Below are 55,494 nucleotides of genomic sequence, written 5' to 3' on the forward strand. Positions count from 1 at the left end.
ACCCCCACCCCGGGCGCGGCCCCGCCCCCCCCCCCCCCCCCCCCCCCCCCCCCCCCCCCCGCGGGGGGGCGCGCCCCCCCCCCCCCCCCCCCCCCCCCCCCCCCCCCCTCCCATTGCGGGTGCGATGGGCCGGATCGCCCACCCCGCACGACCGGCTACGGGCGCAGCAACACCTTGATCGCGCGACGCTCGTCCATCGCCGCGTACGCCTCGGCTGCCTCGTCGAGGGGGAGCTCCAGGTCGAACACGCGACCGGGGTCGATCGCACCGGACAGCACGTCGGGCAGGAGCTCGGGGATGTACGTGCGTGCGGGGGCCATGCCGCCGCCTACCGTGATGTTCGTGTCGAACAGGTAGCGCATCCCGATCGTCGGTACCCCGTGCGGCACCCCGACGAAGCCGAGGTTGCCGCCGGCCCGCACGACGTGCAGCGCCTGGTCCATGCTCTCCTCGGTACCGACGGCCTCGACTGCGCAGTCGGCGAGGTCCCCGCCGAGCAGGTCCCGCACGGCCTGCACGCCCTCGTCGCCGCGGGTCTCGACGATGTCCGTCGCGCCGAACTCGCGCGCGAGCGCCTGACGGTCGGCGTGCCGGCTCATCGCGATGATGCGCTCCGCGCCGAGGCGCTTCGCCGCGAGCACGGCGCAGAGCCCGACCGCGCCGTCACCGACCACGACGACGGTCTTGCCGGGACCGACCGCTGCCGAGACCGCCGCGTGGTGCCCGGTCGAGAAGACGTCCGACAGGGTGAGCAGCGACGGGTACAGCGCCGGGTCGACCGGACCAGGGACCACCACGAGCGTCGCCGACGCATCGGGGACGCGGACGTACTCCGCCTGTGCGCCGCCGACCGGGTCGCCGTACGCGTCCTTGCCGCCGAAGCCGGAGAGGTGCTCGCAGCCCGTCGTCATGCCGTTGCGGCACGCCTGGCAGGTGCCGTCGTTCATCGTGAAGGGGGAGATCACGAAGTCACCGACCGCGAGCCCGGTCACCTCGCTGCCGACCGCGGTGACCTCGCCGATCATCTCGTGGCCGATGGGGCGCGCGTGCTTCGTCTCGGTCACACCCCGGTAGGGCCAGAGGTCCGACCCGCACACGCACGCGGCCGCGACCTTGACGACCGCGTCCCGCTGGCTGATGAGCGACGGCTGGTCGCGGGCCTCGACCCGGATGTCGCGAGGGGCGTGGATGACTGCTGCGCGCAAGGTCGCTGTCCTTTCGAGATGACGAGGCACCCGCCGAGTGTCGGCGCTCCGACCCCTCCGCGACGGTGCATGACCACGACCCTACGCACATCATGCGAGGCCGCGATGCGCCCGCTGCGTTGCGTACCCCATGTCCTCTTTTCGACCCACCGGAATCTGAGAATACTCATGGAAATCAGAATTCAGGAGGGTGATGTTTCACGCTCCGGCGCTAGATTTCCGTCAACCCGATCTGAGTGGATCGGGACGGACGGCGGGGGGTCGCTCAGGTGCTCCTCGCTCCTACGCAAGAGGAGAAATGCCATGTCACCGACTGCCGTGAACGAGCTCGAATCCGCTCTGGCCGCCCTCGATGACTTCAGCGGTTGGGACGTCGTCGTCCCCGACACCGCGGAAGCCGCGATGACGGTCGAGCGTCGTGACGTCATCGAGATCACGAGCGAGTTCTCGACGCTGGGTGGAAGCCGCCCGCGTCAGATGTCCTGATCAACGGCGTGGCGTGCCGGGTTCGGCGCGCCACGCCTTTGGACGCTCCGCAACCAGAACCCGCTTCCGCGAAGGACCTCAGTGCACCTCGATCCAGTCGTGACCCCGCCGCACCGCTCGGTCTTCGACCACATGCTCACTGTCCCCACACCCGCTCTCGTGTACGACGTCGACAACGCGATGCGCTCGGTCGGACGAATGCTCGATGACGTGTCCCTGGTCTCGGGCGCCAGGCTGAACGTCGCGCTGAAGTCCTGCCACACGCCCGCGGTGCTCCGGCACCTCGCGGACGCAGGACTCGGCGCGGACTGTGCATCGGTCCGCGAACTCGACCTCGCCGTGTCAGTCGGGTTTGACGAGCTGTCGGCGACAGGTCCGAGCTTCTCCGACGAGGGAGCTCTCGACCGGCTCGCTGAGCGCGGTGTCGTCCTGGATGCGACGTCGATCGACCAGCTGGAACTGATCGGCAGGACCCGGTCGGGTTCCGACGTCGGGCTCCGTTTGCGTCTGCCGATTCCCGAGACGCTGGACACGGCCAACTCCTTCGGTGCGAACAGCCGGTTCGGGGTCGGCGCCACCGATCCAGCCGTCCACGCGGTCTTGGTCCGGCACCGGCTGCGCGTCACACGGCTGCACCTGCACACCGGGCAGCTGTCCCCTCACCTGTTCCTCTGGGAACTCCGGTACACCCTCACCGTTGCGGAATCCATGTCCCACGTGGAGCTCATCGACTTCGGCGGCGGGTTCTACGACTTCTACGCGGATCGAGCCGTGGCACGGCGTGCGCTCCAGACGGCTGATGAACTGCTCGCGCAGTGGCGTGCCCGGACCGGGCGGCCGATGGCGATCCGGTTCGAACCCGGAGCAGCCGTCCTCGGCCCGCATGGATACCTCGTGACGACGGTCCAGTCGATCGAGCAGGCACATCCCGCCTACGGCGCCGAGGTTGTGCAGGTGGACACGTCCGCCTGGAACTACGCCCCGTGGCACCTCCCGGCCGCTGTGCCGCTCGACGAACCCGAGCGTCAACCGAAGTCCGCCCGGCTGGTATCCGGGAACACGCTCTACGAGAACGACTTCTTCGGGATGACCGGTCGCGCAGGACGTCCGCTCATCGACATGGCGGCGGTGTCCGTCGGGGAACGGCTCGTCCTGACCAACGCAGGCGCCTACACCATGACGAACCGTCGCGATTTCAACCTCCTGGGCAACCTCCGCGAGTACCTGATCGTCGATGACGCACTCCGTCCGGTCGACACCGAGATGGCGGCAACGCGGTGAACGCCGACAGTTCGAGCGCGCTCGAGCTCGAACGCACGCTGCTCCAGCGGGTGCTCGACGAGAACGCGCAGCTCGATCCGTCAGGGATGGCGCGGATCTCCCGGGACCTCGCGGCCGGGGACGCGGCCGGAGACCACCGCGAGCAGGAGCGCTTCCTGCACGACAGGTACATCGACCTCCGGCACGTGCTGCGGAGTCGCGCAGACCGTTCCGTGGTGGATCGTTTCGCGAGTCCTCCGTCCGGTCGTGACGCGGATCCCGGAATCGACTACGGCTACGAGCGGAGCGCCCCGAGCGCCGTGCTCGACGGCAGGCTGGTGGACGGGGAGCCCGACATCACCGGATGGACGGCGTCAGGAGTCGTGTGCAGCAGCGGGATGGCGGCACTCACGGTGGCGCTCCACGTCGCCGCGTACGAGTTCCGCTCCGTCCACGGCAGGCTCCCGAAGGTCGCCCTGCTGGGTGACTACTTCGAGACGACGATGCTGATCGAGCTCGTGTCGACGTCGTTTGCGTCCTGGTCACGGTGCCGGTCGGTGGCTGAACTCGTCGCAACCCGCGCAGATGTGGTCGTGCTCGAGCCGGTCCGCTACGACTGGGACCTCCACACCGTCGACTTCATCGAACTGTCCACTGCCTGGGCAGCGCAGGGGGCTCCGCGAACGGTGATCGTGGACCCGAGCCTGACGCCGGGCGTCTGGCCGAAACAACAGCTCCTCACGACCTTGACCGGAACGGACACCGCGACCGTGATCGAGGCGCGTTCGGCGCTCAAGCTCGACCAGCTGGGGCTCGAGCTGGCGAACGCCGGCGCAGTCGTGGTCCACCGCAACGACGCGCTGACTGCTGCGGTGTCCGACCCCGAGACACTGCGGAACGCCCGCGCGGTCCTCGGCGCCGCGCTCCCTCCACGCTCGGCGATCGCGCTCGACAACTCGTTCTTCCTCGACCCGGATTGGCGCAGGACCCACGTCGCGCTGGTGGCGAGGAACAACGAGGCGTTCGCGCGAGCGCTCTCCGTCGACCGGGGGCTCTTCGAGACCGTTGCCCATCCCGCGAACCGACCGCGGGGCGCGGACACACGAGACGGCTCGGTGCGGGTCGCCCCGTTCACGGTCCTGCGTCTCGAGGACGACGACCTGCTCGGGTACCGCCTGCTCCTCGGGGTGATCCGGACCGAGGCGGACCGCCGCAGAGTGGACCTGCAGTTCGGCGCGAGTTTCGGGTTCCGGTCCCATCGACACGAGACGATCGTGCCACGCAAACGAGATCTCAGGTGTCTGCTCAAGGTCGCCCTCGGGGCGCGCGGCGGACCCGCGATGGACGGGGTGATCGAGCTGTTCCGTGACCTGCACGCGCTCGGCAGCATGGATGCCGTGCGGCGGCACTTCCGCGGAGTCCGACCGATCGAGCTGGCACTGTGAGCGGCACGACGGCTGCACTCGGGCACACGTTCGCGTCGCTCCGTCCCTTGCTTCGAGGACATCGACGGGCGTTGGCCGGGCTCATCGGTCTCGCACTCGCGGGCACACTCGCCGAGGCGTGCCTGCCGATCGGGCTCGGGCAGGTCGTCGACGGAGTCGAGCGTGGACGGTTCGACACGGTCTTCATCGCCTCCGGCGTGTTGGCACTGGTGGTCGTCGCTCGCGTGGCGTCGTCGGTGGTCGCTCATGCCGTTGCTCGCAGCGCCGAGATCGACATCGCAGTCGGTCGCAAGCGCGCAGTCGGCGCGCACCTCGTGGCGAGCCGATCGGTGATCGGTGAGCGCGTGGGTCTCGGCGATGCCGTCGAGACAGCGGAGACGGACACCGAGACCATCGCCGGAGTGGTGGGCGTGGCCCGGTCGTTGGTCGTGTCGCTCGTGACCTTCGTCGCGATCGGCGTGTACCTCGTCGCGAACTCCTGGGTGATCGGTGGGTCCATCATCGTCGGAGCACTGTGCATCGCCCTCTTCCTGCCGGCACTGGTCGGCCTGCTCGAACAGCCGCTCGAGCGGCACCGCGCGCGTGCGGGCGCGGTCGCAGGACTGGCTGCCGACGCGGCGAGTGGACTCCGCGACCTCCGCGGCATCGGCGCCGAGGACGTGTTCCTCCGCCGGTTCCGCGATGCGTCCGCCCAGATGCGTCTCGCGGGCCTCACGGTCGCGCGTCGACGCGCGCTCATCGCCGGTGTCCAGGTCGCGATCCCGAGCGCATTCGTCCTGCTCATCCTGGGGATCGCGCTGTGGCAGTGGCGTTCCGGCGACCAGACGGCGGGCGATCTGGTCACCTACTACGGGCTCGGCGTCTTCCTCGTCGGTCCTGTCGGGTCCTTCATCGGGGCCTGGAACGAAGTGCCTGCGATCGCCGTCGCGGCACGGCGGGAGCAGACGCTGCTCGACGCTGGACACCCGCCACGTACCGGACGCGACGGAACGCCGACCGGTGACCTCGTGGACGAGGTGAGCGGTGTGGTGGCCCGTTCGCCCGAGTTCCTGCTCGTGACCGGCGTGGAGCTCGCGACGCTCCGCTCCGTCGCCTCCCGCCTGGTCGGAGAAGCCGACGCAACGTGCTCATACGTCGGCCCGACGCGTTGGTCCGAATGGGACGAGGGAGCGGTGAGGAGGCATGCCGTCATGCTCGATTCCGACGCACGCCTCGTCTCCGGCACCGTGCGCGAGATCCTCGGCGCCCAGGACGACGACCATGCCCGCGCCGTGCTCCGGGTCGCGGCTGCCGACGACTTCATCGGTGACGACCTCGATCGCGAGGTCAGCGAGGGCGGACGCGACCTGTCCGGCGGGCAGGTCCGTCGACTCCTGCTGGCACAGGCGCTCGCCGTCGAGACCGAGGTGCTGGTCTTGGTCGAGCCGACACGGTCGCTCGACCTCGTCACCGAGCGGCGCCTGGTCGAGCGTCTTGCGCGCCACCGTGCCGGCCGCACCACGATCGTGTGCTCGCAGGCCCCATCGGTGTTCGCGGTCGCCGACCGCGTCGCCGTCCTCGACCAGTCGGTCCACGTGCCGGGAGCGGTCGAGGCCGCAGCCGAGCGAGAGGGCCTCAAGTGAACGCACCGCTCCTCGTCGCAGGGCCGACCGAGACCTGGGGGGCGATCCGTCGGGTGGTCAGGTCGCATCGTCGTCGCCTTGCACTCATGCTGGGGTGGCACGCACTCGCGGTCGGCTCGGCGGTCAGCGCGCCGGTGTTGTTCGGCATGCTCATCGACAGTGTCACCGCGGGAGGTCCGTGGGACCGGATCTCAGCGCTGTTCCTCGTCCTGTGCGGTGTGCTCGTCGTCAGGACCGTGCTCGGTGTGGCCTCCCAGGACGCGTCTTGGCGGTTCGGCGAGGACGTGTTCGCGCAGCTCCGCGACGAGGTCGTCGAAGGTGTGGTCCGCCTCCCGCTCCGCGTCACGGAGCGAGCCGAACGCGGAGAGGTCCTGGCCAGGACGTCGAACGACGTCGATGCGGTCTCCGAAGGCGTGCGCGTGGGTGTCCCCGAGGTGCTCGTCGGGGTCTTCACCGTCCTCTTCACCACGGCCGCCTCGTTCGTGCTCGACTGGCGGGTCGCCATCGCATCAGTCGTGGGCTTGCCCATCCTCGTTCTGTCGACGCGATGGTACGTCCGCCGCTCGCAGTCCGCGTACGAGGCCGAGCTCAGGAGTCACGCGCGCTTCAACGGCAGCGTCCTCGAGACCGTCACGGCGTCTCGGACGCTCGGACTGCTCGGGACAGGGGATCGACTCCTCCGACGCATCGACTCCCGGGCAAGGGAGGTCAAGGCGGCCGAGCGCGTGACACTGGGACTGCAGTCGCGGTGGTTCCCCGTCGTGCAGCTCGGCTACTACCTCCCGTTCGCGGTGGTGGCGACGTGGGGTGGCTGGCTGGCCGTACAGGGTGAGGTGAGCGTCGGGACCGTGGTCGCGATCGCACTCAACGTCCAGCTCGTCGTCGATCCGCTGGACGACCTCCTGTACTGGTCGGACCAGCTGCAACTCGCCTGGGCCGCGTTCCGGAGGATGTCCGGCGTTTCCCGACCCGTGGCGACCTCGCACGACGACGACGAGATGGTGACCGCTCCCGTCGAAACGCCGGGGCGCGCCGTCCACTGTGCAGATGTGTCGTTCTCGTACGACGACGGTCCGCCCGCAGTCTCGGGAATCGACCTCGACATCGCGCACGGCGAGCACCTCGCGGTGCTCGGGCCATCCGGAGCCGGGAAGACGACCCTCGGCCTGCTCATCGCTGGTGCGCTGGACCCCGACACCGGACGGATCGCGGTGGGCCGCGAGTCCCGTGCCCCCGCGAAGCGGATGATGGTGAGCCAGGACCCTCATGCCTTCAGCGGCACGCTCCGCGACAACCTCGCGCTGGCGGCGAGATCGGCGTCGGACGGGGAACTCCTCGCTGCGCTCGCGCTCGCAGGGGCACCGACGGATGTCGATGGGCTCGACGTGGAACTCGAGGCCACATCGATCGATCCCGTCCACTTGCAGCGGATCGCGCTCGCGAGAGTGGTCCTCCGCGACCCGGACGTCGTCGTCCTCGACGAGTCGACCTCGCATCTGTCCGTGGACGACTCACGGGTGCTCGACCGCGACATGGCAGCGGTGTTCCGAGGGCGGACCGTCGTCACCATCGCGCACCGGATGAGCGCGGCGCTCGATGCGGACCGTGTCCTCACCATGGAACACGGTCGGGTCAGCGAGATCGGCACGCCGCGCGAACTCCTTGACTCCGGGGGACTGTTCGCCGAACTCCACCGGCAGTGGACCTCCCGAACCGAAGAAGGAAACCATGAACGCTGATGACGTCCTCGCGGTCGACCAAGGCTTCGTCGTGCGGAGTGCCGACATAGACGGGACGATGACGCTGTGGTCGCCCGGAACCGGCACGGAGCTGCAGCTCAGCCGCAGTGCGCACGCGCTCCTCTCACGTTTCGCGGTGCCGACAGCACCGTCCGTCGCCCTGGGCTCCCTCCCCGAACCCGCACGTGAGCCAGCTCTCCGCGCCATCACCTCCCTCGTCGAAGGAGGTCTGCTCCGTCCTCACGGAAACGCACCCGGTTCCGGCGAAGCCCCTCGAGGGCTGTTCGGCGTGCCGATGACGACGCTCGGTCACGCGGTGAGCGATCCGGGGCTCGACATGGTCGTCGTCGGGGTCGAATACGACGCCGGTGCTTCCGCACGGAGCGGCTCGAAGACTGCCCCCGATGCCGTCCGACGGGTTGCTGCCAGCTTGTTCGCACCCGGTTCCGACCGCGGGATGTGGGATCCGGCACTGGGGCGCCGCATGCTCGACGGCGCGCGGATCGGCGACATCGGGAACATCGGCGACGTCGTCCAGATGCGCAACGGACCGGTGCTCGATCGACTCGCCGGCGCAGTGGAGGCGATCACGGGTTCCGGCAAGCTCCCGGTCGTGATCGGTGGCGATCACTCGATCACCCATGCGGTGGTCAGGGGACTCCTCGCGGCATCCGAGGGCGAGATCGGTCTCATCCACTTCGATGCTCACACGGACTACCTCCGTCCGGCCCGCGGGAACTGGCGGCCCTCGCTGCACCACGGGAACGTGATGAGCTGGATCGCCGGTGAGGAGCGAGTCGAGCGGATCGTGCAGTTCGGCATCCGGCAGCGAGTGGACGACGACCCCGAGGGTGGCTCCAAGACCGTCGTCTGGGGCGGACGGTCGTCGATCGACGCCGACGTCGATGAGCTCTTGGCGGACCTCCCGCAGCACCTCGGGTGGCACGTGACGATCGATGTCGACGTCCTCGATCCGGCTCACATGCCGAGTACGGGCACCCCGGTTCCCGGGGGGTTCAGTACCCACGAACTCATCGACCTCGTCTGCCGACTGGTGTCACGACGCCGGATCGTGGGTGTCGACATCGTCGAACTCATCGGTGAGGGCGAGGGCGCCCACCGGTCGGCGCTCGCCGCTGCGGACGTACTCGCACGGACGCTCGATGCCGCGTTCAGGCCCTCCGCGGAACGTCAGTCAGGAACGGAGTCGTCGTCCCGCTGAGGTGGTCCTCGCGCAGGATCCCGTAGGCGACGGAGTCCCGCGGCGCACCGCCGTCGACCGGCCACGTGCGGCGGTAGTGCGCTTCCTGCACCCAGCTGTTGCGCGCAAGGGCCTTCCGCATGGCGACGTTGTCGTCGCGAGTCTGCGCCTCGATCCTCGTGATGTCGGGGAACGCGGCGAAGACATGATCGGCCAGTGCGCCGACGAGCACGGTCCCGATGCCGTTCCCCCGCGAAGGTTCAGCAAGGCGGATGTCGATCATCGGCGCATCGTCGTCGAGGTCATCGAGGACGACGATGCCGGTGAGCGCACCGTCGACGTCGACCCGGAACACCGCGTGCTCTGGGGAGGCGAAGGCGCCGTCGTCGATCCGTTTCTCAATGGCCCCTCGCGTCGGCGACGCGGAGACGTGGAACGGAAATCGATTCGTGGTCAGGAACTCGACGAAAAGGGTTCGGTCCGTGGGCTCAGCGAGGTCCATCGAGTGGAGTTTCAGATCCATGACACGAACGTACACGCCAGAGTCGGAAGGATGGGCGCTACCCTCGTGCGGGTGGACGACGACCGGTACGGCAGCGATGTGCTCTCGGGCGACTGGCGCTCGAAGGGCGTGAAGAAGGTGCGGCAGGTGCCGCTCAAACGCGACATGGTGCTCGAGGACCCCGCCTCCGGCTGGGCCGGCGCCGTGGTCGGCCTCGAAGCCGGCACCGTCGCGCTCGAGGACTGGAAGGGCCGCACCCGCTCGTTCCCCTTCACCGGCCAGTTCCTGCTCGAGGGCGAGCTCGTCACCCTGGGTCGCCCGCAGGCGCCGGTCGGGCGCTCTGCCGCAGCGGCACCCCCGGCTCGCGCCGGATCGGACGGGAGGCCCGGTGCCGGTCCGGCGGTCCGCCACGCGTCCGACGGTGGTCGCCTCCGCACCGCCTCCGGATCGTTCGCCGTCGAGGCGCAGCGAGCGCGCGTGGCGCTGCCCTCCCGGATCATGGTCGAGGGCAAGCACGACGCCGAACTCGTGGAGAAGGTCTGGGGCGCCGACCTCCGTGTGGAGGGCGTCGTCGTCGAGGAACTCTCCGGCGTGGACAACCTGGCCGACGTGCTCGAGGAGTTCCGCCCGTCGCGGGACCGCCGAGTGGGTGTGCTCGTCGACCACCTGGTTCCCGGGTCGAAGGAGTCCCGCTTCGCCGACGCCGTGATGCGGGGCAAGTGGGGCGCACACGTGCTCGTCGTCGGGCACCCGTTCGTCGACGTCTGGCAGTCGGTGAAGCCCGGGCGGGTGGGCCTCGAGCAGTGGCCGACCATCCCGCGGTCGATCGAGTGGAAGAAGGGCATCTGCCAGGCGCTCGGGTGGCCGCACGCCGAGCAGGCCGACATCGCCAGGGCGTGGCAGCGGATCCTCGGACAGGTGCGGACGTTCGCCGATCTCGAGCCGCAGCTGCTCGGTCGGGTCGAGGAGCTCATCGACTTCGTGACCGAACCCGTCTCCTAGCCGCGGATCCCCGGAGTGGCGCATACCCTGGGGACATGGACGGCATCGACGGGCGCGTGCGGAACGCCGTCGACGTCTGGCTGCGCTGGCTCCCGCGCTGGCAGATCGGCACCGCCCGGCCACGCACCCGCATCTGCCGGAAGTGCACCGGGTCGCCGATCGCCAGCGCCGCGGGCTTCGGGCCCGACGTGCCGCATCCCGTCCAGCACGCGCTGATCGGTCGGATCTCGACGATCATCGAGGACTCCGTCGACGACTACACGGCGAAGAACCTGCCGCTGCTGCAGCGGGAACTCGAACGCGCCGCCGCCCGCAAGCGCGACGCCGGGTACCAGCCGGCCGAGGGACTCTCGCCCGAGTTCCAGGGCCTCGACGTCGACCCGCAGCCGCAGGAGGGCGCACCGTTCCTCTTCACGCTCGGCGAGCTCGCCGGCACCGGGGCAACGTCGGACGCCGCACCGCGCGAGCCCCTGTCCGACGAGGCGAAGGCGGCACTCCGGCACGAGATCGACCTCTCCGACGAGTGCGCGCGCTCGACGGGGACGGCGGTGTGCCTCGCCCTCATCGACCACCGGCCGCGGATCGCCGAAGCCGTCGAACGTCTGGTCGAGCCGCAGATCGAGGCGCTCGTGTCCGACATGTTCCGGGGGCTCGACGGCGACGCCCCACGCGGCGGCTTGTTCTGACGTCCGGCGCCCCAAGCGATCAGGGACGAAAGCGGGAACGTCGGTAGCCCACCGCGGTGCTCGCCAGGATGATCACGCTGCAGGCGACCGCGATCCATCCGAACACGCCTGGGGCGCTGCTCGTGAGGAGGACGACTGCAACAGCGCCGAACACGAGTCCGAGCAACAGGAACACGAGCCACAGCACGTTCGATCGACGCATACGACGAATCCAACCATCGACGAACTCTTGGTCGTCCGCTCAGGTGCCCGGCGTCACACCGGCCGAGGGCTCCGTCGACGGGTCGTCGTTCGCCGGGTCGTCCTCGACCGCCGGCGCCGACCGCTGCTGTCGCCGCGCGACGGCCCGCAGGACACCCCGCGCGATCGCCCGCCACCCGAGCAGGAACACCCCGAGCACGATCGTCGCGACGATGACGAACGAGATCGGCAGCGGGTTGCCGTCGACGACGCCCTGCCCGGTCGCGACCCTGATCGCCATGCCGACGAACACCGTGAGGATCCACGCGACGACACCGGTCGGCCAGAAGCGCAGCGGGCGGGCCCACGCACCACTCGTGACGTAGGCGATCGCCCATCCCGCGAGGAACGGGTACGCGGTGGTCCACAGTCCGACCAACGAGGACGCCTCGCCGTGGGACGACCGTCCGATCAGCGTGAACACGATGATCAGGACGACGTCGATGGCGGCTGCGAGCCAGCCCCAGGTGCGATCGGTCACCGCCTCATTGTCGCAGGCACGGCGCGGCAACGAGTTCACCTGCCGGTGGTGCACCCGGCAACCTGGTGTTCAACCGGGTCCGCGACGATGCGAGACCGAACCGTGACGACGCGGGACGGAAGTCTCCACGGAAGGCAGAGCCATGACGACGACGGACGCGACCCGGAGTCGTCCAGCTGAACCGAGCCTCCCGTCCGTCCGGATGCCGCGCCTGGTGGCGCACCGTGGCGCGCCACGGGTCCGCCGCGAGAACACCCTGCCGGCCGTCGCGGTGGCCGAGGCGCTCGGCGCCGACGTGATCGAGGTGGACGTCCGGCGGACGGCGGACGGTGTCGCCGTCCTGCTGCACGACGAGACGCTCGGCCGGATGTGGGGCGACGCGCGTCGGGTGGCGGACGTGCCGTGGTGTGACGTCGCCCGGCTCGGGAACGGCCTCGACCGCATCCCGCGGCTCGACGCGGTGCTGGAACGGCTGGACGGCTGCGGGTCGTCGCTGCTGATCGACCTCACCGACGCCGAGGACGCCCGCGTCGCCGCACGCACGGTGGCGTCGTCGAGCGCCGCCGTCGCCGTCGCGTGGTGCGGAGCGCAGGAGGCGATGGCTGCGGTGCGCGAGGTGCTCCCGGATGCGGACGTCTGGCTGGCGTGGGAGTCCCTCGACCCGCCGACGCCCGACGACCTGGTGGCGCTCGGGCCGTCGACGCTGAACCTCGACGTCGCCTTCCTGACCCCGAGGACCATCGAGGCCGCCCACGGCCTCGGCCTGCAGGTCGCGGTGTGGACCGTGGACGCACCGGAGCCGGCGATCTGGGCGGCTCGGCTCGGCGCGGACTCGATCACCACGAACGACCTCGCCGCCCTTCGTGCAGCGCTCGCCGCGGCCGAACGGGACGGGTGGCCGGAGCCGGACCACGAGGCGACCGAGGCCGAGGTGGCCTCGCGGGCACAGGCGCTCGCGCACCGGATCGCGCACGAGGTGATCGCGTACACGCGGGAGCACCCGGTCGGCTCGGTGACGACGAAGGCGCACGAGGCCGATCTCGTCACGGACGTCGACCGGCTCGTCGAGCAGCACGTCAGGGGTCGCGTCCGCGCGGCGTTCCCCACGCACGGCTTCTCCGGCGAGGAGTACGGCCACGCGCCAGGCGACAAGCACCGCTGGTACCTCGACCCGGTGGACGGGACGACGAACCTCGCGAACGGCGTCCCGTGGACAAGTACGTCGCTCTGTCTCACCCGGAGCGGGCGTCCGCTCGTCGGCGTCGTCGCGGATCCGTGGCGTGGCGAGGTGTTCGAGGCGCGTCGGGGCCGCGGCGCCGTGATCCGCGACCGGCAGCTCCGGCTCGACGACACCCCGAGGTCGTTGGCGGGCGCGGTCGTCGGGACCGAGCTCGACGGACACCTGCCGTGGCCGGGGTTCGGCGCGTTCCTCGACGCCCTCGCCGCGCGGTCCTGCACGCTCCGCGTCCAGGGGTCCGGCACGCTGACGATCGCGCAGGTCGCGGCGGGGCGGGGGATCGGCGGGTGCGTGTCGGCGTTCGACCCGATCGACCACGGTGCGGCCGTGCTGCTCGTGCACGAGGCCGTGGCGTCGTCATGACCGTCGACGGGCCGGTCGAGGGGTTCCCGCCGGTGGGTGCGCCGTTCCTGGTGGCGCACCCGGGTGCGGCCGATGAACTGCACGCGGTCTGGGTGGGTGCGGTGCGTCCCTGACGTGTGGAGGACGGCCGGGAGGCTCGTGGCGGGGCCGCCACGAGCCTCCCGTCCGCCTTCGGTCCGGTTCCGGACCTGCTCAGGCCTGGGCGATCCGGACCATGTTGCCAGCAGGGTCGCGGACGGCCGCGTCGCGGACGGAGAAGCCGATCGTGTCGCGGGAGAAGGCGACGGCGAGGTCGATGTCGTCGGCGAGCACGTGCACGCCGCTGATCTGGATGGTCATGCGACCGACCCTAGGCGGGCGTCCGCGCCCCGTGCTTCTCTCGAAACTGCTCGCGGAGCAGCGCCTGCGCCCGTTCGATCCGCCGGGTCATCAGGTACGCGTACGGGGTCTCGCCGTAGGCGTCGCGGAAGCGTCGGCTGAAGTGCGCGGTGGACATGTACGCCGACGCGGCCAGGGCGGGGACGTCGAGGGGCTCGGCGTACTCGCGGTCCATCCGGCTCCGCGCACGGCGGAGTCGGCGGAGCTCGTCGAGGTCGGTCATGGTGTCATCCTCCTCGTTCACCGAACTCTGTGCGTGCACACAGTCACCGGTCGTCCGGCGTCCCTACTGTTGCACTCCACGGGCACCGTGCCCGGATCACGTTGGGAGCATCGACATGGGATTCCTTGACCGACTGCTCGGCCGCGAAGACCGATCGCAGCAGCAGGGGTGGAACGCGCAGCAGCAGCAGGGCTATCGGTACGGGCAGCAGTCGTACGACACGGCCCCGCCCGCCAGCGGCGCTCCCGGCGGTTACGGTCCTGGTGCTGGCTCCGGTCCTGGTGCTGGCTCCGGTCCTGGTGCTGCCTCCGGTCCTGGTGCTCGGACCGAGGACCAGCAGGCCGTCGAGCGCTACCGCTACCTGCTGCGCACCGCGCCGCCGGAGCGGATCGAGGAGGTGCACGCCGAGGCATTCGAACGGCTCACGCCCGAGCAGCGCCAGATGGTCTACGACGAGTTCACCCGGACGGCTCCGGCCGGCGACGCACCCCGTGGCAACGACCCGCGATCGCTCGCGCAGTCGGCCACGCGGTCCGAGATCCGACAGCCCGGGTTCATGGAGCGGTCGCTCGGCGGGATGGGCGGCGGTGCCGGCGGTGCCTTCGGCCAGCGTCAGGGGCCGTCGTTCGGCAGCATGCTCGGTGCGTCGATCCTCGGGACCGTCGCCGGGTACGTCATCGGTTCGACGCTGATGAGTGCGTTCCTGCCCGATCCGTCCGGCTTCGACGGCGGCACCGACGCATCCGGGGATGCGGGTGACGGTGGTTCGGGGGACACTGGGGGCGACTCCGGTGACGGCGGCGCATCCGACGGCGGCGGGTTCGACAACGCGTCGTGGGACAGCGGCTCCGACCTTGGTGGTGGCGGCGGGTTCGACGACTTCGGTGGCGACTTCGGCGGCTTCGACATCTGATCGTCCGTCCTTCTCCCTTCCGGACCACTGATACATTCCATGTTCGACGAGGGAGCGGCATGGCCATCATCGAAGCCTCCGGGCTGACCAAGACCTACCGATCGAAGTCCGGGCCGGTGCACGCGTTGGCCGGACTCGACCTGTCCGTGCCGCAGGGCACCGTCACGGCGCTGCTCGGGCCGAACGGCGCCGGCAAGACCACGACGGTCAAGGTGCTCACGACGCTCATCAAGCCCGACAGCGGCACGGCGTCGATCGCCGGGGTCGACGTCGTGCGGGACCCCCAGGCGACCCGTCGGTCGATCGGGGTGTCCGGGCAGTACGCCGCGGTCGACGAGAACCTCACGGGGTTCGAGAACCTCGAGATGATCGGCCGGCTGTACCACCTCGGTGGCAGGGCGTCCCGTGCCCGGGCCCGCGAGCTCATCGACGTGTTCGACCTGTCCGAGGCGGGGGACCGCCCCGTGAAGGGCTTCTCCGGCGGCATGCGTCGGCGCATCGACCTCGCCGGTGCCCTCGTGATGAACCCGAGCGTGCTGTTCCTCGACGAACCGACGACCGGGCTCGACCCCCGCAGCCGACTGTCGCTCTGGGGCATCATCGAGCGACTCGTCGCCGACGGCGCGACCGTGCTCCTGACGACGCAGTACCTCGAGGAAGCCGACCGGCTCGCCGACGACATCGCGGTGATCGACGACGGCAGGGTCATCGCCGAGGGCACGGCCGACCAGCTCAAGGCACAGGTCGGCGGACACCGGGTCGTCGTGACGCTGGTCGACGAGACCGACGGTGACGCCGCGGTCACCGTGCTCCGGCGCTACGGCGTCGGTGAGGTGGAGGCATCCGGCGACGGACGCACCCACGCGATCGCGGTGGAAGCCGGCCCGACGGCGCTGCAGCGCGTGCTCGCCGACCTGGGCGAGGCCGGCATCGAACTCCACGACGCCGGCATGCGCCGCCCCACCCTCGACGACGTGTTCCTCCGGCTCACCGGGCACGCCGCGACCGAGGACGATGCCGACGACGCGCCGGCCGCCAAGCAGAAGGAGGCGGCACGATGACCGCCGTCGTCACCACGCCGGGCCGGCAGCTGCCGGTCGTCGTCACCTCACCCGTCGCGGTGTGGTTCGAGGACGGCTGGACCGTCACCAAGCGCAACCTCATCAAGATCAAGCGCTCGCCCGACATGCTCGTCTTCGCCGTGCTCCAGCCGATCATGTTCGTGCTGCTGTTCAGCCAGGTCTACGGCGGGGCCATCGCCGTGCAGGGCACCGACTACACGCAGTTCCTGATGGCGGGGATCTTCGCCCAGACCGTCGTGTTCGGCGCGACGTTCTCCGGCTCCGCGATGGCGCAGGACCTCAAGGAGGGGCTGATCGACCGGTTCCGGACGCTGCCGATGTCGTCGTCCGCGGTGCTCGTCGGCCGCACGAACAGCGACCTCGTCCTCAACACGATCTCGATGGTGATCATGATGCTCACCGGCCTGCTCGTGGGGTGGCGGGTGAACTCCTCACCGCTGGAGTTCCTCGCCGGCGTCGCGCTGCTGCTGCTCTTCAGCTACTCGTTCAGCTGGGTGATGGCACTGCTCGGCATGAGCGTGAAGACGCCGGAGGTGATCAACAACGCGTCGTTCATGATCCTGTTCCCGCTGACGTTCATCTCGAACGCCTTCGTCCCGAGCGACACGCTGCCGCTCGTGCTCCGCGTGTTCGCGGAGTGGAACCCCGTGTCCTCCCTCGTGCAAGCGGCCCGTGAGCTCTTCGGGAACGTCGGGTCAGCACCGGTGCCCGACATCTGGACGATGCAGCACCCGATCACCACGGTGCTCATCGGCATCGCCGTCATGCTCGTCGTGTTCGTGCCGTGGGCAGTGAACAAGTACACGCGGATCAGTTCGAAGTAGCCGCGGCGGCTTACGATCGTGTCGAACCGTCGACGCGAGAGGGCCCATGACCGCGACAGATGCCGAGCGTGCCGGCGAACAGGCTGCCGCCCGCGATGCCACCGAGCCCCGTCCGGACCGCAGCACGCGGGTCCGGCGGTGGATGCTGCAGGGCTCCGATCAGGGGGCGTCCCACCAGGGTCCGCACCAGGTCGAGGTCGAGAAGACCCACTCGTGGTGGCGGGTCATGTGCCTCACAGGTGTCGACTACTTCTCGACGCTCGGCTACCAGCCGGCCATCGCGGCGCTCGCCGCCGGGCTGCTCTCGCCGATCGCGACCATCGTGCTCGTCCTCGTCACGCTCTTCGGCGCGCTGCCGGTCTACCGCCGCGTCGCCCAGGACAGCTTCCGCGGCGCCGGATCGATCATGATGCTCGAGAAGCTCCTGCCCTGGTGGGCCGGCAAGCTGTTCGTGCTGGTCCTGCTCGGGTTCGCCGTGACGGACTTCATGATCACGATGACCCTGTCCGCCGCGGACGCCACGGCCCACATCGCCGAGAACCCGTTCACGCCGCACTGGTTCACCGAGATCCCGGTGCCGCTGACCCTGGCGCTGCTGCTCCTGCTCGGCGTCGTGTTCCTGCGCGGGTTCAAGGAGGCGATCGGCATCGCGGTCGGCCTGGTCGCCGTGTACCTGGCGCTCAACGCGGTCGTCGTCGCCGTCTCGCTCTGGCACGTGTTCGAGCGCCCGACCGTGGCGAGCGACTGGTGGAGCGGACTGACCGCACAGCACAGCAACCCCCTCGTGATGATCGGGATCGCGCTGATCGTGTTCCCGAAGCTCGCGCTCGGCCTGTCCGGGTTCGAGACCGGGGTCGCGGTGATGCCGCAGGTCCGCGGTGACGCCGCCGACGGCACGAGCCCCCGCCCCGAGGGCCGCATCCGCGGGACCAAGCGGCTGCTGACCGTCGCCGCGGTGATCATGAGCACGTTCCTCATCACCTCGTCGATCGTCACGACCTTCCTGATCCCGCAGCACGAGTTCCAGCCGGGCGGCGGAGCGAACGGACGCGCGCTGGCGTACCTGGCGCACGAGTACCTGGGCGGCGTGTTCGGGTCGGTGTACGACTTCTCGACGGTCGCGATCCTGTGGTTCGCCGGCGCGAGTGCGATGGCCGGACTGCTCAACCTGGTGCCCCGGTTCCTGCCCCGTTACGGGATGGCGCCGCAGTGGGCGAGGGCGACCCGGCCCCTGGTCATCATCTTCACGCTCATCGCCTTCGTGATCACGATCATCTTCCAGGCCAACGTCGACGCGCAGGGCGGTGCGTACGCCACGGGCGTGCTCGTCCTGATCACGAGCGCCGCCGTCGCGGTGACCCTGTCGGCCCGGCGCAAGCAGCAGAAGAAACGCACCATCGGCTTCGGCATCATCGCCGTGGTGTTCGTCTACACGACCATCGCGAACGTCATCGAACGCCCGGACGGCGTGCGGATCGCCGCGGTCTTCATCATCGCGATCGTGGTCGTGTCGCTGGTGTCCCGGGTGCGACGGTCGTTCGAGCTCCGGGCGTCGTCGATCGAGCTCGACGCGACCGCCAGGCAGTTCGTCGAGGCCGACGCCGACCAGTTCAGCTCGGTGTGCATCATCGCCAACGAACCGGGTGCGGGAACGGCGGCCGCCTACCGGTCGAAGGGACGCGAGGAACGACGCGACTCCGGCATCCCGGCCCGCGTCCCGACGATGTTCCTCGAGGTGCTCCCGGCCGACTCGTCCGACTTCGAGGAGGACCTCGTCGTCGAGGGGCACGTGGTGCACGGGTTCCGGGTGCTCCGGGTGCGATCCGGCAACGTGCCCAACACCATCGCGTCGACGTTGCTCGCGATCCGGGACATCGCCGGCGTGGTGCCGAGCATCTACTTCGAGTGGAACGAGGGCAGCCCGATCCGGAACGCCATCCGCTTCGTCTTCACCGGCGTCGGCGACGTCGCTCCGGTGACGCGTGAGGTCCTGCGCGAGGCCGAACCCGAGGTCAACCGCCGACCGAGCGTGCACGTGTCGTGACGGGCGCGGTCGACGCGGGCCGAGCCTCCCACCCGGTCGGCGGCATCGCCGTCGTCGTCGTCGCCGCGGCGGTGTGGGGGACCACCGGGACGGCGACGCACTTCGCTCCCGGCGTGCCCGCGTTCGTGTTCGGTGCCGTGACCTTCGGCCTCGGTGGCCTCGTGCTCGCCGGCCTGGCCGGTCGTGCCACGCTCCGTGCCATGGTCGCTCCGGGGACGCGGGGCTGGGTCTGGCTGGGGGCAGCGGCGCTCGCCGTGTACGCGGTGGCGTTCTACGCGGCGCTGGCCGACGCGGGTGTGGCGCTGGGGACGACCATCGCGATCGGCTCGTCGCCCGTGTTCGCCGGACTCGTCGAGTGGGTCGCGGAGCGTCGTCCCGTGGCGCGGCGGTGGGTCCTCGCCACGGTCGTGAGCGTCATCGGGATGGTCGTCGTGACGCTCTCCCGCTCGTCGTCGAGCTCGTCCGGGTCACTTGCGATCGGTCTCGGAGCCGCGCTGCTCGCCGGACTGACCTATGCGCTGTACTCGTGGGCGATCGCCCGCGGGATGGGCACGTTCCGGGCACCGGTGCCCGGTGGGCCGACGGCCGAGATCGTCTCGCGTGTCGGGCCGAACGGACGGGGACTCGTCGGCGCGGTGTTCGGGCTCGCCGCGGTGCCGCTCGTGGTGCTCGTCGTGGTGTCCGGTCACGAGTACCTCGTCGTGCCGTCGGCATGGCCGGTGTTCCTCTACCTGGCGCTCGTCCCGACGGTGATCGGGCACTCGCTGTACGCGGTCGGGCTCAGGACGGTGACGGCGTCGGCCGCGACGCTGCTGTCGCTGTTCGAGCCCGTCGTGGCAGCGGTGCTCGCGGTGCTGGTCGTCGGGGAGCACCTCGGGGTCGTCGGGTGGGGCGGCATCGTGCTCGTCGTGCTCGGCCTGGCGTTGCTCGCGGTGCCCGGGCGGGCGCCGCGGCGCTGAGCGCTCGCGCGTCCTGACTCGGCGCGTGCCCGGTTGCGGACTCGGCGCGGCGGCCGGGGTTCCGACTCGGCGCGTCCATGCGGTTCCGGACTCGGCGTGTCCATGCGGTTCCGACTCAGAACGACAACGCCGCTGTCGTACGACGACGACCCTGTCGTTCGTTGCGCGGGCCGGATGTTGCGGACGCGTGGGAGCGACATGCTCGATGTCGTACGACAGCGAGTCTGTCGTTCCGAGTCGGCCCCGCGCGCCCGCCCCCGCGCGCCTACTCGCCCAGGATCTGGTCGCGCACCTTGCGCCGCAGGACCTTGCCGATCATCGAGCGGGGCAGGTCCTCCACGACGACGATCCGCCGCGGCACCTTGTACGCCGCCATGTGCTCGCGGGCGTAGGCGCGGAGCGCCTCGGCGTCGAACGAGGACGGATCGCGCGGCACCACCGCGGCGACGACCTGCTCGTTGCCCGCCTGGGTGATGCCGACGACGGCGACCTCGCGGACGCTCGGGTGCTTCACCAGGGCGTCCTCGACCTCGGTCGGGGAGACGTTGAAGCCGCCCGTGATGATGAGCTCCTTGAGCCGGTCGACGATCCGCACGTACCCGTCGGCGTCGATCGCGACGATGTCCCCGGTGCGGAACCAGCCGTCCGCGGTGAAGACCTCATCGGTGGCCTCGGCCTTCCCCCAGTAGCCGCTGAACACCTGCGGCCCGCGGACCTGCAGCTCACCCGGCTCGTCCGTGCCGAGCACCCGGGTGGGCTCGTCCGGGTCCGCGACACGGGCCTCGGTCGAGGGGAACGGCAGGCCGATGGTGCCGAGCCGCCTGGCGTCGGACACCGGGTTCGCCATGATGACGGGGGAGCACTCGGACAGGCCGTATCCCTCCACCAGGTACCCGCCGGTGCGCGCCTCCCACGGCTCGACGACGTCCTTCGACAGCGCCATCGCCCCGGAGATCCCGATCTCGATGCCCTTGAGCGACACCTTCTTGGAGTCGGCGGCATGCTGCAGCCTGGCGTAGATCGGCGGCACGGCGGGCAGGAACGTCGGCGGGTGCTGCTTCATCGCGGTGAGCACGAGATCCGGTTCGAACGCCGGGAAGAGCACCAACCGCGAGGCCATGCTCATCGCGAAGGTCAGGCACAGCGTCAGTCCGTAGGCGTGGAACATCGGCAGGATCGCGTAGACGACGCTGCCGTCGCCCGGCTGGATCTGCGGGACCCATGCACGGGACTGCGCCGCGTTCGCGATGAGGTTGCGGTGCGTCAGGACGGCACCCTTCGGCGTCCCGGTGGTACCGGACGTGTACTGGATGAGCGCGGTGTCGTCGGTGGACGGCCGGACGTGCTTGCGGGACAGCCGGCGGGAGGACACCAGGTCGTCCCACTTCGTCGTGCCGCGGACCTTCGTCGTCAGCTTCGCGCGGGACTCCCGGGCCTTCGCCACGGGAAGCGTCAGCGCGAGCCGGGTGCTCCGAGGCATCGCCTTCGTCAGGTCGACGGACACGATGGCGTCCAGTCGGACGTCGGCGGGGAACTCCTGCAGCGTCGCGACGGACTTGTCCCACGCGATCGCCACCGTCGCGCCGTGGTCCTCGAACTGGTGCCGGAGCTCGCGCGGCGTGTACAGCGGGTTGTGCTCGACGACGATCGCCCCGAGCCGCAGCACCGCGTAGAACGCCACGACGTGCTGCGGGCAGTTCGGCAGGACCAGTGCCACCCGGTCGCCAGCGGTCACGCCGAGCTTGCGGAGGCCGTTCGCCGCACGGACGATCTGGTCCTCGAGCGCGGCGTACGTCGTCGTGCGCTTGAAGAACTCGAGGGCGACCTTCTTCGGGAACCGCTTCGCGGACTGCTCCACGAGGTCGAAGAGCGACCCGGTGGGCTCCTCGATGTCGTGCGGCACTCCTGGTGCGTAGGCGGCAAGCCAGGGCCGGGGCGTGTCGATGCTCACCCGCCCAACCTAGCGGGGTGCCCGACCGCGGGCTGGGAACACACCCCGCCGGACGGCGCACGATGAGGACATGTCCTTCGTCACCGGTGCACTCCGCTCCCGCCTCCAGGCCACGTTCACCGGCAGCACGACCGGTCGACCCGAGTGGGTGGACGAGCTCGAGCAGGGCACCGACGCCGGCTTCTTCGGACCGGGGTCGGCGACCTGGTCCGTGCACGGCGGCAACCACACGATCGTGGCCGGTGTCCGTGCGCTCCTCGTCCAGGCGCTGCACCCGGGGGCGCTCGCGGGTGTGGCCGACCACTCCCGCTACCGTGAGGACCCGTTCGGCCGCCTCGCCGGCACCATCCGCTGGATCTACACGGTGTCGCACGGGGACACCGCGACGGCCAGGGGAGCGAGCCAGTGGGTGCTCCGGCTGCACGAGAAGGTCCACGGCCAGTACGTCGACGGGCACGGGGTGACGCGAGACTACACCGCGAACGACCCGGACCTGGCGCGGTGGGTGCATCTCGCCTTCACCGACGCGTTCCTCAGGAGCGCCCAGCGGTGGGGTGACCCGATTCCGGGAGGCGCCGACGCCTACGTCCGGGAGTGGGCGACCGCCGGCGAACTCATGCGCGTGGAGGACCCGCCGCGCAGCGAGGCCGAACTCCGCGCCCAGATGGACGGGTACCTCGACCGCGGCGAGCTGGCCGTCACACCGCGCACCCGCGAGGTCGTCCGCTTCATTCGCAACCCGCCCCTCGCCCGCATGCTGCGGCCCGGCTACCAGGCGCTGTTCCAGGGTGCCGTGTCGACCCTCGACCCCCGGCACCGCTCGATGCTCGGGTTGCGTCAGGCGGCGATCGGCCCGGTGGAGCTGCCCGTCGGACGCGCGACCGGCATGGTCCTGGACGGCATCGGCGGCGTGCTCGGCAACCAGTCGGGGACGGAGCGCGCAGCGCTCCGGCGCATCGCACGGCTGGAGCGCGAGGCCGAGGAACCAGCGGCCTGAGACTCAGCCACACAACGGACTGGAGGCACGGTGCGGGCCCGCACCGTGCCTCCAGTCCGTCTGGTGGGTGCGTCAGAAACCGGACGGCACCCTGGGCGTGTACGCGGACTCGAGTCGCGTCACCTCGTCGTCCGTGAGGACGATCGACGCACCGGCGACCGCGTCGTCGATGTGGTGCTCCTTCGTCGCGCCGACGATCGGGGCCGTGACCGCGTCCTTGCCGGCGACCCACGCCAGGGCGATCTGCGCCATGCTGACGCCGCGGTCGCTCGCGATCGACTCGACGGCGTCGACGATCGCGTGGTTCGCGTCCTCGTCCTGGCGGTACAGCGTCTTGCCGAACTCGTCGGTGTCGGCGCGCGTGCCGGAGCCCTGAGCGTTCCACGGGCGGGTGACCTTGCCGCGGGCGAGCGGGCTCCACGGGATCACCGCGACACCCGTGGCGGCGCAGAACGGGTGCATCTCGCGCTCTTCCTCGCGCTCGAGGAGGTTGTACTGGTCCTGCATGCTGACGAACTTCGTCCAGCCGTGCAGCTCGGCGGTGTGCTGCATCTGGGCGAACTGCCACGCCCACATGCTGCTCGCGCCGATGTAGCGCGCCTTCCCGGCCTTGACGACGTCGTGCAGCGCCTCCATCGTCTCCTCGATCGGGGTCTGCGGATCGAAGCGGTGGATCTGGTACAGGTCGACGTAGTCCGTGCCGAGGCGGGTCAGTGAGGCGTCGATCTCGTGCATGATCGCCATGCGGGAGAGCCCGGCGCCGTTGGGCCCAGGGCGCATCCGGTTGAAGACCTTCGTGAAGACCTGGACGTCCTCTCGCGGGGCGAGTTCCTTCAGGAGTATGCCGGTGATCTCCTCGCTGGAGCCGTCGGAGTACACGTTGGCGGTGTCGAAGGTGGTGATGCCCTTGTCGAACGCGTGCCGGACGAAGGGGCGTGCCTCGTCGATGCCGACGCTCCACGCGTGCGAGCCCTTCGTCGGGTCGCCGTAGGACATCATCCCGAGGATGACGTTGCTGATCTCGAGGCCGGTGGCGCCGAGTCGTGTGGTGCTCGCGTTGGCGTTCGTGTCGGTGCTGTTCGTCGGGTGGGTCGGGGTCATGCGTTCACCCTGGCATCGCGGCCTGTGACCGCGAGGAGGCGGACCTGGAGCGGTGCGTCCTCGCCGACCTCGACGGGTGCTGCGTACAGGCCGGTCTCGGCGAGTGACTCGATCTGCGGCTCGAAGTGGTGCCACACCGCCGCGACGAGTTCGTCCGGCAGCTGCTCGTCCGTGCCGGTCGCCCGCGCGAGGTCCCACGTGTGGATCGTGATGTCGCTCGTCTGCTCGGCGAGGTACTCCGCGGCGCTGACCACGTCGGTCGCGAGGTGGACCGGGGTGTCCTGCGGGGCGCGGTGCCACGCCTCGGTGGCGGCGCCCGCGAAGCGCTCCCACTCGGCCACGAGGTCGTCCCCGACGGGTTCGAGATCGGCCTCGGCCTGGGCGTAGTCGCATCCGGTGAGGAGGAGTGGGATCCACCGCTGCTCGTCGACGACGTGCGCGACGAGGTCCCTGGTGGTCCACTCGGAGTCGGGGGTCGGGGCGTCCCAGTCGGAGACGGCGGCGACGCGGCGGCCGAACTCGGCTGCGGCGACGGCTTGCAGCGCGATCCAGTCGGTGGCCATGGTGGTGCTCCTGTTCGTCACGGTTCGGCGATGTGTGGCGTGCAACCTCGGGGAGCCTTCGCGGATTCCCGGGGGCGTGGGTGCGCTTGGTGCGTGCGTGCGGGGGTGCGTGCGTGCGGGGGTGGGTGCGTGCGTGCGGGGGTGGGTGCGTGCGTAGGTGCGTGGGTGCGGGCGTAGGTGGGAGGGTCCGAGCCCAACGTACGCCGGCGCTGGTGCGGCTGCGGGGCTGGTGCGGGTGCGGGTGCTGGCGTGAGCGCGGGTGCGTCCCGGTCGAGCGGGTGAAATACCCGGGAATCCTCGCGCGGGACCCCACCCTTCCGCCCGCTCGTGTTCGTCCGGCGACGACTGCAGACCGTCTGCCGCCGAGCGGGCGAAATACCCGGGGAGCACCGCTCGGGAACCGCTCGAATCCGCCCGCTCGTGAGCACGGGCAACGGGAGCTTGCCGTCGTGGTCGTCGAGCGGGCGAAATGCCAGGGATCGCCTCGCGAGCACGCGGGTATTTCGCCCGCTCGGGTGAGCGCGCGGGTGAGCGCGCGGGAGCGCCCGCGGGAGCGCCTTTGGACGCGTCTGAGTGCGTCCCCCTGCACGCGTCGCGGCGGGGCACGACGAAGCCCCGGCGCCATGGGGCGGTGCCGGGGCTTCGTCTCGGGTGCTGCAGTGTTGTGCGGTTCGGTTCCCCTGTCAGGGAGCGAGGGTCCGGGACGGACTCACGCAGCCTGGAGGACGAACTGGACGTCGAGGTTGATCGTGACCTCGTTGCCCAGGGTGAAGCCACCGGCCTCGACGGCTGCGTTCCAGTTCACGCCGAACTCGGTGCGGTCGATCTTGGTCGTCGCCTCGGCGCCGAACTTGACCTGGCCGTAGCCGTCCGTCGTGAAGCCACCGAGCTCGGCCTTCAGGACGACCGGCTTGGTGACGCCGCGGAGGGTGAGCTCGCCGGCGATGTGCAGGTCGTCGCCCTTGGCCTCGATGCCGGTGGAGCGGAAGGTGAGCTGCGGGTGCTCTTCGGTGAGGAAGAAGTCGCTCGTCTTGAGGTGCTGGTCGCGCTGCTCCTGGCCGGTGTTCACCGAGGCCACGTCGATCGACGCCTCGACGGTGGACTCGAGCGGGTTCTCGGCGGTGACGACGGTCGCGTCGAAGGTCTCGAACTTGCCCTTGACCTTGCTGATCGCGAGGTGGCGGACCGAGAAGGTGACCTCGGAGTGGGTCGGGTCGATCTTCCAGGTGCCGGTGCGGTAGCCGGGAACGGTTTCTGCGGTGAGCGACATTGTGGTGTCCTTCCAGGACGAGTGAGTCGTGGTGACGCGAGCGACCGGATCCCCGGTCCATGCGCCCGCATCTGAGTTGATGCTACGCCATTGTGCACCCATTTGGTTGAAGCGTCAACCAATGTTCACCCGAGTGTCGCCGTGCGTGTGTCGTGCCGACCACCAGTGCCGACCGACAGCAACCGTCTGACGCGTGCGACGAACTGCTCGATGAGCGCTCCGACGTCGTCTGCTGTGACCCGGACGAGCCACCAGTCGACGTCCTTCAGGTTCTCGCCACGCGTGAGGTCCTTCTTGAACGACCTGGCATCCGTTCGGTGGAGATCGCTCTCGTACTCGATCGCGACGCGTGCCTCCGGGTACGCGAGGTCGACGCAGGCGATCCACTGCCCGTCGACGATGACGTCGTGGTTGAGTGCAGGCTCGGGCAAGCCTCGGCGGACGAGGGCGAGCCGGGTTCGCGTCTCGCCGGGGGACCTGGAACCCGGTCGGATCTCGGCGAGTGCTGCACGGAGCTTTCGGATGCTCCGGATGCGACGTCGTCTGCGGACCGCTGCGGTCAGTTCTTCGAGCGTGAGCCAACCGAGCCACCCGACGAGGGCATCGCCGGCGATCACGAGCTCGTCGACCGTGAGCATCGTCCCCAGGGCGACGAAGGTGTCTGCGGGGTCGCTGATCGGGACCCCTCGTGAGATCGTCCGTCGCACCGTGCCGGCCCGGGCCCGATGTCCCACCGAGCCACGTACCCGGATCGCCTGATCGACGCCGATGGTCGTCACGTGGAGTCGTCGGTCGCGCTCGAAGCGGCGGGGGAGTGGTACGCCGATGATCGCCGCGGCGGTCACGTGGCTGAACACCTGGTCCCGCCGGAGCCGCGGAGCGAGGGCGCGGGCTCGTTCGTCCACCAGCACCGGGGTCGTCGGGGACCGGATCCCGTGGAACGGCCGGACGAGGTCCTTGGCGTCGAGGCGTCCACGGGGCACCCCTCGGTACAGCGCGTCACGGACGCGGAACGATGCGTCTCGGAGCGCTCCGGGGAGTCTGCGTCTGGCGGTCATCCCCACATGCTCGTGGCGAGTCGGCGTCGTCGGGGCGAGCCGAGCCTCCCGTGTGGATGGTCGCGGGCGTCGCCCGCGTGTGGAGGCCTGCCCGTCTCGGCGAACGGGCGAGATACCAGGGGTCGGAACGCGGTCAGCGCGGGTATTTCGCCCGCTCGCGAACACCGCGGCCCACGCACCACCCCCGCACGCACCACCCCCCCGCACGCACCACCCCCGCCCGCACCCCGCGCCCCACCCCGGGAGGCACCCACGGGGCCACCCGGGGCCGAGCGCGCTCCAGTAGCGTCGGGAGCATGGAATTCAGGTACCTCGGCAACTCGGGACTCAAGGTCTCCGAGATCACCTACGGCAACTGGCTGACGCACGGCTCGCAGGTCGAGAACGACGTCGCCACCCAGTGCGTCCGGGCAGCGCTCGACGCCGGCATCACGACGTTCGACACCGCGGACACGTACGCGAACACCAAGGCGGAATCGGTCCTCGGCGACGCGCTCAAGGGCGAGCGTCGCCAGTCGCTGGAGATCGCGACGAAGGTGTACTAGCCGACCGGTCCGAAGGGGCACAACGACGTCGGACTCAGCCGGAAGCACATCCTCGAGTCGATCAACGGGTCGCTGACGCGGCTCCAGACGGACTACGTCGACCTCTACCAGGCACACCGGTACGACTACGAGACCCCGCTCGAGGAGACGATGCAGGCCTTCGCCGACGTCGTCCGACAGGGCAAGGCGCTCTACATCGGCGTCTCCGAGTGGACCGCCGACCAGATCCGCGCCGGTGCGGCACTGGCGAAGGAGCTCGGCTTCCAGCTCATCTCGAACCAGCCGCAGTACTCGATGCTCTGGCGGGTCATCGAGGGCGAGGTCGTCCCCACCTCCAAGCAGCTCGGGCTGTCGCAGATCGTGTTCTCCCCGATCGCGCAGGGCGTCCTCACGGGCAAGTACAAGGCCGGCCAGCCGCTCCCCGAGGGCTCGCGCGCCACCGACGAGAAGGGCGGCGCGGACATGATCAAGCGGTACATGCGCGACGACGTCCTCGAGGCCGTCCAGCGCCTCCAGCCCGTCGCGGACCAGGCGGGGCTCACCCTGGCGCAGCTCGCGATCGCGTGGACGCTCCAGAACGACAACGTCGCGAGTGCGATCGTCGGCGCCTCGCGCCCGCAGCAGGTCACCGACAACGTCAAGGCGGTCGGCGTGAAGCTCGACGCGGACGCGCTCAAGGCCATCGACGACGCCCTGGGGTCCATCCCGGAACGCGACTCCGCGAAGAGCGTGAGCCCGGCGTCGCGCCCCGCGTAGACGCGACCCAGAACCGGACGGGAGGCACGGTGCCAGCTGGCACCGTGCCTCCCGTCCGTCGTTGCGGACCGCAACGCCCGTACCCCACATGAACAACGGATGTCGCGTTTCTGGCAGAACCCTGGGGATGTCCGTACCCCACCCAAACGGGGGGCAGCAGCCCACCGAATCGGCTGCATGACCTCGACTGACACCCTCGTTGTGGTGCCACCCGCACGGGTGACGTCCACGCGGCTGAGCCGCCTCCTGGCGACAGCCCGGCAGCTCGTGTCCTTCGGCGCCATCGGCGCGTTCTGCTTCGTCGTCGACCTCGGCGTCTACAACCTGCTGCGCGCAACCGTCCTCGACGACAAGCCCATCGGCGCGAAGGTCGTCTCGGCGGTCGTCTCGACCGCGGTCGCCTACGTGCTCAACCGCTTCATCACCTTCCGCGCCGAGCGCACCACCGGACGTCGCGAGACGATCCGCGAGGGGCTGCTCTTCGCGCTCACGAACCTCATCGGGCTCGGCATCGCCGCCGCTTGCCTCTACGTCTCGCACTACCTCCTCGGATACACCTCCACCCTCGCCGACAACGTCGCCGGCAACGGGGTCGGCCTGGTCCTCGGCACCGCGTTCCGGTTCGCCGCGTACAAGGCCCTCGTCTTCCGTTCCCACGACGCACGTCGCACGAAGGAGATCGTCGAATGACCGTCATCACGACGCTGGTCACGGCCGCTGGGCCGCTGCTCCAGCCGAAGGACCAGTCCGGGACGTCGGGGAACGTCCCGAACCGGGGCACCACGGACGTCCCGACAGGAGGCTCGGGGCAAGCCGCGCACGCCGCCTGGACGCTGGGCGAATGGGTCGGCTACTCCGCCCTCATCGCCATCTCGATCCTGCTCACGCTGGTCGCGCTGTCCACGCTCTGGTGGATGCTGCACGCCTGGCGGTCGCGTGACGCGCTGAAGCAGACGAGCTTCAGCGACACACCGCGTCCAGCGGCCCACCGCTTCACGCTCCTGGTGCCCGGGCGGCACGAGGAGGACGTGATGGGGCAGACGCTCGACATGCTCGCCACGCAGGACCACCCCGACTTCGAGATCATCGCGATCGTCGGCGAGGACGACCCCGGCACCGACCGGGTCGTCCGCGAGGCCGCCGCGCGGCACCCCGGCCTGATCAAGGTCGTGGTCGACGACACGCTGCCGAAGAACAAGCCGAAGGCGATGAACCTGGCGCTGCAGTACGCCACCGGGGACATCGTGGGCGTGTTCGACGCAGAGGACGAGGTGTACCCGAAGCTCCTCAGCCTGGTCGACTCGCGCTTCCAGGAGACCGGCGCCGACGTCGTCCAGGGCGGCGTGCAGCTGATGAACTTCAAGTCCAGCTGGTGGTCGCTCCGCAACGTCCTCGAGTACTACTTCTGGTTCCGCTCGCGACTGCACTTCCACGCGGAGTCGAAGTTCATCCCGCTCGGTGGCAACACCGTCTTCGTGACGAAGGAGCGCCTGGACTGGTCGAACGGGTGGGACGCGCACTGCCTCGCCGAGGACTGCGAGCTCGGCGTCCGGCTCTCCGCCGACGGCGCCAAGGTCGTCGTCGCGTACAGCCCGGAGGCGGTCACCCGCGAGGAGACCCCGCCGACGTTCGCCTCCCTGCTCAAGCAGCGGACACGCTGGAACCAGGGCTTCCTGCAGGTCCTCGAGAAGGGGGAGTGGAAGCAGCTCCCGTCGCTGAAGCAGCGGTTCTTCGCGCGGTACCTGCTGACGATGCCCTTCATCCAGGCGGCCACCGGCCTGCTGATCCCGCTCAGCGTGATCATGATCGCGTTCGTGAAGGTGCCGACGGCGATCGCGCTCATCTCGTTCATCCCGCTCGCGCCGACGCTGATGCTGCTCGCGGTCGAGATCGCCGGCCTCGGGGAGTTCGGGCGTCTCTACAAGGAGAAGGTCCGGATCCGCGACTACGTGAAGCTCGTGCTCGGCCTCGTGCCCTACCAGGTGTTCCTCGCCGCAGCAGCCGTCCGTGCGGTGATCCGGCACGCCAGGAAGCAGAACGGATGGGAGAAGACCGAGCACACCGGGCAGCACCGCACCGCGGCGCAGCAGCCCGAGGTGGTCGGCTTCCCGTCCGCCGTCACCAGCCCGGAGCCGGCGTTCGCCGGTGCATCAGCAGGAGGTGAACGATGACCGCCAGCATGACCAACACGACCGGCATCCCGATCCGCGGCACGCGCTCGGCGACCGGTGTCCGCGCCTGGTTCCAGGTGCACGCACGGAGCCTCGCGTGGGTCCTCCCCGTCGTCGCGATCGCCGCGCTGGTGCAGGCCTGGAACATGGGCGGCATCCCGCAGCGCATCGACGACGAGGGCACCTACACGGCCCAGGCGTGGGCGATCACCCACCTCGGCGAACTGACCCACTACACATACTGGTACGACCACCCGCCGCTCGGGTGGATCCAGATCGCCGGCTACACCTCGCTGACCGGGGCGTTCGCGCGCTACCCGTTCGCCGTCGAGGCCGCCCGCGAGGCCATGGTGTTCTTCGCCGCGGTCTCCGCCGTCCTGGTGTTCGTCCTCGGCCGTCGCCTCGGGATGTCCCGACCGGCGAGCGCCGTCGCCGTGCTGGTGTTCGGGCTGTCGCCGCTCGCGCTGCAGTACCACCGCACCGTGTACATCGACAACGTCGCGACGCCGTGGCTCCTCGCCGCGTTCGTCCTCGTCCTGAGCCGTCGGCAGCAGCTCGCCGGGTTCGTCGGCGCAGCCGCCTGCCTGGGGATCGCGGTGCTGTCGAAGGAGACGTACCTGCTCGCACTGCCGTTCCTCATCTGGATGGCCGTGCGTCGAGCGGACAAGAGCACGCGTCGCTACACGTTGAGCGTCGCCGGGGCCGTCCTCGCCGTGATCGGTGGCGGGTACATCCTGCTGGCCGCCGTCAAGGGCGAGCTCCTGCCGAGTGCCGGCAAGGTGAGCCTGCTCCAGGGCATCACCTACCAGCTCGGCAGCCGCGAGGCGAGCGGTTCGCTCTTCACCGGCGGCAGCCTGGCGAACGAGGCCGCATCCCAGTGGTGGGCGCTCGACCCGGTGTTCATCGTGCTCGGCTCGGCAGCGGCCGTCGTGGGGCTGTTCCTGCGTCGGGTCCGTCCGATCGCCGCGATGCTCGTCTTCCTGCTGCTCTTCATGTTCCGGCCGAACGGGTACCTGCCCGTGCCGTACGTCATCATGCTCGTGCCGTTCGGGGCCGTCCTCGTGGCGTTCGTCGCCGAGCGGGCCGTGCTCGCCGTCAGCGGCAAGACCGCCTTCCTCGCGAGGAACCGGGTTCGCGGAGCATCGCGTCGGGTCCTCGGTGGGGCATGGGCGCTCGCAACTGCCGCTGCGCTCGTCGTCGCCGTGCCGCTCTGGGGATCGCAGCTCCGCGGCTTCCTCGTGACCGACCTCGACAAGCCGATGGCGCAGGCGGAGAACTGGATCGGCGACAACGTCGACAAGCGCTCCCGGATGCTCGTCGACGACGCGATGTGGGTGGACCTCGTGAACGACGGCTTCGCCAGGAACAACGTGGTCTGGTACTACAAGCTCGACACCGACGGAGCCGTCGAACGCCAGTCGCCGAACGGTTGGAAGGACTCCGACTACGTCGTGACGACGGACTCGATGCGCACCGGCGGGAACTCCTCGACGGACGTGCGCCAGGCGATCCAGAACTCCACGAGCGTCGCGTCCTTCGGCACCGGCAACCAGAAGGTCGACGTCCGGCAGATCAACTCCGAGGGCCAGGCAGCCGCCGACAAGGCGATCACGAAGGCCGCGGACCAGCGGAAGACGCTCGGCACGCAGCTCGCGGACAACCCGGCGCTCGAGGCGGATGCCGGTGCCCGGTCGCAGTTCCGGGCCGGCCAGGTCGACTCCCGCGCCATGATCGCCCTCGGGCAGGTCCTCGCCGACGACTCCGTCCGTGTCGACCGGTTCACGCCGCTCACCGGCGAGGACGGCCAGACGTTCCGCCGCGTGGTCGTGCACACGTCGGACACCGCCGCGGCGAAGCGCACCGAGGCCACGCTCGACGCGATGGGCAGTGCGTTCCGCCCGACCTCGGTCGAGCGTGACGGCACCACCCTGACGGTCGTGTTCCCGACGACCGACCCCACCACGACCGCGGTCAGCACCTCGTGACCCGCGCGTCCGCCGCCCGACCTCGCCGCCCCCGCGAGCACGCGGGGGGAGCTCGGCGAGCGGGCGAAATACCCGCCCCGCACCCGCGCACGACCGTGGTATCTCGCCCGCTCGCGGCGGGGGCGGCCCGCGAGAACACACCCTGACCCGGAACGACCAGCACGATCCGACCCGAAGGAGCACCACCATGCACACCTCCGCACACACCCAGCGCCGCCGCGTCGCCATCGTGGGAGCCCTCGCCGCGACCCTCGTCGCCGCGACCGTCGGCCTCGCAGCTCCCCAGTCCGCCAGCGCCGCCACCGACACCGGCTGGCTGCGCGTCGGGCACCTCTCCCCGGACACGAAGGGCGTCGACGTCGAACTGTCGAGCCTGTCCGGCGGCAAGAAGGTGTTCGAACTCGACGACGTCACCTACGGACAGGTCAGCAAGTACCAGACGCTCGCGGCCGGCACCTACGTGCTCTCGATGCGAGCATCGGACGCGCCGGACTCCACGCCGGTCATCTCGACCGACGTGACGGTCCAGGGCGGGAACGCGAGCACCGTCGTCGCCTACGGCAAGAACAAGAGCCTGAAGACGGCCGCGTTCACCGACGACCTGCAGCAGCCCGGTGACGGCAAGTCGAAGCTCCGGCTCGTCCAGGCCGCGACGACCGCCAAGAAGGTCGACGTCACCACCTCGACCGGCACGAAGATCGCCACCGACGCCGCGTTCGGCTCGGCCTCGCAGTACGCGACCGTCGCCTCGGGCAAGTGGGACCTCGACCTGTCCGGCGGCGGGCAGACGGGCTCGGCGGACATCGACCTCGCCGGCAACACCGTCTCGACGCTCTTCGTGCTCGACGACAGCAAGGGCGACCTGACGGTCGTCCCCGTCACGGACGCCGCGGCCACCGCCGCGACGCCGACGGGCGGCGTCCAGACGGGTGGCGGCGGCACCGCCGCCGACCGCCCCGCAACGGACGCGGTCCACGCGGCCGTCGCGGCGATCCGCGCACTGTTCCACTGATCCGGACGGGAGGCCCTGATCACCGCCGCCGATCGGCGAACGTTATCCGGGCCTCCAGTCAGACCGTCTCCCCACCAGCAGAAAGCAGGCCGGCATGACCCGCAGGAACTGGATCCCCATCACCGCCGTCGGCGTGGCCGCGGTGCTCGTCGCCGGCGGCATCGCCGTCGCCGCCGTGCACCCGTGGTCGGCCTCCGAGCCCGACGCCGGTGGCGCGTCGACCCCGACCTCGACGACCCCGCCGGACGGGAACCGCTCAGCCGCGCAGCTCCGCACCGACTTCCTGGACCGCTACGTGCAGGACGGCCGCGTCGTGCGGCTCGACCAGGGGAACGACACCGTGAGCGAGGGGCAGGCCTACGGGCTGCTCATCGCGTACGCAGCCGGGGACGAGCAGCGCTTCGGCGAGATCTGGTCGTGGACGAAGCGGCACATGCTGACGGACGACTCCTTGCTCGCATGGCGCTGGACGAAGGAGGACGGTGTCGCGGACGAGCAGTCCGCGAGTGACGCCGACCTCGACGCCGCGCGTGCCCTCGTCCTCGCGGGTGCGAAGTGGCAGGACGAGACGTACACGAAGGCCGGCAAGACGATGGCCCGCGCGGTGCTCGACCACGAGACGGCGACGACCGACCTCGGGCGGATCCTGCTCCCGGGGCCGTGGGCGGACTCGGAGCCGTACCGGTACGACGCCTCGTACGCGTCGCCCGCTGCCTACCGGGTGCTGGCGAAGGCAACAGGCGACGCGCGGTGGACGGAACTCGAAGAGGGCTCCAGCGCCGTGACGGCCGCGGTGCTCGAGAAGACCGACCTGCCGAGCGACTGGTCGCAGGTGCACGCCGACGGCAGCGTCGACCCGATGCCCGCCACCGGCAGCGACGCCCGCGTGCTGTACGGGTACGACGCGATGCGCATGCCGCTGCGGTACGCCGAGGCGTGCACGGCGTCGGACCGCAGCCTCGCGGCGTCGATCGCACCGACGCTCCGGCGGACCACGCAGCTCGCGGCGCAGCTCGACCTCGGCGGCACCGCCGTCACGGGGGACCGCAGCGCGCTGGCGTACTCCGCTCGTGCGGCTGCGGAGCAGGCAGCGGGCGCGACGGGAGCGGCGACGGCTGATCTGCAGCGTGCCGACCGGACAGCCGCCACGACGCCGACGTACTACGGCGACGCGTGGGCGGCCCTCGGTGCGACCATGCTGACGTCCGACGTGCTCGGTGGGTGCGGTACCGCCGGCGGGAGCTCCTCGTGAGCGGCGGGCGGCGTCGGGCCGAGCGAGGGACGTCGCTGGGCGCGCGCCTCGGTCGACGGTGGGTGGCAGTCGCGGCGGGTGCGGCGGTCGTCGTGGCCGCCGGGGCCGTCGTGACCGGGGTCGCCGTGGCCGCCGGGAACGACGCCGCGCCGTCTGCGAGGTCCTCGGTCGCTGCTCCGGGGGCATCGCCGTCCGCGGGCGACCGGGACATCGCGGGCTTCCAGGACCCGGCAGCCCCGGCGGCGCGCTCCGACGCGACACCGACCCGGGTGGCGATCCCCGCGATCGGCGTGGACGCCGCACTCGAGGACCTGCACCGCGGAGCCGCCGGCGAGCTCGACCCGCCGACGGGCTGGGACAACGCCGGGTGGTTCAGCGACGGCATCGTCCCCGGGGAGGTCGGCCCAGCGGTCATCGCCGGGCACGTCGACAGCCCGACGAGCGCCGCGGTGTTCTTCCGACTCGACGAGCTCGTGGCTGGTGACGAGATCCACGTCACGATGTCCGACGGCAGCACCCGCACCTTCACCGTCGACCGCACCGAACGCGCCGCCAAGTCGGCGTTCCCCACGAGCGACGTCTACGGGTCGTCGCCCACTCCTGACCTCCGGCTCATCACCTGCGACGGCACGTTCGACACCGCCACAGGGCACTACACGGACAACCTGATCGTGTTCGCATCACTGTCGGGGCAGTGACTCAGCAGCCGAACCATATGTTGGACACCAGTCATCGAGGAGCAACATGAGCGAGACCCTGGTCATCATCCCGACCTACGACGAAGCCGAGAACGTCCGGCCGATCGTGGCACGTACCCTCGCGGCCACGGACGACACCGTGCACGTGCTCGTCGTCGACGACAACTCCCCGGACGGCACCGGTGACATCGCCGATGCCATCGCGACCGAGACCGATCGGGTCCACGTGCTGCACCGCACCGTCAAGGACGGCCTCGGTGGCGCGTACCTCTCGGGCTTCGCCTGGGGGCTCGAGCACGGGTACGACAAGCTCGTCGAGATGGACGCCGACGGCTCCCACCACCCCGAGTACCTGCCGTGGCTCATCGAGCTCGCGGACACCAACGACCTGGTCCTCGGCTCCCGCTGGATCCGGGGCGGCGAGGTCGAGAACTGGCCCTGGTACCGCGAGCTCCTCTCCCGCGGCGGCAACCTCTACACGCGACTCGCGCTCGGCATCGCCGTCCGCGACGCCACCGGCGGCTTCCGGGTGTTCACCCGATCGGCACTGCAGCGCATCGACCTCGACGGCATCGCGTCGAAGGGGTACTGCTTCCAGGTGGATCTCTGCTGGCGGGCGCTCGAGGCGGGCCTGCGGATCGTGGAGACCCCGATCACCTTCACCGAGCGCGAGTTCGGCGTCTCGAAGATGAGCGGGAACATCGTCCGCGAGAGCCTGACCCTCGTCACGAAGTGGGGCATCGACCGGCGCCTCCGCGAGGTGCGTGCGCTCGCCAAGGAGCACAAGCCGCTGCCCTCGGTCCGGCGCAACGCCCACGCGGTCGCGAACCCCATCCGCTGACGAGGCTCCCCGCCTGACCTCCACGCGAAAGCGACAGTCTCCCACCGGACTCCGGCGGGAAACTGTCGCTTTCGCGGGACGACGGCGCGCGCTGCGGTCAGCGCGAGCCAGCGGCGCGCGCCGCGGTCAGCGCAGGACGACGACCCCGCGGCCGGTGAACCGGACGCAGTCCGTCGCGACCGAGGCCGCACCGAACTGGTACAGCACCTCGCCGGTCGCGCCGGGCACGGGCACCTCGGCCGCGTCGTCGAGGAAGTTCACCACGACGTGCACCGGCGCCACGGTCGGCCCGAGCAACCCGCGGGTGAGCACGAGCCACCGCCGGTCCTCGCTGAAGCGGACGGCGTTCGCCTCGTAGCGGTCGTCGACGAAGGCCTCGTCGGTTCGCCGCAGTGCGACGAGCACCCGGTAGGCCCGGAGGATCGCAGCGCCCCGCGGCGACGACACGTCGTCCCACGACAGCTTCGAGTCCCGGAACGTCTGCGGGTCCTGCGGATCCGGCACGGCGGACTCGTCCCACCCGTGCTCCGCGAACTCCTTGATCCGCCCTTCGGCGGTGGCCTTGCCGAGTTCCGGCTCCGGGTGCGACGTGAAGAACTGCCACGGCGTCGTCGCGGCGAACTCCTCGCCCATGAAGAGCATCGGCGTGAACGGCCCGAGCAGGGTCAGCGCCGCCGCGATGACCAGTCCCTCATCGGTGAGCGTCGCCGCGAGCCGATCGCCCGCTGCCCGGTTGCCGATCTGGTCGTGGTTCTGGTTCGCCACCACGAGCGCCGTCGCGGGGGATGTCCCGCGGTCGATCGGCCGGCCGTGCCGCTTGCCACGGAACGACGACCACGTGCCGTCGTGGAAGAACCCGTGGTCGAGGACCTTCGCCAGCGCCGACAGCGGGCCGAAGTCGGCGTAGTACCCGTTCGTCTCCCCGGTGAGGGCGACGTGCACGGCGTGGTGGAAGTCGTCGGACCACTGCCCGGCGAGCCCGTAGCCGCCGGCCTCCTGCGCCCGGAACATGATCGGGTCGTTGAGGTCCGACTCGGCGATGAGCGACAGCGGCTTCCCGACGAAGGCACCGAACGCCGAGGTCTCCGACGCCATGGCCTGCAACACGTGCGGGCGGGTGGTGTCGCGGATCGCGTGCACCGCGTCGAGCCGGAGCCCGTCGACGTGGTGGTCGCGGAACCACATCCGCACGTTGTCGAGGACGTACCGTCGGACCTCGGGGTGCTCGACGTTGACCGAGTCACCCCAGGTGTTCGCGAGTCCCTGGACCAGGTACGGCCCGTAGAGCGGCAGGTAGTTGCCGCTCGGTCCGAGGTGGTTGTACACGACGTCCTGGATCACGCCGAGCCCGAGCGCGTGTGCCCGGTCGACGAACCGGTCGTAGGCGTCCGGCCCACCGTACGGTGCGTGCACGGCGTACCAGGCGACCCCGTCGTACCCCCAGTTCCACTCGCCGTTGACCCCGTTGACGGGCAGCAGCTCGACGAACTCCACGCCGAGCTCGACGAGGTGGTCGAGCTTCGCGGCGGCGGCGTCGAGCGTGCCCTCCGGCGTGTAGGTGCCGACGTGCATCTCGTAGATCACGGCGCCGCGGGCCGGACGTCCGGTCCACGCGTCGTCCGTCCACGAGAACCGTGCGGGGTCGACTACCTCCGACGGACCGTGCACACCCTCCGGCTGGTACCGGCTGCGCGGATCGGGGCGGACCGCGTCGTCGTCGTCGATCCGGAAGCCGTAGCGGGCGCCGACGTGGGGGAGCACCTCGTCGGTGCTCCACCAGTCGTCGGCGCCGCGGCGCAGCGGGTACTCGGTGCCGTCGACGACGAGCCGCACCCGCTCCGGGGTGGGCGCCCAGACGGCGTAGCGGTCGGGTGCGGTCATGCGTGGCCCTCCAGGATGTCGATGTCGGCCTGCGCGTCGGTCTCGTCCGGCGCGGTGCGCGTCACGACCGGACTGGAGGCCCGGCTCGTCTCCGCCACGTCGGTCGCGTCGGCGACCCGACCGGTCTCGTCGACGTCGGCCGCCGGGACGAGCAGGGCAACGGGGTAGGTGGTGAGCAGCTCGGACAGCGCGATGCCCCTGGTGGCCGGGACGAGCCTCCCGGTCAGCAGGTCCACGCGGTCGACGGGAGCCGGGTGGATCAGGGTGTCGCCCCACCCGCCGACCCGTTCCAGGCCGATCGGCAGACGTGTGGCGACGGTGACGGCGCCGCCGCGGTCGAAGGCGACCACGTGGTCCGCCGCGCTCCCGGTGGCCTCGATCGGCAGGTAGCGCGTGAAGAGCTCGGGCCGGTCACGGCGGAGGCGCAGCGCCCTGGTCGTGACGAGCAGCTTCGCAGCACCGTCGATGCCGATGGCCGGCAGCGTCTCGGGTCCGTCGTCGTCGGGCCCGTCGAGTTCCGCGAGGACGTGCCGGCGTTCGGTGTAGTCGACCGCGCGACGGTTGTCCGGGTCGACCAGGGAGCGGTCCCAGAACTCCGTGCCCTGGTAGACGTCGGGAACACCGGGGGCGGTGAGCTGCACGAGCTTCGTGCCGAGGCCGTTCGACCAGCCGGCCGCGTCGATGCGCTCGTCGAGCGTGTCGAGCAGCGCGACGACGGACGGGTCGTCGAAGGCGGCGTCGACGAGGGCGTGCATCCGTCCCTCGAACGCCTCGTCCGGCTCGGTCCACGTCGTGCTGTTACCGGCCTCGCGGGAGGCCTTCTCGGCGTACGCGTGCAGACGCTCCCTGCTTGCCGGACGGGCGCCGACGATCGCCTGCCAGAGCAGGTTCGCGAACACCTCGTCCTCGAGCGGTGCCAGGGCGTGCAGCTTCCGGAACGTCTCGGTCCACTCGTCGCCGAGTTCTGCGAGCACAGCGATGCGGGCGCGGGTGTCCTCGCTCCGCTTCGTGTCGTGCGTGGTGAGGGTCGTCATCGTGTGTGGCCAGCTCGCCAGGCGCTCCCGCTGTGCGGCGTGGAACTCCTCGGTGCTGACCGCGAAGACGCTCGGATCGCCGCCGACCTCGCTCAGGGAGCTCAGCTTCGCGGTCCGGTAGAACGCGGTGTCCTCGACGCCCTTCGCCATCACCATGCCGCTGGTCTGCTGCAGGCGGATCGCGGCGGGGTGGGTCGGGTCGACGAGCGCGGGGGCGATGCGGTCGATGACGTCGGCGAGGTCGGGACGGGTCTCCGCCGCGAGCTCGAGGGCGTCGATGAGGTGGTGGGCGCCCTCCGGGAGGTACGTGCGGTACACGTCGAAGGACGCGATGACCTCGGCGAGGGCGTCGACGACCCGTTCGGGCTCTGCTGCTCCGGCTTCCTCGAGCAGGCGGGCGAGACGCTGCACCTCGCTGTTCAGGATGCCGTCGGCGATCCCGCGGCGGGTGTCGTGCGTCAGACCCTGCCAGTCACCCGGCTCGTCGCCGACGGTCGCCCAGAGGGGTTCTTCGCCGCGGGGGTCGACGAACAGTCGGTCGAGGACGCCGAGTGCGTCGTACCCGGTGGTGCCGTCGACCGGCCAGCTCGCGGGGAGCTCTTCGCCCGGCTCGAGGATCTTCTCCACGAGGGTGTACGCGCCATCGGTGAGGTCGTGAAGGTCCTGCAGGTACCCGGCCGGGTCGTACAGCCCGTCCGGGTGGTCGATCCGGAGCCCGTCGACCAGGCCGTCCCGGAACCACGCACCGACGACCGTGTGGGACGCGGCGAACACCTCGGGCTCTTCGACCCGGATCGCCGCGAGGGTGTTCACCGCGAAGAACCGGCGGTAGTTCAACTCGTGGTCTGCACGCTTCCAGTGCACGAACTCGTAGTGCTGGCGAGCGTGCACGGTCGCCACGTCGTCGCCGTCGTGCACGGTGCCGGGAGCGGTCGGGTAGGCGGTGGTGCCGACCAGGAGCACGGGTCCGGCGGTACGACTGGTGCTCCCGCTCGTGTCCAGCGTGACCCCGTCGAGCAGGCGGTCGTCGAGGACCGGGATGCGGATCCGTCCGTCTCCCGCTGCCCAGTCCACGTCGAACGCCGTGGCGACGGGCGAGTCCTGCCCGAGCTCGAGCAGCGACCACCACCACGGGTTCACCGCGGGCGTTGCGACGCCGACGTGGTTCGGGACGATGTCCACCAGGACGCCGAGGCCCGCGGCGTGTGCCGCTTCGGCGAGCGCCCGGAACGCCGCGTCTCCGCCACGCTGCTCGTCGACGTGGGTGTGGTCGACCACGTCGTACCCGTGTGCGGAACCCGGCTCGGACTGCAGCACGGGGGACAGGTAGAGCCAGTCCGCGCCGAGGTCGTGGACGTAGTCGACGAGGGCCGTGGCCGACGCCAGGTCGAAGTCGGGCGCGACCTGTAGACGGTAGGTCGAGACGGGGACGCGGCGGGTGCGCTCTGTCGTCACTTGGCACCGCCCTGGGTGTCGCTCGGCGCGGGGGATCCTGCGGGGTTCGCGGGGGTCACCGCGTCCTGCGGCGCCGGCGTGACCGGGTGGGCTTCGGCGTCGACGGGGGTGGTCGTCACCTCGTGGTCGGGCTCGGCGCGGAGCACGATCATCGATCGGGCCGGGACGTCGAGCGGGGTGGCGGCGTCGATGACCTCGTCGCGTGCCCCTGGTTCGGCGGTGTCGATGCGGACCGTCCAGCCCGGCGCGTACTCCTCGGGCGGCAGCGTGAACGTCACCGTGTCGTCGTGCGCGTTGAAGTACGTGATGAAGGCCACGTCCGTGACGCGCTCGCCGCGGGCGTCGCGACCGCGGATGCCCTCGCCGTTCAGGTACATGCCGACGCTCTTGCCGAAGCCGGAGTCCCAGTCCTCCGGTGCCATCGCGTCGCCTTCCGGGGTGAGCCACACGACGTCGGGCAGGGGCTCGCCCTCGCCGCGACGCACGGGGCGACCGTTGAAGTACCGCGTCCGTCGGAACGTGGGGTGGTCGTGCCGGAGCTTCGTGACGTCGGCGGTGAACTGGATGAGTTCGTCGTCGGCGGTGTCCCAGTCGATCCAGCTCAGCTCGGAGTCCTGCGCGTACACGTTGTTGTTGCCGGACTGCGAGCGGCCGAGCTCGTCGCCGTGCGCGATCATCGGCACGCCCTGGCTGAGGAGCAGCGTCGCGAGGAAGTTCCGTCGACGCTGCAGCCGCAGGGCGTTCACGGACTCGTCGTCCGTCGGACCCTCGACGCCGGAGTTCCAGGACCGGTTGTGGCTCTCGCCGTCGTTGTTGTCCTCGCCGTTCGCGTCGTTGTGCTTCTCGTTGTAGGCGACGAGGTCGTACAGCGTGAAGCCGTCGTGCGCGGTGATGAAGTTGATGCTGGCCTTCGGCGTGCGGCCGTCGTGCTCGTAGAGGTCCGCAGAACCGGAGATGCGCGATGCGAACTCGCCGAGGGTGGACGACTCGCCACGCCAGAAGTCCCGCACCGTGTCGCGGTACTTGCCGTTCCACTCCGACCACTGCGGCGGGAAGTTGCCCACCTGGTAGCCGCCGGGGCCGACGTCCCACGGCTCGGCGATGAGCTTCACCTGCGACACGATCGGGTCCTGCTGGACGAGTTCGAAGAAGGCCGACAGCCGGTCGACCTCGTAGAACTCACGGGCCAGCGCCGACGCGAGGTCGAAGCGGAAGCCGTCCACGTGCATCTCGGTCACCCAGTACCGCAGCGAGTCCATGATGAGCTGCAGCGAGTGCGGGTGCCCGACGTTCAGCGAGTTCCCGGTGCCCGTGTAGTCCATGTAGTAGCGCTTGTCGTCGTCCATCAAGCGGTAGTAGGCGGCGTTGTCGATCCCGCGGAACGACAGCGTCGGGCCGAGGTGGTTCCCCTCGGCAGTGTGGTTGTAGACGACGTCGAGGACGACCTCGATGCCCGCACGGTGCAGCTCGCGCACCATGGTCTTGAACTCCTGCACCTGCTGGCCCTCGTCGCCGGAGGACGAGTAGTGCGAGTGGGGGGCGAAGAACCCGATGGTGTTGTACCCCCAGTAGTTCGACAACTCCTTGTCCTGCAGCGTCGAGTCGTTGACGAACTGGTGCACGGGCATGAGCTCGAGCGTCGTGATGCCGAGGCGCTTGAGGTGCTCGATGACCGCCGGGTGCGAGACACCGGCGTAGGTTCCCCGCTGCTCTTCGGGGACGTCCGGGTGGGTCTCGGTGAGGCCCTTCACGTGCGCTTCGTAGATGACCGTCTCGCCGTACGGGGTCCGTGGTGCGCGGTCGCCCTGCCAGTCGAAGAAGGGGTTGATCACCACGCCCTTGACCATGTGCGCGGCGGAGTCCTCGTCGTTCGTGGAATCCGGGTCGCCGAACGTGTACGAGAACAACGACTGGTCCCAGTCGATGTCCCCGCTCGTGGCCTTGGCGTACGGGTCGAGCAGCAGCTTCGCCGGGTTGCACCGCGCGCCGTTCTCGGGGTCGTACGGGCCGTGCACCCGGAAGCCGTAGAGCTGCCCGGGGCCGACGTTGGGCAGGTACGCGTGCCAGACGTAGGCGTCCACCTCGACGAGGGGGACGCAGGTCTCGGTGCCGTCCTCGTCGAACAGACAGAGCTCCACGCGCTCGGCGACCTCGCTGAAGAGGGCGAAGTTCGTGCCGCTCCCGTCGTAGGTCGCGCCGAGCGGGTAGGGGTTGCCGGGCCAGGTGTGCAAGGGTCCTCCAGTGGTGGGTCTCGCCAAACGTATCCACGCCTCCCTGTGCTGTCCGCTCGACGAGCACTCCTGTGGACGAACGGCGCCCGTCCACAGCGGAGTAGCCTCACCGACATGGCCAACATCGTCACGCAGATCGCAGACAAGGTGCGCCCGATCGGCGTCTCCACGAACTACGGAGACCCGGTGGAGGTCGGCGACCAGACCCTCATCCCGGTGTCGCTCGGGTGGTTCGGCTTCGGGGGCGGCGGGGACGGCGACGACAACGGCGGCGGAGGCGGTGGCGGCGCGGCCGTGCCGATCGGCGCGTACGTCCGTCGACCGGGCAAGGACCTGGAGTTCGAGCCGAACCTGATCGCGCTCGTCGCCGTGAGCATCCCGCTGGTGTGGGTGACGGGCACCGTGCTCCGCAAGCTGATCCGCGTCCTCAAGAAGTAACGCGCGCCGCGCAGCGGTACACTGCTGGGACACACACGGGAGTCCGGGATCGCCGGGCTGAGAGGGAGCGAGTGGCGCTCCGACCGTCGAACCTGATCCGGGTCATGCCGGCGCAGGGAGGAGTACCAGCTGATGCCTTCGCGCACGCCGTCCACCGTCCGTACCGCTGCCACCGCGGCGGCTCCGTCGACGCCGAACCCGAGGCGCTCGCTGCGCTGGCGGGTCGTCGACATCGTCGTCGCGAGCGTCCTCGCCGTGGCCGTCGGTGTCGTGTTCAAGCTCTGGGAGTTCGGCTACGAGCCGCTCTCCGCCGCTGTGGCACTCCTGCTGCCCGGAACGCAGGCGCTCTTCGGTGGCGTGTGGCTGCTCGCCGGCCCGATCGTCGCGATCATCGTGCGGAAGCCGGGTGCTGCGCTCTTCGCCGAGATCGTCGCCGCCAGCGTCGAGGCGCTGTTCGGCACGCAGTGGGGATGGAGCACGCTCGAGGCCGGACTCGTGCAGGGCCTCGGCGCGGAGATCGTGCTCGCGCTGTTCCTGTACCGCGTCTACCGGCTGCCGGTGGTCGTCCTCGCGGGTGCCGCCGCCGGACTGGCGATGGGGATCAACGACACGATCCTCTGGTACCCGGGCCTCGACGCCGCGTTCAAGACCGTCTACATCGTGTGCGGGACGATCTCCGGCGCGGTCATCGCGGGCGCCGGTTCGTGGCTGATCGTCCGCGCACTCGCCCGCACCGGCGTGCTGTCGTCGTTCGCCGCCGGCCGCGAGCACACGAAGCGGCGCTCCCGCCAGTCCACGGCGGCGTGACCGTGCCGGGCGCGCAGGCGGCCCGGATCGAGTTCCGCGACTGGGGCTGGCGGTACGCCGAGCGGGACGACTGGGCGGTCCGCGGGGTCGACCTCGTCGTCGAGCCCGGCGAACGGGTCGCAGTCGTCGGTGCCTCCGGTGCGGGCAAGTCGACGCTCCTGCGTGCCGTCGCGGCCGTGCTGCCCGACGAGCCGGACCCGGACGACGACTCCGCGGCGGCCGCGGAGGGCAACGTGCTGGTCGACGGCGTGGCACCCGGGGCCGTCCGCGGACGCGTCGGGCTCGTCATGCAGGACCCGGAGGCGCACACCGTGATGTCCCGCGTCGGGGACGACGTCGCGTTCGGGTGCGAGAACACCGGTGTCCCTCGGGGCGAGACCTGGGAGCGGGTCCGCTCGGCGCTCGACGTCGTCGGCCTCGACCTGCCGCTCGACCGGTCGACGACGATGCTCTCGGGCGGGCAGCGGCAGCGGCTGGCGCTCGCCGGGGTGCTCGCGATGCGACCGGGAGCACTCGTGCTCGACGAGCCCTGCGCGAACCTCGACCCGTCCGGGGTCCGACAGGTGCACGACGCCGTCCGGGCACTCCTCGACGAGACCGGCGCGACGATGCTCGTGGTGGAGCACCGGATCGGCACGTGGCTCGACCTGGTCGACCGGCTCGTGCTGCTCGAGCCGGGGGGTGGCGTGATCGCCGACGGCACGCCCGCCGACGTCCTGCGGTCCCACGGCGATGCGCTGACCGCCGCCGGCGTGTGGGTCCCCGGTGCCGAACCCGAGCGCGGCTCCGCCCGATCGCCCCGCCCCGCGCCCCCACGAGCGGGCGAAATACCCGGGTCCGTCCCGGGGAGCACCCTGGCATTCCGCCCGCTCGACGAAGCGGGGACTCGCACGTCCCCACGAGCGGGCGAAATACCCGGGTCCGTCCTGGGGAGCACCCGGGTATTCCGCCCGCTCGACGAGGGCGGGCGCGCGGCGGAGCACGCGGCGGAGCACACGGCGGAGCGCGCTGCGGAGCACGCTGCGGAGCAGAGCCTGCTCGCGGCGGAGGGGCTCGGGACCGCACGGGGCAGGCGCCAGCGCGTGGGGAGCGGCATCGACCTCGACGTCCGCGCGGGCCGGGTCATCGCGATCACTGGTCCGAACGGCATCGGCAAGTCGACGCTCGGGCTCACCCTCGCAGGACTCCTCCGCCCTGCCGACGGCACGCTGCGGGCCACGACGACGCTCGCAGGCGACGTCGGCGCCGCCCCGCACGCATGGTCCAGCCGCGAGCTCGCCGTCCGGATCGGCACGGTGTTCCAGGACCCGGAGCACCAGTTCGTGGCCCGCACGGTCCGCGAGGAGATCGCCGCCGGCCCGCAGGCCCTCGGCATCCCGGACACCGCGGAGCGTGTAGGTAAGCTGCTCGACGCCTTCGGCCTGGCGCACCTCGCGGACGCCAACCCGTTCACACTCTCCGGCGGCGAACAGCGGCGTCTCGCGATCGCCACCGTCGTGGCCACGCAGCCTCCGGTCGTCGTGCTCGACGAACCGACCTCGGGGCAGGACCGTGCGACGTGGCAGGCCGTCGTCGACCGGCTCGGAGCACTCGCGGACGCCGGGACCGCGGTGGTCGCCGTGACGCACGACCGCGACCTGGTTCGCGCACTCGACGCCGACGAGGTGGTCCTCAGCGCGACGGGCGCGACACCCGCAGCCGAGACGCGCGCAGCCGCAGCCGAGACGCGCCCACCCGCAGCCGAGACGCGCGCACCCGCAGCCGAGACGCGCGCACCCGCGCCCGCGACCGCGACGAACGCGCCCACGGAGGTCACGACGTGACCACCTCGACGACGCAACCCGCACCGTCGTGGCGATCCGAGCCTCCCGTCCGCTCGGAACGCGGCATCCGCGCGGTCCAGCCGGTGGCCGCGCTCCTCGGTGTCATCGGACTCGGGATCTGTCTCGTGCTGAGCCTCGACGTCGTGTCGGCGGCGGTCGCCCTCGGACTGGAGCTCGCCCTCCTCCCGCTCCTGCGGATCCCGGTCAGGACCCTGCTGCTCCGGACCTCGCCCGTGCTGGTCGCCGTGCCGCTGACGGGCGTGAGCATCGCGTTGTACGGGAGGGCCTCCGGACGGGAGTGGTTCGACCTCGGCTTCGCCCACGTCACCGACGGGTCGCTCGTGCTCGCCGTGGCGACGATGCTGCGCGTGCTCGCGGTCGGGGTGCCGAGCATCGTGTTGTTCATCGGGATGGACCCCACGGACCTGGCGGACGGGCTCGCGCAGATCCTGCGGCTGCCCGCGAGGTTCGTGCTCGGAGCGCTCGCGGCCATCCGGATGATGACCATGCTCGGCGACGACTGGCGGCAGCTCGCGATGGCGAGACGTGCTCGCGGCCTCGCTGACACCGGACGGATCCGGCGTGGCGCGTCGATGGCGTTCGCGCTGCTCGTGCTCGCGCTCCGTCGGGCGACGACGCTCGCGGTGGCGATGGAGTCGCGCGGCTTCGGTGCGCCCGGGAGGCGCACCTGGGCCCGGCCGGCCCGCTTCAGGGCGCGGGAGTGGGCGATGGTCGCCGTGCTGGTCGGGATCGGGCTGGTCTCGATCGCGGTGTCGGTGGCCGTGGGGACGTGGCGTGTCTGAGGGGGCGCGTGGTGCAGCCGGAGCGTCCGTTTCCGGTGGGTCCGTTGCCGGTGCGTCCGTTCCCGGTGCTTCCGTCTCCGGTGCCTCCGTTTCCGGCCTGGAGGCTCGGCTCGCCTCCGTCGCGTCCCTCGCCGACCGCGCACGGTCGGCTCCGCAGACGTCAGGCCGGCGGTCCGTCGTCCTGGTCGACGGGCGCTCCGGGACCGGGAAGACCACGCTGGGCAACGCACTCGGGGAGTCGCTCGGGTGGCGGGTGGTCCACCTCGATGACGTCTACCCGGGGTGGGACGGACTCCGTGCCGCGTCGTCGGCCGTCGTGACGGAGGTCCTCGGCGAGGCGTCCGGCTACCGGCGGTGGGACTGGGCCCGCTCGGCACCGGCCGGCTGGGTGTCGCTCGACCCCACGGCGCCGCTCGTCATCGAGGGCTGTGGTTCGCTGTCCCGAGCCTCGGCGCCGCTCGCGACGCTGCGGGTCTGGATGGAGGCGGACGACGACGTCCGGAAGCGGCGAGCACTCGACCGGGACGGGGACGTGTTCGCAGCGGAGTGGGAGCGGTGGGCACGGCAGGAGGACGCGTTCATCGCGTCGGAGGACCCCGTCGCACTGGCGGACGTCGTCCTGCGGTCCTGAGGGCCGGTGACTCGCGGCTGGTGACTCGCGGCTGGTGACTCGCGGCTGGTGGCGTCGCTACGCCCAGCCGAGTTCGTGGAGGCGCTCGTCGTCGATGCCGTACCAGTGGCCGATCTCGTGGACGAGCGTGGTGTGGACCTCGTCCCGGAGTTCCTCGATCGTGTCGCACTCGGCGAGGTGCTGCTTCCGGAACACCACGATGCGGTCGGGGAGTTCACCGAAGCCGTACTGCCCGCGCTCGGTCTGTGCGACGCCGTCGTAGATGCCGAAGAGCTCGGAGCCGTCTTCTGGCTCGTCCTCCACGACGAAGACGACGTTGTCGAGGCCGTCGACCATCTCGTCGGGCAGCAGGTCGAGTTCGTCGGTCACGAGCGCCTCGAAGGCCTCGGCGGACATCTCCATCACGGGCCCGATCGTGGCACACCCACCTGGATGCACGCGGGAACGACGAAGGCCCCGCCGACAGCGGGGCCTTCGATTTGTTCGGGGTGAGTAACGGGGCTCGAACCCGCGACCTCCTGGACCACAACCAAGCGCTCTACCAGCTGAGCTATACCCACCATGTGCACCGGTCAGGCCGGGCAACCACTCAATAGTAGTACATGCGAGCGGCCCCGCGGGACACTACTCGGCGGGCTGTGGGGCGAGCCGGGGCTCCCATGCGGCGACGACCTCCGCCGCGACGGCCCGGACGTCGTCCGTGCTCGGGCCGGGCTCCGCGACGAAGCCCGCGCGACGGTAGTACTCGAGCTCGCGGATGGACTCGAGGATGTCCGCGAGGGCCCGGTGCCCGCCGTGCTTCTCCGGTGCGTTGAAGTAGACGCGCGGGAACCAGCGGCGGCAGAGTTCCTTGATGCTCGACACGTCGACGCTCCGGTAGTGCAGGTGCCCGTCGACGCGGGGCATGTACTTCGACAGGAACGAGCGGTCGGTGCCGATGGTGTTGCCGGCGAGGGGAGCGGTGCCCTCGGCGGGGACGTGGGCGAGGATGTACTCGAGCACCTGGTACTCGGCGTCCGCCAGGGAGACGCCGTTCGGGATCTCCTCGATGAGGCCGGAAGTGGTGTGCATGTTCGTCACGAACTCGTTCATGTTGTCGAGCGCAGACTGGTCCGGCTTGATCACGATGTCGAAGCCGGGGTGCACGGGGTTCAGGTCGAAGTCGGTGATGACCACGGCCACCTCGACGAGTTCGTCGACCTCGAGATCGAGGCCCGTCATCTCGCAGTCGATCCAGACGAGGCGGTCATTCGCGGTTGCCATGCCCTCGATCCTATTCCCGGCACCGCGATCCCCTGGACGGCACGGTCTGGAGGCCCGGTGCCGGTCCGCCGGGCGCCCGCCGCGCCTCCAGGCGGTCGCGTCCACTGCACGCTCATCCGCCGCCCACGCCGCCCCGCCCGCCGTGGGCGCCCCGGAACGCCGAGCGGGCGAAATACCCGGGCGCCCGCCGTGGCGGGCCGAGGTATTCCGCCCGTTCGACGGGGTGCGCGCACCGGGAGGGGGCGGCGCCTGCGCGAGCGGGCGAAATACCCGGGCACTCACCGAGGTGGACCCGGGTATTCCGCCCGCTCGACCGCGCGCGGGACTCGCAGCCCGGCCAGGCTCCGCCCGCCGCAGCGCGCGGGACTCGCCGCGCGGCCAGGCCCCGCCCGGTCCGCGCCCTACGCCATCTCGCCCGGGGCGATGGCCTCGGCCTCGACGGGCTCCGGCTCGGCACCGTCGTCGACCCGCCGCAGCACCCGAGCGGTGACCAGGGTGATCACGAACGCGACGGCCACGGACGACCCCGCGAAGACGTACGCGGCGGACGGCGAGTACGCGTCGGCGAGCAGCGTCGCGACGGGCGGGGCGATCGCACCACCGATGAAGCGCACCGCGGAGTACGCACTCGAGGCGACCGAGCGGGGGAGATCGGTGGCCTCCATCACACACTCGGTGAGGACGGTGTTGAGCACGCCCAGCACGAGTCCGCCGATGACGACGCAGATGATGAGCCCGACCTGCGACCGCACGACGATCGCGGCAGCGAAGAGGTCGAGCGCGAGCAGGGGCAGGGCGATCCGCAGCACCGTCGTCCGACGGAGGCGCGCGGTGAGCATCGGGGCGACCCACACCGAGGTGATCGCCAGGCCGACGCCCCAGCCGAAGAACGTGAACCCGATGCCGAGCGCCCCGAACCCGAGCGGGAACGGCGTGTACGCGAGCAGGACGAAGAAGCCGATGTTGTAGAACAGCGCGGTCGCGGCGAGTGCTGCCAGCGCCGGACGACCCAGGGCACGGAAGGGCGCGGAGAGCTTCGTCGGGACGGGCTTCTCGAGCCCGGAGGACTTCAGCATCACGGCCACGGCGATGAAGGCGATCGCCATCAGCGTGGTGACGCCGAAGAACGGGCCGCGCCAGCTCACCGAGCCGAGGAGCCCACCGACGAGCGGGCCGATCGCGATGCCGAGGCCGAGCGCGGCTTCGTACAGGATGATCGCGGACGCCGTGCCACCCGATGCCGCCCCGACGATGGTCGCGAGCGCGGTCGAGATGAACAGCGCGTTGCCGAGCCCCCATCCCGCACGGAAGTCGATGATCGTCCACACGTTGTTCGACACGGCTGCGAGCACCGAGAACACCACGATGAGGGCGAGCCCGATCATCAGGGTGCGCTTGGCACCGATCCGGCTGGAGACCCAGCTGGTGAAGAACATCGCGACGCCGGTGACCGCGAGGTAGCTCGTGAAGAGCAGCTCGGTCTGCGCGGGGGTCGCCTTGAGCGACGATGCGATGGCTGGGAGGATCGGGTCCACCAGGCCGATCCCCATGAAGGCGACGACACAGGCGAAGGCGATCGCCCAGACCGCCTTGGACTGTTTGAGGATGCTGCCGGACGATGCCGGTGCGTGCGCGTTCACGCGGTGATCTCCGTTCTGGTCCCCGTGGCGAGGGCCGATGCGATGAGGGCCGATGCCTCGTGCAGGATGTCCCACTGGTCGTCGTCGAGATCGGCGAACATCGGCCCGACCGTCCGGGTGAGCGTCGTGCGCCAGTCGGCGAGACGGACGCGCCCCAGGGTCGTGATCTCGATGAGCTGCCCGCGGGAGTCGTCGGGGTCGACGGTCCGCGAGATCAGGCCGTCGGCGAGCATGCCGGCGACGAGTCGGGTCATCGTGGGTTGGGAGACGCGGGACAGCTTCGCGAGTTCGCCGAGCCGGAGCGGCTGGTCGGATTCGAGGATGCCCAGCGTGCGCCAGACGGCCGACGACGTGGTGCTGCCGGCGGCCTGGGCGGCGACGCGGATCAGGCGGTTGACCGAGACGAGGAGCGTCTCGATCGTCTGCTCACGCGTTGTTTCCATAGCTGAACTATATAGCGTTGCTATGCATCTTGCAACAGGGCTGCCCTGGTAGAAGTGACGGATGAGCGACATCACCATCGACGAAGGCAGCGAGTACACCGCGATCTTCCACCAGGGCCCCTTCGACGGGACCACGGACACCCGCACCGCGACGAGCGGCTCGGTGGACGACGAAGTGACGGTCTACGCGGACGTCGAGGGCCTCCAGACGGCCTTCACCTACCGGGCGACCGGCTCCCGCCACGTCCTCGACCAGATCTCCGTCGACTACACCTACGAGCCGGGCGAGTCCGACCCCGTGGACGACCTCGCCGACCGCGGCGACCGCAGCGGCGAGTTCGACCGGGAGTAGTCCGACCCGCTGCGACGTTGCACGATCACATGCAGCTCGACCTCTGGACCTCAGCCTTCTGCGCACCGTGCGCCGCCGCCCGCCGGGTGGCCGCCGACGCGGCACGGCTCGTCCCCGGGCTGACGGTGACCGAGCGCGACGTGGCTGCACACCCCGACGACGCTGAGGACCTCGGCATCCGTTCGACCCCGACGATCATCGTGCGGGGCCCGGACGGAGCCGAGGTCTTCCGTTCACCCGGGGTCCCCTCCAGGGACCAGCTGCTGGTCGCGGTCGCCAAGGCGGTCGCCTGACACCCGGACTGGAGGCTCGGCTCGGCTCGCGGACGCCGCCGGGCTCTCCGACGCGGTCACCTCGGACATCCGTGGTCGGGTCGTCTCGTCGGCTTGCGTCCGCTGGGAGCGCGGTGCCCCGACGACCGTCGGCTCCGGCGGACGGACAACACGCAGCACACGACGCGCGGCGCGTTTCGCGCTCCTGATCGGTGCACCGACGACGAGCGCCGCCGTGCCGATCGCCGACCGGTCCGCGCTGCCGAGGGCGTTCTTCCGCTCCCAGGCCCGGCGGAGCGCCCCACCACGACTGCGTCGGGCACTCGGCCGGTCCGGCAGGGTGCCGGCGTCCCGGCGCTGCATCAACGCCTCGGCCCGGATCGCCCAGTCGTCGTCCGTCGCCGGGTGGAAGTAGTTGTCCGTCATCCACGCCGGACGGACCGTGCCGAACCGACCGTCGACGAGGTCGCCCGCGTCACCCTCGAGGCCGCTGTCGACGAACACCTCGTTGATCAACGGGCGGGAGACGCCGAAGTCGGTCAGGGTGAGCGCCGGGATGCCCCGTGCTGCCGCCTCGAGCACGGCGGTGGAGCTGATCGTCACGAGCGCCACGGCCCGGTCGAGGTGCGTGGCCATCGAACCGGTCTCGACCACGAGGTTCGTCGGGGTGTCCGGTGGCAGCAGGTCCGCGTACGGGAAGGCCTCGCGGTGCGTCTGCTGTTCGCCGGCGACCGCACGGGTCTTCACCACGACGCGCCACTCCGGGTGCCGGCGGGCGGTCTCCGCGAGCCACTCGACGACCTGCTCTCGTTCGTCACGTGTGGCGGGGACGCTCGGCTGTGCGGCGAACACGACGGAGTCCGGTGCCACGGTCCGACGTGCCACGACTCCGGGGCGGGCGAAGGGCAGGGTGGCCAGGGCGAAGTGCGGCTCGACACCGTGCTCCGTCGCGAGGGCGTCGTACTCGCGGACCTCGCGATGGCTGTGCAGCACGAACAGGTCGGCGCGGGCTCGGGAGAACACACCCTTCCACTTCGCGGGGAAGGAGATGCCCGGGAGCCCGGTCAGCAGGACGGGGCGCCGGGGGACCGTGCGGTGGACCTCGTCGACGAGGAGTTCCGCGACCGGGCCGATCACCGAGACCAGGACGGCGTCGGGCTCCGTCAGCCGGACGTGGTCGACGACTTCGTCGATGTCGAGCGGTGCCGGGGGAGCCGATGCCAGGTGGGCCAACCGGCCGTCGAGGCCCCGGAACGCCGAACGGAGCTGTGCCGGGCTCGCGGTCCGCGGGGTGTCCACCACGAGGAGCTCGAGCGACCAGTTCTCGGGAGCCGCCGCGAGCAGGTGACTGCCCCACTTCGCGAACGAGTCGGTGTCCACGATCCCGACCACGTGCCTCCCGGCCGTGTCTCCTGACCGGCGCACGACGCTCGACGCTGGGGTCACGCGTCCACGCGGCGGAGCTTCGCGAGCGGGGCGAGCTCGCCGGGCATGACCCGCTTGACGCCGTCGCCGAGGGCGGTCTCGATGATGCGGACGTCGCGCGCGAGGGTCTGCAGGCCGTGCGGCTCGAGCGATGCGGCGTGGTCGGAGCCCCACATCGTGCGGTCGAGCGTGATGTGGCGCTCGACGGCGGTGGCGCCCAGGGCAACGGCCGCGATCGAGATCTGCAGGCCGGGCTCGTGTCCCGAGTACCCGACCGGGACACCGATGTAGCGCTGTGCGAGGGTGTCGATCATGCGGAGGTTCGCCTCCTCGGCGGGCAGCGGGTACGTCGAGGTCGCGTGCATGAGGACGAGCCGTTCGGTCCCGAGGGCCTCGACCGCGCGGTCGATCTGCTCCAGCGTCGACATCCCGGTCGACAGGATCACGGGCTTGCCCGTCGCTGCCACCGCGGCGAGCAGGCCGAGGTCGGTGACCGACGCGGAGGCGATCTTGTACGCCACGACGCCCAGGTCCTCGAGGAAGTCCACGCTCGGCTCGTCCCACGGCGACGCGAACCAGTCGAGGCCGCGCATCGTCGCGTGGTCACCGATCTCGATGTACTGGTCGCGGTCGAACTCGACGCGGTAGCGGTACTCGAGGTAGGTCATCTCGCCCCACGGGGTGCTCCGCGGGGTGTGTTTCATGTGCTCTGGCGTGGAGATCTCCGGGGTCCGCTTCTGGAACTTCACGGCCTGCAGCCCTGCGTCGGCGGCGACGTCGACGAGCCGCTTCGCGATGTCCACGTCGCCGTTGTGGTTCAGGCCGATCTCGCCGATCAGGTAGGCGGGGTGGCCGGCGCCGATGGTCGAGGTGCCGATGCTGACGGTCATGGTGCTCCGTTCGTGGTGGTGGCGATGTGTTCTCCGCGTGCGGTGCTGGCGTTGCGTGCGGTGCGGTCGAGCCGGGGTGCGAGGGCGTCGGCGAGCGCGAGGTCCGTCTCGTCGTCGATGTCGATCGCGCCTGCCGGGTCGACCGGCACGACCTCGACCCGCCCGAAGAACCGGTGCCGGTGCTGCCGGAACCCCTCGACGCGCATCGCGTAGAGGGCGCCGGTCTCGCGGTACTCGGGTGCCCGGTCCTGGCGTCGCGGGCGCGTCGCAGCGTCGTGGTTCACGGCGACCACACGCCCGTCGGGATCGGTGCGCCACAGGAACGCGTGCGACGGCGTCGCGGCGAACACCGAGTCCGCTTCGTCGTCCAGGATCCGTTCGACGGCGGCGTCGAGGTCGGCCGGGTCGATGAACGGTGACGTCGCCTGGACGAAGAGCAGGACCTCTGGGGTGTCGCCGACGGCCGCGAGCTCGTCGAGCGCGTGCAGCAGTGTGGACTCGGAGCTGGCGCCGTCGTCGGCGAGGGCGGCGGGGCGTCGGACGATGCGTGCACCGGCCGCCACGGCCTCGGCAGCGATCGCGTCCCCGTCCGTGGAGACCACCACGGCGTCCACCAGGTGTGCTCGCACCGCGGACTCGACGGCGCGACGGACGAGGGAGCGGCCGGCGACCGGGCGGAGGTTCTTCCCCGGGACGCCCTTGGACCCCGCGCGTGCAGGGATGACCGCGACGACGCGCATGCTGCTGACGCGCTCGGTGCTCATGTCGGCACGCTAGGGAGGCGGTGTTGCCGGGAGGCGAACGGTGGGGGAGCGTCCGGGGAACGGCGGCTTGCTAGGGTCGACGGGTGCTCGGAGCCGATGACGTCCTCGATCCGCCGCCACGTCGAGTCCTCGTCGCCGGGGTGACCGGCGTCGGCAAGACGACCACGGCTGGTCGGATCAGCCGCCGGCTCGGACTTCCGCACACCGAGATCGACGCCCTCTTCCACGGACCCGGCTGGGTGCCGCGTCCGACCTTCGAGGCGGACGTCGAGGCGTTCACCGCCGAACCCGCCTGGGTCACCGAGTGGCAGTACCACCAGGTGCGACCCCTCCTCGTCGAGCGTGCCGACACCCTGGTCTGGCTCGACCTGCCCGTCCTCGTCGCGCTCTGGCGGCTCGTGCGACGGACGGTCCGGCGACGGGCCCGGCTGATCGAGCTCTGGAACGGCAACGTCGAGCCGCCGTTGTGGACCGTGCTGGTGAACCGGGACCACATCATCCGGTGGGGGCTCCGGACCCGCAGGAAGATGCAGGCCCAGGTCCCACCACTCGAGGACACGGCACCCCATCTGCGCATCGTCCGACTCCGGTCGCAGGCCGAGGTCGACGCGTGGGTCCACCGGCTGCCCCGACCCTCGGAATAGAATCGGAGTCGTCCGCCTCCGTAGCTCAGTGGATAGAGCAGGTGGTTTCTACCCACCGTGCCGCGGGTTCGATTCCTGCCGGGGGCACCGACGACGAAGGCCGCCATCCGTTCGGATGGCGGCCTTCGTGTGGTGGGGGCGGTGACGGCTACTCGTCGTCCTCGGCGCGGCGACGCAGCTCGTTGGCGCTGATCGGCTGCGTGTACGGCGCCTCCGACGTCTCGTCGGCGTCCGCGGGTTCGACCGGGGCGTCGGCGATCCGGGTGGGGATCGATGTCGTGTTCGTGGGGCCCGCGGCATCGACGGGGCCGTCGGTGAGGGTGCCGGCGTCCCGCTGCGTGTCCGTCTCGCGGGGCGAGGACTGCGGCCGGGGCGACGACATCGGCTGCTCGTCGACGACGTCGGCGTTGTCCGCGTCGACGTCGCTCGAACCGCGCGACGGGGACCCCGGCGTGACGGGGGCCCCGGGCGCACCGGGAGCCCCGGGCGTGCCGGGGGTCCCGAGGGCGGGACGGATCGGCGTCGGCGCCGGCTGGTCGTCACCGTACGGGCGGGTGAGTCCGTCGCCGAACGAGCGGGTCGCGCCGTCCGTGATCGGCGTCGTGG

51 protein-coding genes, 2 tRNA genes, 2 pseudogenes and 1 riboswitch (1 of these 56 only partly in view) are annotated in these 55,494 nt (G+C 70.7%); of the genes and pseudogenes, 32 read left to right on the plus strand and 23 right to left on the minus strand.

Features of this window, described 5'->3' with window-relative positions; genetic code table 11:
• Positions 1-155: 155 nt before the first annotated feature.
• Positions 156-1,205, minus strand: coding sequence for a zinc-binding dehydrogenase (locus ACIPJ2_RS12865; RefSeq protein WP_402729142.1), 1,050 nt, complete (start codon positions 1,203-1,205; stop codon positions 156-158).
• 303 nt (positions 1,206-1,508) lie between these two features.
• On the opposite strand from ACIPJ2_RS12865, the gene ACIPJ2_RS12870 reads away from it, so the two are divergent.
• The 6 genes from ACIPJ2_RS12870 (at position 1,509) to ACIPJ2_RS12895 (ending at position 8,979) form a co-directional block, all read left to right on the plus strand.
• Positions 1,509-1,691 carry a hypothetical protein gene (locus ACIPJ2_RS12870; RefSeq protein ID WP_402729143.1) on the plus strand — a complete coding sequence of 61 codons (183 nt, stop codon included), beginning with the start codon at positions 1,509-1,511 and terminating at the stop codon, positions 1,689-1,691.
• An 81-nt stretch (positions 1,692-1,772) separates the two neighbouring features.
• Positions 1,773-2,972 carry a hypothetical protein gene (locus tag ACIPJ2_RS12875; RefSeq protein ID WP_402729144.1) on the plus strand — a complete coding sequence of 400 codons (1,200 nt, stop codon included), beginning with the start codon at positions 1,773-1,775 and terminating at the stop codon, positions 2,970-2,972.
• Positions 2,969-4,396: a hypothetical protein gene (locus ACIPJ2_RS12880; protein WP_402729145.1), complete on the plus strand. Its 1,428-nt coding sequence runs from the start codon at positions 2,969-2,971 to the stop codon at positions 4,394-4,396. The genes ACIPJ2_RS12875 and ACIPJ2_RS12880 overlap by 4 nt, the downstream gene beginning before the upstream one ends.
• 71 nt (positions 4,397-4,467) lie before the next feature.
• Positions 4,468-6,018: an ABC transporter transmembrane domain-containing protein gene (locus ACIPJ2_RS12885; protein WP_402729146.1), complete on the plus strand. Its 1,551-nt coding sequence runs from the start codon at positions 4,468-4,470 to the stop codon at positions 6,016-6,018.
• An 86-nt stretch (positions 6,019-6,104) separates the two neighbouring features.
• Positions 6,105-7,757 carry an ABC transporter ATP-binding protein gene (locus tag ACIPJ2_RS12890; RefSeq protein ID WP_281267270.1) on the plus strand — a complete coding sequence of 551 codons (1,653 nt, stop codon included), beginning with the start codon at positions 6,105-6,107 and terminating at the stop codon, positions 7,755-7,757.
• A 295-nt stretch (positions 7,758-8,052) separates the two neighbouring features.
• Positions 8,053-8,979 (plus strand): arginase family protein, encoded by a 927-nt coding sequence (locus tag ACIPJ2_RS12895; RefSeq protein ID WP_402729147.1) that lies wholly within the window; start codon positions 8,053-8,055, stop codon positions 8,977-8,979.
• Here the strand turns inward: ACIPJ2_RS12895 and ACIPJ2_RS12900 are convergent.
• Positions 8,930-9,481, minus strand: a complete 552-nt coding sequence (locus tag ACIPJ2_RS12900; protein ID WP_281267272.1) for a GNAT family N-acetyltransferase — start codon at positions 9,479-9,481, stop codon at positions 8,930-8,932. The genes ACIPJ2_RS12895 and ACIPJ2_RS12900 overlap by 50 nt on opposite strands.
• A 30-nt stretch (positions 9,482-9,511) precedes the next feature.
• On the opposite strand from ACIPJ2_RS12900, the gene ACIPJ2_RS12905 reads away from it, so the two are divergent.
• Entirely contained in the window at positions 9,512-10,462 is a 951-nt protein-coding gene (locus ACIPJ2_RS12905; protein ID WP_402729148.1) for a DUF3097 domain-containing protein, read from the plus strand.
• A gap of 35 nt (positions 10,463-10,497) precedes the next feature.
• Positions 10,498-11,148, plus strand: a complete 651-nt coding sequence (locus ACIPJ2_RS12910; RefSeq protein WP_402729149.1) for a spermidine/putrescine ABC transporter substrate-binding protein — start codon at positions 10,498-10,500, stop codon at positions 11,146-11,148.
• Between the two features lie 19 nt (positions 11,149-11,167).
• Here ACIPJ2_RS12910 and ACIPJ2_RS12915 read toward each other — a convergent pair whose 3' ends face one another.
• Together ACIPJ2_RS12915 and ACIPJ2_RS12920 are read right to left on the minus strand one after the other, a co-directional pair.
• Positions 11,168-11,350 carry a hypothetical protein gene (locus ACIPJ2_RS12915; RefSeq protein ID WP_402729150.1) on the minus strand — a complete coding sequence of 61 codons (183 nt, stop codon included), beginning with the start codon at positions 11,348-11,350 and terminating at the stop codon, positions 11,168-11,170.
• Between the two features lie 39 nt (positions 11,351-11,389).
• On the minus strand, positions 11,390-11,869 hold the full coding sequence (locus tag ACIPJ2_RS12920; protein ID WP_402729151.1) for a DUF3054 domain-containing protein: 480 nt from the start codon (positions 11,867-11,869) through the stop codon (positions 11,390-11,392).
• 142 nt (positions 11,870-12,011) lie between these two features.
• Between ACIPJ2_RS12920 and ACIPJ2_RS12925 the strand changes: the two genes are divergently transcribed.
• Entirely contained in the window at positions 12,012-13,469 is a 1,458-nt protein-coding gene (locus tag ACIPJ2_RS12925) for an inositol monophosphatase family protein (RefSeq protein WP_402729152.1), read from the plus strand.
• 192 nt (positions 13,470-13,661) lie between these two features.
• Here the strand turns inward: ACIPJ2_RS12925 and ACIPJ2_RS12930 are convergent, their stop codons facing one another.
• Together ACIPJ2_RS12930 and ACIPJ2_RS12935 are read right to left on the minus strand one after the other, a co-directional pair.
• The gene (locus ACIPJ2_RS12930; protein WP_402729153.1) at positions 13,662-13,808 is read right to left on the minus strand and encodes a hypothetical protein; all 147 of its coding nucleotides are present in this window, start codon (positions 13,806-13,808) and stop codon (positions 13,662-13,664) included.
• A gap of 52 nt (positions 13,809-13,860) precedes the next feature.
• Positions 13,861-14,070 (minus strand): annotated as a pseudogene (locus ACIPJ2_RS12935) (helix-turn-helix domain-containing protein); the annotation flags it as partial.
• Positions 14,071-14,185: 115 nt separating this feature from the next.
• Between ACIPJ2_RS12935 and ACIPJ2_RS12940 the strand changes: the two are divergent.
• From ACIPJ2_RS12940 to ACIPJ2_RS12960, 5 genes are read left to right on the plus strand one after another with little or no spacing between them, the layout of a single operon-like run.
• Positions 14,186-14,983, plus strand: a complete 798-nt coding sequence (locus tag ACIPJ2_RS12940) for a hypothetical protein (protein ID WP_402729154.1) — start codon at positions 14,186-14,188, stop codon at positions 14,981-14,983.
• Positions 14,984-15,042: 59 nt separating this feature from the next.
• Positions 15,043-16,044: an ATP-binding cassette domain-containing protein gene (locus tag ACIPJ2_RS12945; RefSeq protein WP_402729155.1), complete on the plus strand. Its 1,002-nt coding sequence runs from the start codon at positions 15,043-15,045 to the stop codon at positions 16,042-16,044.
• A complete protein-coding gene (locus ACIPJ2_RS12950) occupies positions 16,041-16,889 on the plus strand; it encodes an ABC transporter permease (RefSeq protein ID WP_281267281.1) in 849 nt (282 codons plus the stop codon). Before ACIPJ2_RS12945 ends, ACIPJ2_RS12950 begins: the two co-directional genes overlap by 4 nt.
• Before the next feature lie 46 nt (positions 16,890-16,935).
• Complete coding sequence (locus ACIPJ2_RS12955) at positions 16,936-18,933, plus strand: amino acid transporter (RefSeq protein WP_402729156.1); 1,998 nt, start codon at positions 16,936-16,938, stop codon at positions 18,931-18,933.
• Entirely contained in the window at positions 18,930-19,892 is a 963-nt protein-coding gene (locus ACIPJ2_RS12960; protein ID WP_402729157.1) for an EamA family transporter, read from the plus strand. The genes ACIPJ2_RS12955 and ACIPJ2_RS12960 overlap by 4 nt, the downstream gene beginning before the upstream one ends.
• A gap of 265 nt (positions 19,893-20,157) precedes the next feature.
• Here the strand turns inward: ACIPJ2_RS12960 and ACIPJ2_RS12965 are convergent, their stop codons facing one another.
• A complete protein-coding gene (locus tag ACIPJ2_RS12965) occupies positions 20,158-21,843 on the minus strand; it encodes a long-chain-fatty-acid--CoA ligase (protein WP_402729158.1) in 1,686 nt (561 codons plus the stop codon).
• Between the two features lie 70 nt (positions 21,844-21,913).
• On the opposite strand from ACIPJ2_RS12965, the gene ACIPJ2_RS12970 reads away from it, so the two are divergent.
• Positions 21,914-22,840 carry an oxygenase MpaB family protein gene (locus tag ACIPJ2_RS12970; RefSeq protein WP_402729159.1) on the plus strand — a complete coding sequence of 309 codons (927 nt, stop codon included), beginning with the start codon at positions 21,914-21,916 and terminating at the stop codon, positions 22,838-22,840.
• Positions 22,841-22,912: 72 nt separating this feature from the next.
• Here the strand turns inward: ACIPJ2_RS12970 and ACIPJ2_RS12975 are convergent, their stop codons facing one another.
• The 4 genes from ACIPJ2_RS12975 to ACIPJ2_RS12990 all read right to left on the minus strand — a co-directional run bounded on the left by ACIPJ2_RS12975 (position 22,913) and on the right by ACIPJ2_RS12990 (position 26,832).
• On the minus strand, positions 22,913-23,941 hold the full coding sequence (locus ACIPJ2_RS12975) for an aldo/keto reductase (protein ID WP_402729160.1): 1,029 nt from the start codon (positions 23,939-23,941) through the stop codon (positions 22,913-22,915).
• Positions 23,938-24,504: a TIGR03086 family metal-binding protein gene (locus ACIPJ2_RS12980; protein ID WP_402729161.1), complete on the minus strand. Its 567-nt coding sequence runs from the start codon at positions 24,502-24,504 to the stop codon at positions 23,938-23,940. The genes ACIPJ2_RS12975 and ACIPJ2_RS12980 overlap by 4 nt, the downstream gene beginning before the upstream one ends.
• Before the next feature lie 709 nt (positions 24,505-25,213).
• Positions 25,214-25,774, minus strand: a complete 561-nt coding sequence (locus ACIPJ2_RS12985; RefSeq protein WP_281267288.1) for a YceI family protein — start codon at positions 25,772-25,774, stop codon at positions 25,214-25,216.
• Between the two features lie 125 nt (positions 25,775-25,899).
• Positions 25,900-26,832: a hypothetical protein gene (locus tag ACIPJ2_RS12990; protein ID WP_402729162.1), complete on the minus strand. Its 933-nt coding sequence runs from the start codon at positions 26,830-26,832 to the stop codon at positions 25,900-25,902.
• A 296-nt stretch (positions 26,833-27,128) separates the two neighbouring features.
• Between ACIPJ2_RS12990 and ACIPJ2_RS12995 the strand changes: the two are divergent.
• The 8 genes and pseudogenes from ACIPJ2_RS12995 (at position 27,129) to ACIPJ2_RS13030 (ending at position 36,092) form a co-directional block, all read left to right on the plus strand.
• Positions 27,129-28,133 (plus strand): annotated as a pseudogene (locus tag ACIPJ2_RS12995) (aldo/keto reductase family protein).
• 177 nt (positions 28,134-28,310) lie between these two features.
• Positions 28,311-28,823 (plus strand): GtrA family protein, encoded by a 513-nt coding sequence (locus tag ACIPJ2_RS13000; protein ID WP_402729163.1) that lies wholly within the window; start codon positions 28,311-28,313, stop codon positions 28,821-28,823.
• Positions 28,820-30,304, plus strand: coding sequence for a glycosyltransferase (locus ACIPJ2_RS13005; RefSeq protein WP_402729164.1), 1,485 nt, complete (start codon positions 28,820-28,822; stop codon positions 30,302-30,304). Before ACIPJ2_RS13000 ends, ACIPJ2_RS13005 begins: the two co-directional genes overlap by 4 nt.
• An 8-nt stretch (positions 30,305-30,312) precedes the next feature.
• Positions 30,313-32,289, plus strand: a complete 1,977-nt coding sequence (locus ACIPJ2_RS13010; protein WP_402729165.1) for an ArnT family glycosyltransferase — start codon at positions 30,313-30,315, stop codon at positions 32,287-32,289.
• Between the two features lie 187 nt (positions 32,290-32,476).
• Positions 32,477-33,301 (plus strand): DUF4397 domain-containing protein, encoded by an 825-nt coding sequence (locus tag ACIPJ2_RS13015; RefSeq protein ID WP_402729166.1) that lies wholly within the window; start codon positions 32,477-32,479, stop codon positions 33,299-33,301.
• Positions 33,302-33,395: 94 nt separating this feature from the next.
• Positions 33,396-34,553 carry a glycosyl hydrolase family 8 gene (locus ACIPJ2_RS13020; RefSeq protein ID WP_402729167.1) on the plus strand — a complete coding sequence of 386 codons (1,158 nt, stop codon included), beginning with the start codon at positions 33,396-33,398 and terminating at the stop codon, positions 34,551-34,553.
• A 62-nt stretch (positions 34,554-34,615) separates the two neighbouring features.
• The gene (locus ACIPJ2_RS13025; RefSeq protein WP_402729168.1) at positions 34,616-35,251 is read left to right on the plus strand and encodes a class F sortase; all 636 of its coding nucleotides are present in this window, start codon (positions 34,616-34,618) and stop codon (positions 35,249-35,251) included.
• Positions 35,252-35,297: 46 nt separating this feature from the next.
• The gene (locus ACIPJ2_RS13030) at positions 35,298-36,092 is read left to right on the plus strand and encodes a polyprenol monophosphomannose synthase (RefSeq protein WP_281267297.1); all 795 of its coding nucleotides are present in this window, start codon (positions 35,298-35,300) and stop codon (positions 36,090-36,092) included.
• 126 nt (positions 36,093-36,218) lie between these two features.
• Here the strand turns inward: ACIPJ2_RS13030 and treZ are convergent, their stop codons facing one another.
• The 3 genes from treZ to glgX are packed head-to-tail and all read right to left on the minus strand — an operon-like array spanning position 36,219 to position 42,693.
• Entirely contained in the window at positions 36,219-37,973 is a 1,755-nt protein-coding gene (treZ, locus tag ACIPJ2_RS13035; RefSeq protein ID WP_402729169.1) for a malto-oligosyltrehalose trehalohydrolase, read from the minus strand.
• Positions 37,970-40,462: a malto-oligosyltrehalose synthase gene (treY, locus tag ACIPJ2_RS13040; protein ID WP_402729170.1), complete on the minus strand. Its 2,493-nt coding sequence runs from the start codon at positions 40,460-40,462 to the stop codon at positions 37,970-37,972. Before treY ends, treZ begins: the two co-directional genes overlap by 4 nt.
• Complete coding sequence (gene glgX, locus ACIPJ2_RS13045; protein WP_402729171.1) at positions 40,459-42,693, minus strand: glycogen debranching protein GlgX; 2,235 nt, start codon at positions 42,691-42,693, stop codon at positions 40,459-40,461. The genes treY and glgX overlap by 4 nt, the downstream gene beginning before the upstream one ends.
• Positions 42,694-42,807: 114 nt before the next feature.
• Here glgX and ACIPJ2_RS13050 point away from each other — a divergent pair, with 114 nt between their 5' ends.
• The 5 genes from ACIPJ2_RS13050 (at position 42,808) to ACIPJ2_RS13070 (ending at position 47,195) form a co-directional block, all read left to right on the plus strand.
• Positions 42,808-43,131, plus strand: a complete 324-nt coding sequence (locus ACIPJ2_RS13050) for a hypothetical protein (protein ID WP_402729172.1) — start codon at positions 42,808-42,810, stop codon at positions 43,129-43,131.
• Between the two features lie 25 nt (positions 43,132-43,156).
• Positions 43,157-43,268: riboswitch (TPP riboswitch) on the plus strand.
• Positions 43,264-43,938 carry an ECF transporter S component gene (locus ACIPJ2_RS13055; protein ID WP_402729173.1) on the plus strand — a complete coding sequence of 225 codons (675 nt, stop codon included), beginning with the start codon at positions 43,264-43,266 and terminating at the stop codon, positions 43,936-43,938. It overlaps the preceding riboswitch by 5 nt.
• Positions 43,935-45,761, plus strand: coding sequence for an ABC transporter ATP-binding protein (locus ACIPJ2_RS13060; protein ID WP_402729174.1), 1,827 nt, complete (start codon positions 43,935-43,937; stop codon positions 45,759-45,761). The genes ACIPJ2_RS13055 and ACIPJ2_RS13060 overlap by 4 nt, the downstream gene beginning before the upstream one ends.
• Positions 45,758-46,564, plus strand: a complete 807-nt coding sequence (locus ACIPJ2_RS13065) for an energy-coupling factor transporter transmembrane component T family protein (RefSeq protein WP_402729175.1) — start codon at positions 45,758-45,760, stop codon at positions 46,562-46,564. The genes ACIPJ2_RS13060 and ACIPJ2_RS13065 overlap by 4 nt, the downstream gene beginning before the upstream one ends.
• Positions 46,557-47,195, plus strand: coding sequence for an ATP-binding protein (locus tag ACIPJ2_RS13070; RefSeq protein ID WP_402729176.1), 639 nt, complete (start codon positions 46,557-46,559; stop codon positions 47,193-47,195). The genes ACIPJ2_RS13065 and ACIPJ2_RS13070 overlap by 8 nt, the downstream gene beginning before the upstream one ends.
• Positions 47,196-47,252: 57 nt before the next feature.
• Here the strand turns inward: ACIPJ2_RS13070 and ACIPJ2_RS13075 are convergent, their stop codons facing one another.
• The 5 genes from ACIPJ2_RS13075 to ACIPJ2_RS13095 form a co-directional block, all read right to left on the minus strand.
• Positions 47,253-47,597, minus strand: a complete 345-nt coding sequence (locus ACIPJ2_RS13075) for a metallopeptidase family protein (protein WP_402729350.1) — start codon at positions 47,595-47,597, stop codon at positions 47,253-47,255.
• Between the two features lie 85 nt (positions 47,598-47,682).
• Positions 47,683-47,755: transfer RNA gene (locus ACIPJ2_RS13080), tRNA-His, on the minus strand.
• Between the two features lie 64 nt (positions 47,756-47,819).
• Positions 47,820-48,458, minus strand: coding sequence for an oligoribonuclease (orn, locus tag ACIPJ2_RS13085; protein WP_402729177.1), 639 nt, complete (start codon positions 48,456-48,458; stop codon positions 47,820-47,822).
• 401 nt (positions 48,459-48,859) lie between these two features.
• Complete coding sequence (locus tag ACIPJ2_RS13090) at positions 48,860-50,098, minus strand: MFS transporter (RefSeq protein WP_402729178.1); 1,239 nt, start codon at positions 50,096-50,098, stop codon at positions 48,860-48,862.
• Positions 50,095-50,541 carry a MarR family winged helix-turn-helix transcriptional regulator gene (locus tag ACIPJ2_RS13095; protein ID WP_281267308.1) on the minus strand — a complete coding sequence of 149 codons (447 nt, stop codon included), beginning with the start codon at positions 50,539-50,541 and terminating at the stop codon, positions 50,095-50,097. The genes ACIPJ2_RS13090 and ACIPJ2_RS13095 overlap by 4 nt, the downstream gene beginning before the upstream one ends.
• Before the next feature lie 61 nt (positions 50,542-50,602).
• Here ACIPJ2_RS13095 and ACIPJ2_RS13100 point away from each other — a divergent pair, with 61 nt between their 5' ends.
• Positions 50,603-50,893, plus strand: coding sequence for a hypothetical protein (locus ACIPJ2_RS13100; protein WP_281267309.1), 291 nt, complete (start codon positions 50,603-50,605; stop codon positions 50,891-50,893).
• Positions 50,894-50,922: 29 nt separating this feature from the next.
• Positions 50,923-51,186: a thioredoxin gene (locus ACIPJ2_RS13105; RefSeq protein ID WP_281267310.1), complete on the plus strand. Its 264-nt coding sequence runs from the start codon at positions 50,923-50,925 to the stop codon at positions 51,184-51,186.
• Here ACIPJ2_RS13105 and ACIPJ2_RS13110 read toward each other — a convergent pair.
• Genes ACIPJ2_RS13110 through ACIPJ2_RS13120 form a run of 3 tightly spaced genes read right to left on the minus strand, consistent with a single transcriptional unit; the run spans position 51,127 to position 54,244 of the window.
• On the minus strand, positions 51,127-52,611 hold the full coding sequence (locus ACIPJ2_RS13110; protein WP_402729179.1) for a DUF6716 putative glycosyltransferase: 1,485 nt from the start codon (positions 52,609-52,611) through the stop codon (positions 51,127-51,129). The genes ACIPJ2_RS13105 and ACIPJ2_RS13110 overlap by 60 nt on opposite strands.
• Positions 52,608-53,480 (minus strand): N-acetylneuraminate synthase family protein, encoded by an 873-nt coding sequence (locus ACIPJ2_RS13115; RefSeq protein ID WP_281267312.1) that lies wholly within the window; start codon positions 53,478-53,480, stop codon positions 52,608-52,610. Before ACIPJ2_RS13115 ends, ACIPJ2_RS13110 begins: the two co-directional genes overlap by 4 nt.
• Positions 53,477-54,244, minus strand: a complete 768-nt coding sequence (locus ACIPJ2_RS13120) for a cytidylyltransferase domain-containing protein (RefSeq protein WP_402729180.1) — start codon at positions 54,242-54,244, stop codon at positions 53,477-53,479. Before ACIPJ2_RS13120 ends, ACIPJ2_RS13115 begins: the two co-directional genes overlap by 4 nt.
• An 83-nt stretch (positions 54,245-54,327) precedes the next feature.
• On the opposite strand from ACIPJ2_RS13120, the gene ACIPJ2_RS13125 reads away from it, so the two are divergent.
• Together ACIPJ2_RS13125 and ACIPJ2_RS13130 are read left to right on the plus strand one after the other, a co-directional pair.
• On the plus strand, positions 54,328-54,888 hold the full coding sequence (locus tag ACIPJ2_RS13125; protein WP_402729181.1) for an AAA family ATPase: 561 nt from the start codon (positions 54,328-54,330) through the stop codon (positions 54,886-54,888).
• A 14-nt stretch (positions 54,889-54,902) separates the two neighbouring features.
• Positions 54,903-54,975, plus strand: a tRNA-Arg gene (locus tag ACIPJ2_RS13130).
• Positions 54,976-55,036: 61 nt separating this feature from the next.
• Here the strand turns inward: ACIPJ2_RS13130 and ACIPJ2_RS13135 are convergent.
• Positions 55,037-55,494, minus strand: partial view of a hypothetical protein gene (locus ACIPJ2_RS13135; protein ID WP_402729182.1) — the end only. Its footprint extends 793 nt past the window's final position; the window shows 458 of its 1,251 coding nt (coding positions 794-1,251); its start codon lies off the right edge, out of view; it ends in the stop codon at positions 55,037-55,039.

The sequence above is a fragment of the Curtobacterium sp. NPDC090217 genome, assembly GCF_044746705.1.
Taxonomy (GTDB): domain Bacteria; phylum Actinomycetota; class Actinomycetes; order Actinomycetales; family Microbacteriaceae; genus Curtobacterium.

Excerpts from the sequence above, each read along its gene's own strand:
- ACIPJ2_RS12870 (WP_402729143.1), top strand. The coding sequence starts at position 1,509 with ATGTCACCGACTGCCGTGAACGAGCTCGAATCCGCTCTGGCCGCCCTC.
- ACIPJ2_RS12890 (WP_281267270.1), top strand. The coding sequence starts at position 6,105 with ATGCTGGGGTGGCACGCACTCGCGGTCGGCTCGGCGGTCAGCGCGCCG.
- ACIPJ2_RS12895 (WP_402729147.1), top strand. The coding sequence starts at position 8,053 with ATGACGACGCTCGGTCACGCGGTGAGCGATCCGGGGCTCGACATGGTC.
- ACIPJ2_RS12900 (WP_281267272.1), bottom strand. The coding sequence starts at position 9,481 with ATGGATCTGAAACTCCACTCGATGGACCTCGCTGAGCCCACGGACCGA.
- ACIPJ2_RS12905 (WP_402729148.1), top strand. The coding sequence starts at position 9,512 with ATGGGCGCTACCCTCGTGCGGGTGGACGACGACCGGTACGGCAGCGAT.
- ACIPJ2_RS12910 (WP_402729149.1), top strand. The coding sequence starts at position 10,498 with ATGGACGGCATCGACGGGCGCGTGCGGAACGCCGTCGACGTCTGGCTG.
- ACIPJ2_RS12915 (WP_402729150.1), bottom strand. The coding sequence starts at position 11,350 with ATGCGTCGATCGAACGTGCTGTGGCTCGTGTTCCTGTTGCTCGGACTC.
- ACIPJ2_RS12925 (WP_402729152.1), top strand. The coding sequence starts at position 12,012 with ATGACGACGACGGACGCGACCCGGAGTCGTCCAGCTGAACCGAGCCTC.
- ACIPJ2_RS12930 (WP_402729153.1), bottom strand. The coding sequence starts at position 13,808 with ATGACCATCCAGATCAGCGGCGTGCACGTGCTCGCCGACGACATCGAC.
- ACIPJ2_RS12940 (WP_402729154.1), top strand. The coding sequence starts at position 14,186 with ATGGGATTCCTTGACCGACTGCTCGGCCGCGAAGACCGATCGCAGCAG.
- ACIPJ2_RS12945 (WP_402729155.1), top strand. The coding sequence starts at position 15,043 with ATGGCCATCATCGAAGCCTCCGGGCTGACCAAGACCTACCGATCGAAG.
- ACIPJ2_RS12950 (WP_281267281.1), top strand. The coding sequence starts at position 16,041 with ATGACCGCCGTCGTCACCACGCCGGGCCGGCAGCTGCCGGTCGTCGTC.
- ACIPJ2_RS12955 (WP_402729156.1), top strand. The coding sequence starts at position 16,936 with ATGACCGCGACAGATGCCGAGCGTGCCGGCGAACAGGCTGCCGCCCGC.
- ACIPJ2_RS12970 (WP_402729159.1), top strand. The coding sequence starts at position 21,914 with ATGTCCTTCGTCACCGGTGCACTCCGCTCCCGCCTCCAGGCCACGTTC.
- ACIPJ2_RS12975 (WP_402729160.1), bottom strand. The coding sequence starts at position 23,941 with ATGACCCCGACCCACCCGACGAACAGCACCGACACGAACGCCAACGCG.
- ACIPJ2_RS12980 (WP_402729161.1), bottom strand. The coding sequence starts at position 24,504 with ATGGCCACCGACTGGATCGCGCTGCAAGCCGTCGCCGCAGCCGAGTTC.
- ACIPJ2_RS12985 (WP_281267288.1), bottom strand. The coding sequence starts at position 25,774 with ATGTCGCTCACCGCAGAAACCGTTCCCGGCTACCGCACCGGCACCTGG.
- ACIPJ2_RS12990 (WP_402729162.1), bottom strand. The coding sequence starts at position 26,832 with ATGACCGCCAGACGCAGACTCCCCGGAGCGCTCCGAGACGCATCGTTC.
- ACIPJ2_RS13000 (WP_402729163.1), top strand. The coding sequence starts at position 28,311 with ATGACCTCGACTGACACCCTCGTTGTGGTGCCACCCGCACGGGTGACG.
- ACIPJ2_RS13005 (WP_402729164.1), top strand. The coding sequence starts at position 28,820 with ATGACCGTCATCACGACGCTGGTCACGGCCGCTGGGCCGCTGCTCCAG.
- ACIPJ2_RS13010 (WP_402729165.1), top strand. The coding sequence starts at position 30,313 with ATGACCAACACGACCGGCATCCCGATCCGCGGCACGCGCTCGGCGACC.
- ACIPJ2_RS13015 (WP_402729166.1), top strand. The coding sequence starts at position 32,477 with ATGCACACCTCCGCACACACCCAGCGCCGCCGCGTCGCCATCGTGGGA.
- ACIPJ2_RS13020 (WP_402729167.1), top strand. The coding sequence starts at position 33,396 with ATGACCCGCAGGAACTGGATCCCCATCACCGCCGTCGGCGTGGCCGCG.
- ACIPJ2_RS13030 (WP_281267297.1), top strand. The coding sequence starts at position 35,298 with ATGAGCGAGACCCTGGTCATCATCCCGACCTACGACGAAGCCGAGAAC.
- treZ (WP_402729169.1), bottom strand. The coding sequence starts at position 37,973 with ATGACCGCACCCGACCGCTACGCCGTCTGGGCGCCCACCCCGGAGCGG.
- ACIPJ2_RS13050 (WP_402729172.1), top strand. The coding sequence starts at position 42,808 with ATGGCCAACATCGTCACGCAGATCGCAGACAAGGTGCGCCCGATCGGC.
- ACIPJ2_RS13055 (WP_402729173.1), top strand. The coding sequence starts at position 43,264 with ATGCCTTCGCGCACGCCGTCCACCGTCCGTACCGCTGCCACCGCGGCG.
- ACIPJ2_RS13075 (WP_402729350.1), bottom strand. The coding sequence starts at position 47,597 with ATGGAGATGTCCGCCGAGGCCTTCGAGGCGCTCGTGACCGACGAACTC.
- orn (WP_402729177.1), bottom strand. The coding sequence starts at position 48,458 with ATGGCAACCGCGAATGACCGCCTCGTCTGGATCGACTGCGAGATGACG.
- ACIPJ2_RS13095 (WP_281267308.1), bottom strand. The coding sequence starts at position 50,541 with ATGGAAACAACGCGTGAGCAGACGATCGAGACGCTCCTCGTCTCGGTC.
- ACIPJ2_RS13100 (WP_281267309.1), top strand. The coding sequence starts at position 50,603 with ATGAGCGACATCACCATCGACGAAGGCAGCGAGTACACCGCGATCTTC.
- ACIPJ2_RS13105 (WP_281267310.1), top strand. The coding sequence starts at position 50,923 with ATGCAGCTCGACCTCTGGACCTCAGCCTTCTGCGCACCGTGCGCCGCC.
- ACIPJ2_RS13115 (WP_281267312.1), bottom strand. The coding sequence starts at position 53,480 with ATGACCGTCAGCATCGGCACCTCGACCATCGGCGCCGGCCACCCCGCC.
- ACIPJ2_RS13120 (WP_402729180.1), bottom strand. The coding sequence starts at position 54,244 with ATGAGCACCGAGCGCGTCAGCAGCATGCGCGTCGTCGCGGTCATCCCT.